The organism is Nonomuraea sp. NPDC003754 (genome assembly GCF_053605785.1).
On the sequence record NZ_JBSGJX010000020.1, the window covers coordinates 114,548 to 168,144 of the forward strand.

Annotated in this window: 59 protein-coding genes and 3 pseudogenes; 28 read left to right on the forward strand and 34 right to left on the reverse strand. The window is 70.8% G+C overall.

All coding sequences use genetic code 11. The features are described from left to right. The first annotated feature begins 35 nt into the window (after window positions 1-35). From ACWEVS_RS24745 to ACWEVS_RS24755, 3 genes are all read left to right on the forward strand, one after another. Window positions 36-182, forward strand: coding sequence for a hypothetical protein (locus ACWEVS_RS24745; protein ID WP_452553532.1), 147 nt, complete (start codon window positions 36-38; stop codon window positions 180-182). Window positions 183-257: 75 nt separating this feature from the next. Further along, a complete protein-coding gene (locus ACWEVS_RS24750) occupies window positions 258-1,046 on the forward strand; it encodes a glycerophosphodiester phosphodiesterase (RefSeq protein WP_452553533.1) in 789 nt (262 codons plus the stop codon). Between the two features lie 189 nt (window positions 1,047-1,235). Further along, entirely contained in the window at window positions 1,236-2,210 is a 975-nt protein-coding gene (locus ACWEVS_RS24755) for an alpha/beta fold hydrolase (protein ID WP_449930420.1), read from the forward strand. Window positions 2,211-2,457: 247 nt separating this feature from the next. Here the strand turns inward: ACWEVS_RS24755 and ACWEVS_RS24760 are convergent. The 4 genes and pseudogenes from ACWEVS_RS24760 to ACWEVS_RS24775 form a co-directional block, all read right to left on the reverse strand. Then, window positions 2,458-2,575, reverse strand: a pseudogene (locus tag ACWEVS_RS24760) (transposase); the annotation flags it as partial. Between the two features lie 22 nt (window positions 2,576-2,597). Next, the gene (locus ACWEVS_RS24765) at window positions 2,598-3,002 is read right to left on the reverse strand and encodes a hypothetical protein (protein ID WP_452418494.1); all 405 of its coding nucleotides are present in this window, start codon (window positions 3,000-3,002) and stop codon (window positions 2,598-2,600) included. Further along, window positions 2,999-3,364 (reverse strand): PadR family transcriptional regulator, encoded by a 366-nt coding sequence (locus tag ACWEVS_RS24770; protein ID WP_452553535.1) that lies wholly within the window; start codon window positions 3,362-3,364, stop codon window positions 2,999-3,001. The genes ACWEVS_RS24765 and ACWEVS_RS24770 overlap by 4 nt, the downstream gene beginning before the upstream one ends. A 13-nt stretch (window positions 3,365-3,377) precedes the next feature. Beyond that, entirely contained in the window at window positions 3,378-3,584 is a 207-nt protein-coding gene (locus ACWEVS_RS24775) for a hypothetical protein (protein WP_452553537.1), read from the reverse strand. A 528-nt stretch (window positions 3,585-4,112) separates the two neighbouring features. Between ACWEVS_RS24775 and ACWEVS_RS24780 the strand changes: the two genes are divergently transcribed. The 5 genes from ACWEVS_RS24780 (at window position 4,113) to ACWEVS_RS24800 (ending at window position 6,846) form a co-directional block, all read left to right on the forward strand. Further along, window positions 4,113-4,760 carry a hypothetical protein gene (locus tag ACWEVS_RS24780; protein ID WP_449930428.1) on the forward strand — a complete coding sequence of 216 codons (648 nt, stop codon included), beginning with the start codon at window positions 4,113-4,115 and terminating at the stop codon, window positions 4,758-4,760. Between the two features lie 202 nt (window positions 4,761-4,962). Further along, entirely contained in the window at window positions 4,963-5,406 is a 444-nt protein-coding gene (locus ACWEVS_RS24785; protein ID WP_452418490.1) for a hypothetical protein, read from the forward strand. Window positions 5,407-5,528: 122 nt separating this feature from the next. Continuing rightward, a complete protein-coding gene (locus ACWEVS_RS24790) occupies window positions 5,529-5,813 on the forward strand; it encodes a hypothetical protein (protein WP_452553539.1) in 285 nt (94 codons plus the stop codon). A gap of 151 nt (window positions 5,814-5,964) precedes the next feature. Next, window positions 5,965-6,171, forward strand: coding sequence for a hypothetical protein (locus ACWEVS_RS24795; RefSeq protein ID WP_452553541.1), 207 nt, complete (start codon window positions 5,965-5,967; stop codon window positions 6,169-6,171). 234 nt (window positions 6,172-6,405) lie between these two features. After that, window positions 6,406-6,846 carry a PaaI family thioesterase gene (locus ACWEVS_RS24800; protein WP_449930436.1) on the forward strand — a complete coding sequence of 147 codons (441 nt, stop codon included), beginning with the start codon at window positions 6,406-6,408 and terminating at the stop codon, window positions 6,844-6,846. Here ACWEVS_RS24800 and ACWEVS_RS24805 read toward each other — a convergent pair. The 3 genes from ACWEVS_RS24805 to ACWEVS_RS24815 form a co-directional block, all read right to left on the reverse strand. After that, complete coding sequence (locus ACWEVS_RS24805; RefSeq protein ID WP_452553543.1) at window positions 6,836-7,096, reverse strand: hypothetical protein; 261 nt, start codon at window positions 7,094-7,096, stop codon at window positions 6,836-6,838. The genes ACWEVS_RS24800 and ACWEVS_RS24805 overlap by 11 nt on opposite strands. Before the next feature lie 318 nt (window positions 7,097-7,414). After that, window positions 7,415-9,340 (reverse strand): glycosyl hydrolase family 8, encoded by a 1,926-nt coding sequence (locus ACWEVS_RS24810; protein ID WP_452553545.1) that lies wholly within the window; start codon window positions 9,338-9,340, stop codon window positions 7,415-7,417. 175 nt (window positions 9,341-9,515) lie between these two features. Next, complete coding sequence (locus ACWEVS_RS24815; RefSeq protein ID WP_452553546.1) at window positions 9,516-10,574, reverse strand: hypothetical protein; 1,059 nt, start codon at window positions 10,572-10,574, stop codon at window positions 9,516-9,518. A 245-nt stretch (window positions 10,575-10,819) separates the two neighbouring features. Here ACWEVS_RS24815 and ACWEVS_RS24820 point away from each other — a divergent pair, with 245 nt between their 5' ends. The 4 genes from ACWEVS_RS24820 to ACWEVS_RS24835 are packed head-to-tail and all read left to right on the forward strand — an operon-like array spanning window position 10,820 to window position 14,806. Then, window positions 10,820-12,361 carry a phenylacetate--CoA ligase family protein gene (locus tag ACWEVS_RS24820; RefSeq protein ID WP_452553548.1) on the forward strand — a complete coding sequence of 514 codons (1,542 nt, stop codon included), beginning with the start codon at window positions 10,820-10,822 and terminating at the stop codon, window positions 12,359-12,361. Beyond that, window positions 12,358-12,804 carry a DUF4188 domain-containing protein gene (locus ACWEVS_RS24825; RefSeq protein ID WP_449930446.1) on the forward strand — a complete coding sequence of 149 codons (447 nt, stop codon included), beginning with the start codon at window positions 12,358-12,360 and terminating at the stop codon, window positions 12,802-12,804. Before ACWEVS_RS24820 ends, ACWEVS_RS24825 begins: the two co-directional genes overlap by 4 nt. Further along, window positions 12,801-13,874, forward strand: a complete 1,074-nt coding sequence (locus tag ACWEVS_RS24830; protein ID WP_452553550.1) for a hypothetical protein — start codon at window positions 12,801-12,803, stop codon at window positions 13,872-13,874. The genes ACWEVS_RS24825 and ACWEVS_RS24830 overlap by 4 nt, the downstream gene beginning before the upstream one ends. Beyond that, window positions 13,871-14,806: a hypothetical protein gene (locus tag ACWEVS_RS24835; RefSeq protein WP_452553552.1), complete on the forward strand. Its 936-nt coding sequence runs from the start codon at window positions 13,871-13,873 to the stop codon at window positions 14,804-14,806. The genes ACWEVS_RS24830 and ACWEVS_RS24835 overlap by 4 nt, the downstream gene beginning before the upstream one ends. 16 nt (window positions 14,807-14,822) lie before the next feature. Here the strand turns inward: ACWEVS_RS24835 and ACWEVS_RS24840 are convergent, their stop codons facing one another. Together ACWEVS_RS24840 and ACWEVS_RS24845 are read right to left on the reverse strand one after the other, a co-directional pair. Then, the gene (locus tag ACWEVS_RS24840) at window positions 14,823-15,338 is read right to left on the reverse strand and encodes a MarR family winged helix-turn-helix transcriptional regulator (protein ID WP_449930452.1); all 516 of its coding nucleotides are present in this window, start codon (window positions 15,336-15,338) and stop codon (window positions 14,823-14,825) included. Between the two features lie 34 nt (window positions 15,339-15,372). Beyond that, window positions 15,373-16,575 carry a PP2C family protein-serine/threonine phosphatase gene (locus ACWEVS_RS24845; RefSeq protein WP_449930454.1) on the reverse strand — a complete coding sequence of 401 codons (1,203 nt, stop codon included), beginning with the start codon at window positions 16,573-16,575 and terminating at the stop codon, window positions 15,373-15,375. A gap of 144 nt (window positions 16,576-16,719) precedes the next feature. Between ACWEVS_RS24845 and ACWEVS_RS24850 the strand changes: the two genes are divergently transcribed. Together ACWEVS_RS24850 and ACWEVS_RS24855 are read left to right on the forward strand one after the other, a co-directional pair. Beyond that, the gene (locus ACWEVS_RS24850; protein WP_452553553.1) at window positions 16,720-20,715 is read left to right on the forward strand and encodes a HAMP domain-containing protein; all 3,996 of its coding nucleotides are present in this window, start codon (window positions 16,720-16,722) and stop codon (window positions 20,713-20,715) included. Between the two features lie 39 nt (window positions 20,716-20,754). Further along, window positions 20,755-23,187: a SpoIIE family protein phosphatase gene (locus tag ACWEVS_RS24855; protein ID WP_452553554.1), complete on the forward strand. Its 2,433-nt coding sequence runs from the start codon at window positions 20,755-20,757 to the stop codon at window positions 23,185-23,187. Between the two features lie 486 nt (window positions 23,188-23,673). On the opposite strand, the gene ACWEVS_RS24860 is transcribed toward ACWEVS_RS24855, so the two are convergent. Both ACWEVS_RS24860 and ACWEVS_RS24865 read right to left on the reverse strand, forming a co-directional pair. After that, entirely contained in the window at window positions 23,674-24,015 is a 342-nt protein-coding gene (locus tag ACWEVS_RS24860) for a TraR/DksA family transcriptional regulator (RefSeq protein ID WP_449930460.1), read from the reverse strand. Between the two features lie 401 nt (window positions 24,016-24,416). Beyond that, window positions 24,417-24,776, reverse strand: coding sequence for a hypothetical protein (locus ACWEVS_RS24865; RefSeq protein ID WP_452418478.1), 360 nt, complete (start codon window positions 24,774-24,776; stop codon window positions 24,417-24,419). Between the two features lie 79 nt (window positions 24,777-24,855). Here ACWEVS_RS24865 and ACWEVS_RS24870 point away from each other — a divergent pair. Continuing rightward, a pseudogene (locus tag ACWEVS_RS24870) lies at window positions 24,856-24,967 on the forward strand (transposase); the annotation flags it as partial. Window positions 24,968-25,127: 160 nt separating this feature from the next. Further along, a complete protein-coding gene (locus tag ACWEVS_RS24875; RefSeq protein WP_449930464.1) occupies window positions 25,128-25,487 on the forward strand; it encodes a hypothetical protein in 360 nt (119 codons plus the stop codon). Window positions 25,488-25,728: 241 nt separating this feature from the next. Here ACWEVS_RS24875 and rpmF read toward each other — a convergent pair whose 3' ends face one another. Genes rpmF through rpmG form a run of 5 tightly spaced genes read right to left on the reverse strand, consistent with a single transcriptional unit; the run spans window position 25,729 to window position 26,687 of the window. Then, window positions 25,729-25,896, reverse strand: a complete 168-nt coding sequence (gene rpmF / locus ACWEVS_RS24880; protein WP_449930466.1) for a 50S ribosomal protein L32 — start codon at window positions 25,894-25,896, stop codon at window positions 25,729-25,731. Window positions 25,897-25,898: 2 nt separating this feature from the next. Next, window positions 25,899-26,198, reverse strand: coding sequence for a 30S ribosomal protein S14 (gene rpsN, locus ACWEVS_RS24885; RefSeq protein ID WP_449930468.1), 300 nt, complete (start codon window positions 26,196-26,198; stop codon window positions 25,899-25,901). After that, window positions 26,198-26,428, reverse strand: coding sequence for a 50S ribosomal protein L28 (gene rpmB, locus ACWEVS_RS24890; protein WP_449930470.1), 231 nt, complete (start codon window positions 26,426-26,428; stop codon window positions 26,198-26,200). The genes rpsN and rpmB overlap by 1 nt, the downstream gene beginning before the upstream one ends. Beyond that, window positions 26,425-26,526, reverse strand: a complete 102-nt coding sequence (locus ACWEVS_RS24895) for a 50S ribosomal protein L31 (protein WP_452553556.1) — start codon at window positions 26,524-26,526, stop codon at window positions 26,425-26,427. Before ACWEVS_RS24895 ends, rpmB begins: the two co-directional genes overlap by 4 nt. Then, window positions 26,523-26,687 carry a 50S ribosomal protein L33 gene (gene rpmG, locus ACWEVS_RS24900; RefSeq protein ID WP_449930474.1) on the reverse strand — a complete coding sequence of 55 codons (165 nt, stop codon included), beginning with the start codon at window positions 26,685-26,687 and terminating at the stop codon, window positions 26,523-26,525. Before rpmG ends, ACWEVS_RS24895 begins: the two co-directional genes overlap by 4 nt. Window positions 26,688-26,761: 74 nt before the next feature. Between rpmG and ACWEVS_RS24905 the strand changes: the two genes are divergently transcribed. After that, window positions 26,762-27,895, forward strand: a complete 1,134-nt coding sequence (locus ACWEVS_RS24905; protein ID WP_452553557.1) for a GTP-binding protein — start codon at window positions 26,762-26,764, stop codon at window positions 27,893-27,895. A gap of 339 nt (window positions 27,896-28,234) precedes the next feature. Here the strand turns inward: ACWEVS_RS24905 and ACWEVS_RS24910 are convergent, their stop codons facing one another. Then, window positions 28,235-29,047 carry a TetR/AcrR family transcriptional regulator gene (locus ACWEVS_RS24910; RefSeq protein ID WP_452553559.1) on the reverse strand — a complete coding sequence of 271 codons (813 nt, stop codon included), beginning with the start codon at window positions 29,045-29,047 and terminating at the stop codon, window positions 28,235-28,237. A gap of 49 nt (window positions 29,048-29,096) precedes the next feature. On the opposite strand from ACWEVS_RS24910, the gene ACWEVS_RS24915 reads away from it, so the two are divergent. Then, window positions 29,097-30,773 carry a right-handed parallel beta-helix repeat-containing protein gene (locus ACWEVS_RS24915; RefSeq protein WP_452553561.1) on the forward strand — a complete coding sequence of 559 codons (1,677 nt, stop codon included), beginning with the start codon at window positions 29,097-29,099 and terminating at the stop codon, window positions 30,771-30,773. Window positions 30,774-30,821: 48 nt separating this feature from the next. Here ACWEVS_RS24915 and ACWEVS_RS24920 read toward each other — a convergent pair whose 3' ends face one another. The 5 genes from ACWEVS_RS24920 to ACWEVS_RS24940 form a co-directional block, all read right to left on the reverse strand. Next, window positions 30,822-31,742, reverse strand: coding sequence for an NADP-dependent oxidoreductase (locus tag ACWEVS_RS24920; RefSeq protein WP_452553563.1), 921 nt, complete (start codon window positions 31,740-31,742; stop codon window positions 30,822-30,824). A 150-nt stretch (window positions 31,743-31,892) separates the two neighbouring features. Next, window positions 31,893-33,173, reverse strand: coding sequence for an ATP-binding protein (locus ACWEVS_RS24925; protein ID WP_449930484.1), 1,281 nt, complete (start codon window positions 33,171-33,173; stop codon window positions 31,893-31,895). Window positions 33,174-33,337: 164 nt separating this feature from the next. Further along, a complete protein-coding gene (locus ACWEVS_RS24930; protein WP_452553565.1) occupies window positions 33,338-34,057 on the reverse strand; it encodes a YqjF family protein in 720 nt (239 codons plus the stop codon). Between the two features lie 6 nt (window positions 34,058-34,063). Beyond that, window positions 34,064-34,705: a TIM barrel protein gene (locus ACWEVS_RS24935; RefSeq protein ID WP_449930488.1), complete on the reverse strand. Its 642-nt coding sequence runs from the start codon at window positions 34,703-34,705 to the stop codon at window positions 34,064-34,066. A 167-nt stretch (window positions 34,706-34,872) separates the two neighbouring features. Next, complete coding sequence (locus tag ACWEVS_RS24940; RefSeq protein WP_449930490.1) at window positions 34,873-35,166, reverse strand: hypothetical protein; 294 nt, start codon at window positions 35,164-35,166, stop codon at window positions 34,873-34,875. Between the two features lie 430 nt (window positions 35,167-35,596). Here ACWEVS_RS24940 and ACWEVS_RS24945 point away from each other — a divergent pair, with 430 nt between their 5' ends. From ACWEVS_RS24945 to ACWEVS_RS24955, 3 genes are all read left to right on the forward strand, one after another. Then, the gene (locus ACWEVS_RS24945; protein WP_449930492.1) at window positions 35,597-35,791 is read left to right on the forward strand and encodes a hypothetical protein; all 195 of its coding nucleotides are present in this window, start codon (window positions 35,597-35,599) and stop codon (window positions 35,789-35,791) included. Continuing rightward, on the forward strand, window positions 35,788-36,198 hold the full coding sequence (locus ACWEVS_RS24950) for a reverse transcriptase domain-containing protein (RefSeq protein WP_452553567.1): 411 nt from the start codon (window positions 35,788-35,790) through the stop codon (window positions 36,196-36,198). The genes ACWEVS_RS24945 and ACWEVS_RS24950 overlap by 4 nt, the downstream gene beginning before the upstream one ends. 521 nt (window positions 36,199-36,719) lie before the next feature. After that, window positions 36,720-37,613: a methyltransferase domain-containing protein gene (locus ACWEVS_RS24955; RefSeq protein ID WP_452418470.1), complete on the forward strand. Its 894-nt coding sequence runs from the start codon at window positions 36,720-36,722 to the stop codon at window positions 37,611-37,613. 490 nt (window positions 37,614-38,103) lie between these two features. On the opposite strand, the gene ACWEVS_RS24960 is transcribed toward ACWEVS_RS24955, so the two are convergent. Next, window positions 38,104-38,730 carry a DsbA family oxidoreductase gene (locus tag ACWEVS_RS24960; protein WP_449930498.1) on the reverse strand — a complete coding sequence of 209 codons (627 nt, stop codon included), beginning with the start codon at window positions 38,728-38,730 and terminating at the stop codon, window positions 38,104-38,106. Then, window positions 38,723-40,330 (reverse strand): MDR family MFS transporter, encoded by a 1,608-nt coding sequence (locus ACWEVS_RS24965; protein ID WP_449930500.1) that lies wholly within the window; start codon window positions 40,328-40,330, stop codon window positions 38,723-38,725. The genes ACWEVS_RS24960 and ACWEVS_RS24965 overlap by 8 nt, the downstream gene beginning before the upstream one ends. Window positions 40,331-40,447: 117 nt before the next feature. Here ACWEVS_RS24965 and ACWEVS_RS24970 point away from each other — a divergent pair, with 117 nt between their 5' ends. From ACWEVS_RS24970 to ACWEVS_RS24980, 3 genes are all read left to right on the forward strand, one after another. Further along, complete coding sequence (locus ACWEVS_RS24970) at window positions 40,448-40,858, forward strand: MarR family winged helix-turn-helix transcriptional regulator (RefSeq protein WP_449930502.1); 411 nt, start codon at window positions 40,448-40,450, stop codon at window positions 40,856-40,858. Between the two features lie 75 nt (window positions 40,859-40,933). After that, complete coding sequence (locus ACWEVS_RS24975; RefSeq protein WP_449930504.1) at window positions 40,934-41,353, forward strand: PPOX class F420-dependent oxidoreductase; 420 nt, start codon at window positions 40,934-40,936, stop codon at window positions 41,351-41,353. Between the two features lie 174 nt (window positions 41,354-41,527). After that, window positions 41,528-42,406 (forward strand): recombinase family protein, encoded by an 879-nt coding sequence (locus tag ACWEVS_RS24980; protein ID WP_449930506.1) that lies wholly within the window; start codon window positions 41,528-41,530, stop codon window positions 42,404-42,406. A 62-nt stretch (window positions 42,407-42,468) separates the two neighbouring features. Here ACWEVS_RS24980 and ACWEVS_RS24985 read toward each other — a convergent pair whose 3' ends face one another. The 4 genes from ACWEVS_RS24985 to ACWEVS_RS25000 form a co-directional block, all read right to left on the reverse strand. Then, on the reverse strand, window positions 42,469-43,242 hold the full coding sequence (locus tag ACWEVS_RS24985; RefSeq protein WP_452553569.1) for an HNH endonuclease: 774 nt from the start codon (window positions 43,240-43,242) through the stop codon (window positions 42,469-42,471). 205 nt (window positions 43,243-43,447) lie between these two features. Further along, window positions 43,448-44,434, reverse strand: a complete 987-nt coding sequence (locus ACWEVS_RS24990; protein ID WP_449930508.1) for a TniQ family protein — start codon at window positions 44,432-44,434, stop codon at window positions 43,448-43,450. Beyond that, window positions 44,431-45,393, reverse strand: a complete 963-nt coding sequence (locus tag ACWEVS_RS24995; RefSeq protein WP_452553571.1) for a TniB family NTP-binding protein — start codon at window positions 45,391-45,393, stop codon at window positions 44,431-44,433. Before ACWEVS_RS24995 ends, ACWEVS_RS24990 begins: the two co-directional genes overlap by 4 nt. Next, window positions 45,390-47,057 (reverse strand): transposase, encoded by a 1,668-nt coding sequence (locus ACWEVS_RS25000; RefSeq protein ID WP_452553573.1) that lies wholly within the window; start codon window positions 47,055-47,057, stop codon window positions 45,390-45,392. Before ACWEVS_RS25000 ends, ACWEVS_RS24995 begins: the two co-directional genes overlap by 4 nt. 103 nt (window positions 47,058-47,160) lie before the next feature. Here ACWEVS_RS25000 and ACWEVS_RS25005 point away from each other — a divergent pair, with 103 nt between their 5' ends. Then, window positions 47,161-47,526, forward strand: coding sequence for a recombinase family protein (locus tag ACWEVS_RS25005; RefSeq protein ID WP_452553574.1), 366 nt, complete (start codon window positions 47,161-47,163; stop codon window positions 47,524-47,526). Here ACWEVS_RS25005 and ACWEVS_RS25010 read toward each other — a convergent pair. Further along, window positions 47,510-48,862 (reverse strand): serine/threonine-protein kinase, encoded by a 1,353-nt coding sequence (locus ACWEVS_RS25010; RefSeq protein WP_452553576.1) that lies wholly within the window; start codon window positions 48,860-48,862, stop codon window positions 47,510-47,512. The two genes, ACWEVS_RS25005 and ACWEVS_RS25010, sit on opposite strands and share 17 nt — an antisense overlap. A 35-nt stretch (window positions 48,863-48,897) precedes the next feature. Here ACWEVS_RS25010 and ACWEVS_RS25015 point away from each other — a divergent pair, with 35 nt between their 5' ends. Further along, a complete protein-coding gene (locus ACWEVS_RS25015; RefSeq protein ID WP_452553578.1) occupies window positions 48,898-49,080 on the forward strand; it encodes a hypothetical protein in 183 nt (60 codons plus the stop codon). 240 nt (window positions 49,081-49,320) lie between these two features. Further along, window positions 49,321-49,561 (forward strand): annotated as a pseudogene (locus tag ACWEVS_RS25020) (dihydrofolate reductase family protein); the annotation flags it as partial. A 187-nt stretch (window positions 49,562-49,748) separates the two neighbouring features. Here ACWEVS_RS25020 and ACWEVS_RS25025 read toward each other — a convergent pair. After that, the gene (locus ACWEVS_RS25025) at window positions 49,749-51,146 is read right to left on the reverse strand and encodes a hypothetical protein (RefSeq protein WP_452553580.1); all 1,398 of its coding nucleotides are present in this window, start codon (window positions 51,144-51,146) and stop codon (window positions 49,749-49,751) included. A 600-nt stretch (window positions 51,147-51,746) separates the two neighbouring features. Between ACWEVS_RS25025 and ACWEVS_RS25030 the strand changes: the two genes are divergently transcribed. Beyond that, window positions 51,747-52,106, forward strand: a complete 360-nt coding sequence (locus ACWEVS_RS25030) for an ArsR/SmtB family transcription factor (RefSeq protein WP_452553582.1) — start codon at window positions 51,747-51,749, stop codon at window positions 52,104-52,106. Between the two features lie 59 nt (window positions 52,107-52,165). Here ACWEVS_RS25030 and ACWEVS_RS25035 read toward each other — a convergent pair whose 3' ends face one another. The 4 genes from ACWEVS_RS25035 to ACWEVS_RS25050 form a co-directional block, all read right to left on the reverse strand. After that, window positions 52,166-52,558, reverse strand: coding sequence for a tyrosine-type recombinase/integrase (locus ACWEVS_RS25035; RefSeq protein ID WP_452553584.1), 393 nt, complete (start codon window positions 52,556-52,558; stop codon window positions 52,166-52,168). Window positions 52,559-52,805: 247 nt separating this feature from the next. Further along, window positions 52,806-53,072, reverse strand: coding sequence for a hypothetical protein (locus tag ACWEVS_RS25040; RefSeq protein WP_452553586.1), 267 nt, complete (start codon window positions 53,070-53,072; stop codon window positions 52,806-52,808). 1 nt (window position 53,073) lies between these two features. After that, window positions 53,074-53,313, reverse strand: a complete 240-nt coding sequence (locus ACWEVS_RS25045) for an ATP dependent DNA ligase (RefSeq protein WP_452553587.1) — start codon at window positions 53,311-53,313, stop codon at window positions 53,074-53,076. A 79-nt stretch (window positions 53,314-53,392) separates the two neighbouring features. Further along, window positions 53,393-53,597 (reverse strand): ATP-dependent DNA ligase (locus ACWEVS_RS25050; protein WP_452553589.1); only part of this gene is annotated, 205 nt, incomplete at its 5' end.

Sequence of the window (53,597 nt, forward strand, 5' to 3'; positions counted from 1 at the left end):
GCCTGAACGTCTGGCGGTAGGCCGTCGTCGAGGCCATGCAGAAGATCAACGTGGCCATCCTCAACCCGGTTTTCATGATCCTGTTCATGGGTGGCCTGGTGGTCCCGCCACCGCTCGTTCGGCTGCTTCGTGTGGGCGCTGATCGTCCACGCCCGGTCCCGCGGCTGACGCCCGGTGCTTGATCGCGGGTCAGCGGGATCACTAGGCTCCCGCCACGTAGATCGTCCGTTGTGCCGAACGACTCCCCTAGGTGGCAGATGACGAAGCGCAGGACCGGCGTCGCGTTGGCGGCCGCCGGGCTCGTGGCCGGTTCCCTCACCGGCGCCCCGCCGGCCGTCGCGGGCGCGCCGGCCTGCCCGCTGGTCTTCGGGCACGGCGGCTACCCCCACGACCCGGCCGACATGGCCAAGGACCAGGTCCGCCAGCCCAACAGCGGTCGTGGCGTCGACGACCAGAAGTCCTGGGGTGCCGCAGGCGTCGAAGCCGACGTCCAGCTCACCAGGGAGGGCACCAAGGCGGTGATGTGGCACAACACCTCCACCAACGGCCTGACGGGGACCCGGCGCGACATCACCGACATCTGGTGGGCCTACGGGAGCGACAACCTGCAGAGCCGCCGCGTCTCCCGCGGTCCCTACACCGGCGAGCGGGTGTACACGCTGCGGGAGTGGCTGGACCATGTGGCCGCCAGGAACCTGGTCGCCCTGCTCGAGATCAAGCCCGAGACCAAGGCCGTCCTCACCTCCGGCCACGCGGCGCGCGGATGGAAGGAGATCTCCGACCCGATCGTCGAACGGCAGGGCAGGCAGCGGATCCTGGTCTACTCGACCGACTCCTGGATCCAGGGCGAGCTCGCCAGGCGCCATCCCGGGCTGCTCAAGGGGTCGGCCGCCCGGTGGACCGACAGCGTCGGATGGGACGAGCCGCCACCGGACTGGCGCGGCAACACGGCCCGCTGGCAGGCCGTCCTGAACCAGGCCCCCAAGAGCGTGATGACCAACTACACCAAGGACTACCGGGCCTGGCTGGCCGGACGGTGCGTCTAGAGCCGCCGGCCGCCCGCACCGGCCACCGGCGCGGCCGGCCCGGGGCCCGGGACCGGCCCTGGGACCGCGCTCCCACGGCCGCGTCGTCCTGCCGGAGGAGAGGGCGGCGGCGGCCGGGGCGCGGGTCGTAGCGGCGGCTCCGTCTGCGCGGAGGAGGTGACGGGCGGGCCGCGTCCCTAGGTTCGAGGCATGACGCGTGGAGATGCGCCGGCGGCACGGCCGCGGCGGCGGCTGCTGCGGCGGGGCGCCCTGTGGGCCGCGGGCCTGCTCGTGCTGGCCGTGAGCGGGGGATTCCTGTACGAGACGGTCGCCCGGCAGGGCGACGCCGCACGCCACCGGATGCCGGGACGGCTGGTCGACGTCGGCGGCCACCGCCTGCACCTGCACTGCACAGGGACCGGCGCGCCCACCGTCGTCCTGGAGGCGGGCCTGGCCGAGTCGAGCGCGAGCTGGGAGCCGATCCAGCGGCGGCTGTCAGAGGGCAACCGGGTGTGCTCCTACGACCGGGCCGGATACGCGTGGAGCCGGCGGAGCCCGTCGCCGCCGACCGCCGAGCGGGCCGCCGAGGACCTGCACGCGCTGCTGGCCGCCGCGGGTGAGGCGGGTCCCTATGTCCTGGTCGCGCACTCCTTCGGCGGCAACAGCGTGCGGATCTTCGCCGACCGCCGGCCGGAACTCACCGCCGGCCTGGTGCTGGTCGACGTCACCGACGAGACGGCCGCCGGGGCGATCGAGGTCTCCCGGCCGCTGCTGGCCGTCCAGTTCACCGCCTACCAGCTCGCCGCCCGCCTGGGCCTGCTCCGGCTGTTCGGCGACGCCTTCGTGCCGGCCTCGGCCACCGGGGCGGCTCGCGAGCACGCCGTCGTCGTCTACGGCTCCGGCAGCATGGCGGCCGCCCGGGCCGAGGCGTGGGCGGCCGCCGACGGCGCCGCACAGGTGCGCGCGACGGTCCGGCCGCGGGCGTGGGGCGACCTGCCGGTCGTGGTGATCTCCCCGTCCGGCCAGGAGGCGACCGCTACGGCACGCGCTGCGGACCTCGCCGCCCTGTCGACGCGCGGCCGGCTGGTGGTCGCCGACACGGCCGACCACTACGTGCACATCACGCGGCCCGGCCTGGTCCTCGACGCCGTCCAGGAGGTGATCGCCGCGGCCCGTACGCGGTGAAGGGAGGGTCAGGCGGAGGTGGGCAGGATCCAGGTGCTGCCGGCTACTCGGCGCAGGCCAAGGTTGAGCAGACGGCGGAGGTTGAGCGCTGCCATGCGGGTGCGCAGCCACCAGTGGGCGGCGGCGGTGTCGCGATGGCGCAGACGGCGGCAGCGGCCTTCAGGCTCAATCAGCCAGGCGATGGAGCGTTCGACCATGGGCCGGTGCTGCCGGTTCTGGGCTGGTGTGTCGCCGGGAATCACCCGAACGCGGGCTTTGGCGAGGATGCCCAGGCCCATGTAGCGGCGTGCTTCGACCCACTCGTCGGTCTGCTCGGCCAGTACAGCCCCGACCAGCCGGATGATCGCGGCCCGGTTGGGGAAGATCTGCTCGCCTCATCTCACGCCTTCAATCGCTTGGTGGCACGGCGCCAACTCTCCGCCGCGACGGAAACGGGCTGCGGCGGCGGCCCCAGGTTAGTTTCACCGTTCTCTCGAGCGTGAGAGTAACCAGCCCGGGGTCGCTTCTCCGGAACCTTGCGCCTCTTCGTAGGTCTCGGAGGTGATCCCAGACGCGAACCCCCGTGCCGGCACCTAGGAATCCGATGGCCGTGAACAGCTTGAGCAGCTTGCCGGGCCGCGAGTCGATCAGCGCGATCAACTCCTCGGCGCGGACCTGCGCGCGTATGGAGTCCCGATACCGAAGGTGAGCGGACCAGCGGACGAGCCTCTTCGCCAGCCACGGCGAGACGTCGCACATCTCGTTGACGATCAGGCCCGCGACGAAGGCGAATATGATCTCCCAGCCGCTCAACGAGCACCTCCGGCCAGTAGCGTGTTCAGCCAGGCGAGCGGCGCGAAGCCGAGCGCCGGGCGGGTCGTGAGCGCGGACGGGCGGCGCTGGGCCAGGAGAGCGCGGGCGGCGGGCACACCCTCGCCGGTCAGCTCGTAGAACCGGCGACGCGGGCCGGGCTGGTCGTCGGCGAGTTCTTCCCATCTCCCCTTGACCCAGTGGGCGTCTTCGAGCCGGTCGAGGACCTTGTAGACGGTGGGACCGGCGCGGCCGGTGGCTTTCATGATGGCCCAGCCGTGCATCTCCTCACTCCGTTGCTGGGCCTGAACCAGCGCTTCGAGGACGTCCAACGTGGGCTGTGTGACTCGTTCAATGCCCGCCATAGATCTATCTTACCTAGATGAAATAAGGTATTGCTGACGACGACTCCTCCGGGATGCCGTGCAGCTCGCCCTGCCAGACCAGGGCCTCCATGCCGGTGACGAGGTGGCCGTGACGTTCCGCGGCATCCTCGGAAGCCTCGATCCCGCGCAGGACGAGCCTGGCGTGGGTTGCCGCCCTTGTACGCGATGATCGCGGCAAGCCGATAGCCGTCAGCCTCATCCAACGTGCGCCCCTTCGATGGGGGCGCGGCGCGGCTCAGACGTCTACTCGGGATGGGGTCTTCGGCGTCCCGGTGCACACGGTGGTCTGCGGCCAACGCCATCAGCTTCCGCCGCGCCCCCGGCACCGCGCCCGCGTGGCTGGCCGTACGGCGGCGCCGGCTGGCCTGGCCGGTACCTCGAACGCCGTGGAGAAGGTCCCGTCAACCTGGCCCTGGTACACACAGGCTCGACCGCCGCCCGAACCGAGTCACGTCCAAGAACGGGAAGCCCATACAGGCGTGCGCCAAGCAGGGAGAACTCGGGGCTTACAACCGCACTCATGACGACTGAGGGAAGGCCCGCGAGGAACGACGCGGACAGACACCCTCGCAAGTCCCAACGCGGCCCATAGACAGGAAAGTTCACGGCGGAGCAGCATGACGACGCCACGCTGCGGCCCGCCCATCCACCCTGCTGCGCTCCGAGCCCGGCGGGCGCTTCCGATCCGTCTGCGACCGTGGCGGATACCGGGTGCGACACTTGGCCGGTGGACGAGGGGCTGGGCGTGGCTGTGGGACGGCTTCGGGAGGTGTTCGCCCGCTACCCGCGCCGGGCGGTCCTTGACGGGTGTCCGCACTGTCGCGGTTCGGTGCGGGTGGATGAGCATGACCTGTTCGCACTGACGATCAGCCTGGGGAACACGGTCGGGACCGACGACGACGTGAAGAGTCTGCTGCCGTTGCTGCTGGAGCGGCTCGTCACGGGAAACGAGCTGTACCCGAGTATGGTCCTGGGCCTGCTGGTCCGGCTGGGCTGGCGGGCCTGGCCCGCAGCTGAGCGGGAGGCTGTCGACGGCTACCTCATGGCGGTCTGGCGGTCGCTGTTGGCGAAGTATCCACCGCAGGTCGGCTCGTTCGGCGACACGGCCGAATTCCTCAGCGTGGTCGGCGAGTTCACCGACAGCGTGAGCCTGTTCCTCGACGATTGGGACGCCATTCGCGGACCAGCGGCAGACCGTCATCTCGCCGACCTGGTGACCGGGTGGGTCAGAGGAGTGCATCTACCCGCCGCGGTCCTCACCTGGCTGCATCGCGACCGGGTCAGAGAGCGCCTGTACAGCGCATTTGAGCGTGATCACGACACGCCGTGGGCCGATGACCTGGCGCGAGCTTACGATGTGCTCGCCTGGCGATGAGCATGCCGGAACCTGGGATGCCGCACAGCGTCGGCCCCATCGGCACTCTGCTCCATGTGAGGCAAGAGCTCCGAAGATCGGCTGCTTAGCGGATTCCCATCCTGTGCAGTGAGATGCCCCCCCGCGCGAGGGAGGCGGATCCCCTTGCCGGGGGAGACCCGTCCCGTGGACGTCGCAGCACAGTGGTAGCCGAGGAGGAGCCATGAGGATTGCGTATGCGGCGATGGCATGGACGGGCCTGTACGTGGCGTCGAAGGTGTCGTACGCCCTGGATGGACGGCTCGGCGTCACGGGCGGGCCGCACGTGTCGCCCGACAGCTACCAGGTGTACGGGCCTGGGGAGGTGGCGCTGGCGCAGTGGGCCAACGCCGGGAGCGCGCTGCTCATCATCGCGGTCCTGATCATTGGCCGGCTCAGCCTGCCGGGGCGGTGGCCGCGCAGGATCCTGCTCGCGCTGCATTGGCTGGTCACGGCGATGGCAGCCGTGGGCGGCGTCGGCATGCTGGGCACCGGGCTGTTCACTGACCGGGGCGGCGCGCTGTTCGGCGGCTACTGTTCGGTGTGGGCCGTCCTGCTGTTCCTGAGCACGCGCGAGCTGCAGCGCCGCCCGACGCGCGAGCTCCCGTTGCGGGCGGTGCCCCGATGACCTCCGCCGAGGACGGGCCGGCGCCGGCCTGGAACTCGTGGGCGCCGCGCGCGGTGCTTGCCTGAGCCCTGCTGTACGGCACGCTCCAGGCGCACTGGGCGTTCGTCGACAGCCCGCCACAGATGTCTCCGGTAGGCGTCGATCTGATCGCTTTCTCCGGGTGGAAGGCGGTCGTGCTCTGTCTGGCCGCGGTGGCGGTCACGGTCGGGCTCGCGCGGCTGCGGCGGTCGATTGTGGCCCGTCGCGTCCTGCTGGCCGGGGCGTGGATCGTGAGCGGGGTGTTGATCGTGGCCGCGGCCCTGTTCGTGCTGGACGTGGTCGGTGGGCTGCTGCCCGGCATCGGCGTGCGGTTCTTTCCGTTGGGCTTCCTCAGCCGTACCGCGTGCCTGACGGAGGAGCGCTGGTAGCCGCTGTGGCCTTGATGCACGCGCGGCGCCTGCGCGGCGGTTGCCTCGCCTGTGGCCGCACGACGGAGGTCGCGCGGGCCGAGCACGCGCCGAGGTGGGCGAAAGGGGCGGCCTACGCCGCCACCGCGGGCTGCGCGGGATATCCATCGCGATGACCGTGCACTTCGGGATGATCCTTACCAAGATGCTGGGCACGCTGGTGAGCGGCGCGGATGACCTCGGCTTCGGCCAGGGGCTGCCTGGCCGGTTCTACTGGGTTTCTGTTCCCATGTACTGGCTGTGGGGGGTGGCTTTTGGTATGGCCGCCATCAGCTACGCCCGCCGCACCCGCCCTCACTGCCGCCGGTGCGACCGCTGACCCCTTCACCGAGCCAACGCGCATCCTGGGCTCCGGGCTCAAGAGGTCCCGGAGTCGGGAGCATGGCTACCCATGCCGAGTCACGGCGGTAGGTGAAGAGGCTCGGCCGTCAGGGCAGTCGGGATCACGTGGCGGGATGATGTCGATCTCCGGACCGCTCGACCGCGAGGGTCTGCGCCAGGGCCAGACCGCGGCGATTCGTACCGCTCCTATTCTGGCCTCTCGTTAGTACCTATGGCCGACGTTGAGAATGGAGAAGCATTGCCCACCATAGAGATCGCCCGCAAGGTCTTGGCGGCCCAGCCGTTCAGCGCTCTACTGGGCGCACGGCTGGTCGCCTTCGGCGACGGAAAGGCAACCTTGGAGCTGGACATTCGCGACGACCTGCGCCAGCAGAACGGTTTCCTTCACGGTGGAGTCCTGGCCTATGCCGCAGACAACGCCTTGACCTTCGCCGCCGGCACTGTGGCCGGCGCGAACCTGGTCACCTCCGGGTTCACCATCGACTATCTGCGGCCCGCCGTCGGCGCGATGCTGCGCGCACGCGCGCATGTCGTCCGCGCCGGCCGGACCCGCGTCGTCTGCCAGTGCGAGCTGTCGACCGTGGGCCCTGATGGTCTCGAGACCCTGTGTGCCGTGGCGCAAGGCACCATCGCAGTTCCGGTCAGCTCGTAAGCGCGTCGGCGAAGGGCGGTAAGGAGTTGAGATCAGTGGGGCTGCGGCGTGTCGCGGTCGGTGAACCTGGGATGATCAGCAACAGGAACGGCAACTCCACGCCCGCCATGGCTATGGCGGGCACCCAGCCGGACGTGGTCATCATCAGCCGGATCCCGCCGACGACCACCACGACCGCGAGTCCGAGCGCCACGGCCGAGCGGCGGGTCAGGTTCATCGCCACCGCGGCCTTGACGGCCCCGAACGCCACGGACAGTGCGCTGATCCCCAGCTCCGCCGCCCCTCGCCGTCGGCGAGCCACTGCTCGAGACAGCGCTCGCGCCGCGCCTTCCCGGGCAGGATCGCGGCGGCTGTGACGATGATCTGGCGCGGGGCCCGCTGGATGGCCGGACGCGCAGCTCCCGACGTGGTCGTCCACCACGCCGTGCCCGCGGTGCCGGCGGGCAGCAGGAACCGCAGCGGCGCCGGCCGGAGCCGGCGACTGACGGCGGGTCCGGCCGGGGCCGGCGTGGGTGGGGCCGGTGCGGGCGGAGTCCGGGGTCACACCCACACCGGCCGGGGTCGGCCGTCAGGGGACCCAGTGGTTGCCGGTCACGGTGATCATGACCTGGAGCTGGATGCTGGCCGCGAAGTAGCTCTCCGCGTCGATCGGGGTGGCGACCATCTTGTTCCACAGGGAGTCCAGCCAGGCCTGGCTGCCGGAGTCGGTCATCGCCGCCACCGCGAACGGGGCGAAGAAGGCGGCGTCGCTGCCGCTGGAGATCTGCGCGCCGTTGAGCCGGTAGCCGATGGCGATCTTGCCGGGGTCGCCGCCGGTCTTGCTCCTGATCCAGGAGTTGAGCTTGCGGGCCGCCGCGAGCGACTTGGCGTCCCCGCTGGTCACCGCGTCGGCGCCGATGCGCCACGGGACGCGGCAGGAGTTCCACCAGTAGTAGCCGTCGTTGACGTGCTCCAGGACCTTGCCAGAGGCCGGCTTGGGCGTGGTGTTGGTGTTGACCACGAAGTCGGGCAGCAGGCCGGTGCCCGAAGCGTAGTTCGCCTGCATCGAGGCGATCAGGTTCTGGTGCGCCGTGCGCACGGTGTCCCAGGTGGCGTCACCGGTCGCCTTCCGGAAGGCACGGAAGTGGTCCACCATCCAGTCGGAGGCGCGGGAGACGTAGTACCGCTGGTCGCCCGAATCGGCCCAGTCGCCCAGCTTGAGGAGGTTGGTGGACGGGTTCAGCTCGTCGTGCTTGATCGCGTTGATGTGCCTGATCGCGAGGTTACGGTAGTTGTAGGTGCCGGAGCTGCCCCACTGGCGGTCGGCCAGGAGCAGGCCGTAGGCGACGTCCATGTCGCCGTCGGTGGCGGCGTCCCCGCCCTCGACGCTCTGGCAGGAGGTGTCCTGCTCGGCGGCCAGCAGGTCGGGGTTGATGGACGAGGGGTGGTCCAGCATCCACTTGACCAGCCCGTCGAAGATCTTCTTGGCGTCGGGGTCGGCTCCGGCCATCGTCGCGGCGATCACCATGCCGTAGCCCTGGGCCTCACCCACGTAGGGGTGGTCGGCGTCGGGGGAGATGACCTGGTACCAGCCGTTGCCGCAGTTCTGCCGGACGAAGGCGGCCTTCCACCGCCGGTAGTAGTCGATCACCTTCTGGTCCAGCGTGGCCTGGTCGCCCGAGGGGCGCAGCATTCCCGCGGCGTAGGGGATGGTGTGGCTGCCGAAGGGGACGGCGGGTCCGCCCTGGCTCGCCTGGGTGGTCGCGGTGATCGCGGTGCTGGCCGGAGAGGTGTTCCCGGCGGCGTCGCGGGCCTTGACGGTGTAGGAGTAGCCGGTCGAGGCGCTCAGCCCGGTGTCGGTGTGGGTGGTGCCCGTGGCGGTGGCGACCCGGGTGCCGTCCCGGTAGACGTCGTACCCGGTGACGCCGACGTTGTCGGTGGCGGCGTTCCAGGCGAGCGAGACGCTGCTGGAGGTGGTGGCCGTGGCGCGCAGGCTCCCGGGGGCGGTCGGGGCCGTGGTGTCGCCGCCGCCGGTGCTGCCGTAGACCTCGAACTCCCACAGCGAGTAGCCGTAGGGCGTGCCGCGGGTCGTGCCGTACAGGCGGATGTAGCGGCCGGTGCCGGTGACGGCCAGGTCGTCGACGGCGCCGTCGCCGGTGCTGGTGGAGTAGGCGTCGGTCCAGGTGGAGCCGTCCGCGGAGGTCTGGATCCGGTAGGCCTTGGCGTAGGCCGCCTCCCAGGTGAGCCGGACCCTGCTGATCGTGGCGGCGGCGCCGAGGTCGACGCTGATCCATTCGGGGTCGTGGCCCTCGGCGCTGGCCCAGCGGGTGCCGGTGTCGCCGTCGACCGCCAGGCCGGCGCCGAAACCGCTGCCCTCCACGGAGGAGGAGGTGGCCGGCTTGCCCTGCGACAGCAGGACGTCCGCCCGCGCGGTGGCGGCCGCTGCCGGGGGTGCTGACAGGATGGGGTGGACGAGGAGGGCGGCCAGGGCGGCGGCTCTCAGACGAGATGTCATGCGCGGGTCCTCCAGGGGGATAGTTAGGAAGACTTCCTAACTAACGCCGCAGGGTAAGGTCCTTCCGGCGCGCGCGCAAGACCCAAGCGGCGATTCGTCCAAGACCCGAGGTCACGGAGGGCGACCAGGGTGGGCGGGCACGGAGGCACCCACCCGCCCACCGTGGAGGCCAGGGTCAGCGCCAGATGACGGCCTGCGTGTTGAGACCGGTGTTCCAGTGGTAGTCGATGAAGCCGGCGATCCAGCCCTGGTTGTTGATGTCGAAAGCTCCGGAGGAGTCCACCCTCACATCGGCGGGCAGCGGCAGGGTCCGGGGCGGGGACGTGGGGCCGGCCCACAGGGTGGCGAAGCCGTACACCTCGCCGACCTTGATGGAGGAGCCGACGATCTGGCCGCGGTCGTTGATGGCCTCGGCGCCGGCGCCTGAAGCGTCGGCGGGCAGGGGAAGGGGCGTCATGGAGGAGCCGTTCCAGAAGAAGCCGCGGCGGCGGCCGTCGGCCGTGTCGGAGTTGCCGACCACCTGGCCGAGGTTGTTGATCGAGCTGGGGGAGCTCATCCCGCCCAGCGTGCCGAGCTCCCGGCCGGTGCCGTCGTGCCACAGGTACGCCCGGTACGTCGACAGCGGGAAGCCGCTCTCGTCCACGGTGTAGTTGTCGGCGCCCACCACCTGGCCGCTGTCGTTGACGGCGTTGGCCGTCAGGCCGGGACGGCGGTCGATGACGGTCTTGACGTCACCGGACAGCAGGAAGGCGCGCTGCTCGGCGAAGCCGGGGGTGGGGGCGAAAGTGGCGATGATGTGCCCGCGGGCGACGTCCGCGCCGCAGAAGCCGGGTGCGCCGTGCGCCCCGAGATCGGTCATCGTGCCGTTCTGCCACAGGAAGGGACTCCACTCACCCGAAGGCAACTCGCTGCAGCCGACGACGCGGCCGTCGTCGTCGACGTCAGAGGCGAAGCTGGTCTCGCCGCCGAGCGTGCCGAGGTCGGTCATCTTGCCGTTCTTCCAGAGGAACGCGTGGCTGAGCCCGGACTCCACCGGGCTGTCGCCGACGACGTGGCCGTGGTTGTTGATACCGCGGGCGATGCTCCACGTGCCGCCGAGGGTGCCGAGGTGGACGGCGCGCAGGGGTGCCGCTGTGCCGGCCGCCGCGGCGTGCGGAGAGGTGATCGAGGCTAATGACGTGGTCGCGGCCAGGGCCACGGCCGTCGCTGCGAGACGGCGGAGGTGTCGGCGCATGCTGAAGGTCCCTTCGGGAGGGGCGGGAGGGGGTCGTGATCACCGTAAGGCCGCTCTCGGCCGGCATTTCTCACGAAGTCCTTACGCCCTGGAGCGCACCGGTCGCCCGGTCGGGCGTCACATGAAATCTACTTTGTAAAGGCGGCTGGCCGGATGTGCGAAACACCCGAGCCGTCCGGCCGTCGGCGGCACATTTTCCGGGCCGTTGACCGGATATCGATAGGTGTTCGCTAAGTTACGCCGGTATGACGCGCAAGAGCCCGCGCCTCGGGCCGCTCACCGCCCGACAGCGCTGGCGCCGGGCCAGGCTGCAGGCGTACTCGTGGCTGCTCACCGGCGCCTACCGGCTGGGCAGCCTGCATCCCGCCGTCTGGCGGTTCGTGGCCCGTTCCTACCATCCGGCCCTCGACCGGCTCGCCCGCGTCCATGCCCGGGTGGCCGGCCAGTTCGCCGCCGTGGACGTGCCCGCCTACCGCGACTTCGTGCGCGGCCACGGCGCCGAGGACGCCAGGCGGCTGGCGGACTTCCCCGAGACGACCAAGCAGAACTACGCCGCCGTCTACGACGAGCAGAGCCGGTGCCAGGAGGGCAGGCTGCACCGGCCAGGCGTGATCGTGGACGAGTCGTCGGGTTCGAGCGGGAAGCCGTACAACTGGGTGCGCGGGCCGCGGGAGCTGCGGGGCATCTACCGCAACGCCGCCGGATACATCGAGCTGGTCTTCCCCGGCGAGAAGCTGTTCGTGATCAACGCCTACTCGATGGGCGCCTGGGCGACCGGCACGACCACCGGCGCCGCCATGGCCCGCATCGCGATGGTCAAGAACACCGGCCCCGACCTGGAGAAGATCGCCGACACGCTGGAGCACTTCGGCCCCGGCTACGACTACGTGGTGGCCGCCTACCCGCCCTTCCTCAAGCACCTGCGCGACCGGCTCGACGCCGCGGGCTTCCCCTGGAAGGACTACCGCATCCGGGGGATGGTCGGTGGCGAGGGCATGACGGAGGCGCTGCGCGACTACCTGGAGGAGCGCTTCGAGGAGGTCCGTTCCGGGTACGGCGCCAGCGACCTGACGATCGGCATGGGCGCCGAGAGCGGTTTCACCGTACGGTTGCGCAAGCGCCTGGCCACCGACCAGCGGCTGCGTGACGCCCTGCTCGGCCCGGGCGAGCAGCGGCTACCGATGATCTTCCACTACAACCCGCTGGAGACCTTCCTGGAGGTCAACGGCTCCGGCGAGCTGCTGTGCACGATCAACACCAAGAGCTGCCTGCAGCCGAAGCTGCGCTACAACGTCGGTGACGAGGCCAGGCTGCACACGCTGGCCGAGGTCAGGCGGGCGCTGGGCGCCGACTACCCGGCCACCTGGACCGACGAGCGGATGAACCTGCCGCTGCTGTTCCTGTTCGGCCGCAAGGACTCGACGATCTCCTACATGGGCGCCAACCTCTACCCGCAGGACGTGGAGTACGGCCTCTACCAGGGCAACCCGTACGCCGCGAGCATCTCCAGGTTCTGCCTGTCGCTGGAGGAGCTGCCCGGCCTGGAGTACCGCCCGGTGATCAACGTCGAGTTGCGCGAAGGCGCCGAGCCCGATCGCGACGCGCTGGCCGGCATCTGCCGTGAGGGCGTCGTGGCCCACCTGCGGCGGGTCTCGCGCGACTTCGCCGAGTCGCTCAAGGAGGACCCGACCGCCGCCGACCTGCGCGTGCGGATCTTCGACAGCGGCGAGGGCCCGTTCGCGGGTCTGACCAAGATGAAGAACGTCTACCTGGTGGAGGACGCGTGAGGACCACCGACTTCAGCAAGGCGCCGCCGCAGGGGCAGGCCACCGCGATGTTCGTCGGCGCCACCCGCTACCGCGGGCCGCTGTCGATCATCACGCTGACCTTCACCTGGTTCCGCATGGTGCGCGACATGAAGCGGATGCGCGGCTACCGCTGGCACAAGGTCTACTGGGAGTTCCCCTTCACGCTGGGCACGCTGGCCTTCTTCGAGGACCGCGACGCGCTGCTGCGCTTCGCCCGCAGCCGCCACCACCGCAGGCTGATGCAGTGGGTGACCGACGGCACCAGGAACGCCACCGGGGGATACATCCGCCTCTACAACGCCGAGCCCGAGGGCTACTCCAACGGCGTCTGGCGGGCGGAGGGCGGTCCGATGGCGCACATCGAGACGTTCACGCCGCTGTCCGCCGAGGAGGGCGAGGGGCCGCGGGTGAGCCGCGGGTGAGCCTGCGTCCCGTCGAGTCCGGGCGCGACCTGCGCGCCTTCCTCGGGCTCACCGACCGGATCTACGGCGGCGACCCGCGTTTCGTGCCGCCGCTGCACGCGACCGTCCGCGCCTGGCATCGCCGGGGCGTACGGCTGTGCCTGCTCGAACGCGGGGGAGAGGTGGTCGGGCGGACCACCCTGCACACCGACGCCGCCCTGGACGCCAAGCTCGGCACGGCCGCGCAGCTGTTCGGGCTGACCGAGTTCACGCAGGAGGCGGGGGAGGAACTGCTGGACGGCATCTGCGCGGCCGGGCGCGCAGCGGGCAGGCAGTCGGTCTTCGGCCCGGTGTCGCTGCTGCCGAACCAGTCGGGCGGGGTCATCACCTCGGGGTTCGGCGAGCGCGGCTTCATCGACAGCGCCTGGAACCACCCGTACTACCCCGGCACCTACGAGCGGACGGGGTTCACCCGCAGGTTCGAGTCCGACACCTGGATCTGCCCGGTGCCCGACGAGCCGGTGTTCGCCTTCGACGACTCCCGCATCGCGGCCGAGGGGCTGCGGATCCACCGCGGCGACAGGAGGCGGATCGGCTGGCAGCTGCCGATCCTGCGCGAGATGCTCAACGCCAGCTTCGCCCAGCTCGGCTACTACACCGAGATCTCGGCCGAGCAGCTGGCCGAGCAGACCGACGGCCTGGCCTTCCTGCTGGACGAGTCGCTGCTGCTGTACCTGACGAAGGCGGGCCGTCCGGTGGCCTTCGTGCTCTGCGTACCCGACATCTCGCGCTTCGTCGCGGAGGTCGGCGGGAACCTGCACCTTCTCAACCAGCTCAGGCTGCTGGCTGTCCGCAAGCGGCACCGCCGCGAGGCCGTGCTCATCATCAAGGGCACCGTCCCAGGGGAGCAGGGCCACGGTTACATGCGCCTGCTGTCCCGCGAGCTGCACGAGGGCCTGCGCCGCGGCGGCTACCTGGCGCTGCGCAGCACCTACGTCGAACGCGTCAACCCGGCCTCCGCCGCGCAGTACGTCGCCATGGGCGGCCGCCCCCTGCACGGCTACACCTTCTACGAGAAGAACCTCACTTGATCGACGAGTTGCGCGCCCTCGAGCCGGACTTCTGGCGCGCGCCCAGCGCGCACAACACCCAGCCGTGGACCCTCACCTACCACGGGGCCGAGGCCATGGTCGGGTGGGACCCGGAGCGCTGCCTGCCGATCGGCGACCCCACCGGCCGCGACCTGCGCCTCAGCCTGGGCGCGTTCGTCGAGTGCTGCCTGATCGTCTGCGCCTCGGCGGGTCTGCGCGTCGGCTTCCGGCCCGACCCCGGCCTGGCCAGGGTGGGCTTCCTGTACGGCACGGCGCAGCCGTACCAGACCCCCTTCACCACGGCGGACGTACGGCGGCGCGGCACCAACCGCGGCGCCTACCACCCGGGAGGCCTGCCCGCCGACGTCCTGGAGCGGCTGCGCGGCCAGGGACGGCTCGAGGCGCGCCGCCTGGCCTGCCGTGACGTGGCGGACCTGCTGCACGCGGCCGACGTGCGCCAGTGGTCCGACGCCGCGGTCACCGGCGAGCTACGCGCGTGGCTGCGGCTGACCCCGGCTCATCCCCGTTACCGGCTCGACGGCCTCACGCACCAGGCGCTGGGGCTGAGCTCCGCCGAGACGGCAGGTCTGCGCGCCGCCCTGGCCGCCTATCCGGCGCTGCGCCGGGTCGGCCTGCCCCGGCTGCTGGCGGGCGCCGCCCGCGGGCTGCTCGACCACGACGGCGACGTGCTGGTGCTGGTCGGGGCCGTGGACGACCAGGTCGAGGCGGGCCGCGCGCTGATGCGGCAGTGGCTGGCGCTGTCCGCGCTCGGCTACGCCACCCACCCGCTCAGCCAGATCATCGACTGCGCCGCCACCCGCGACCGCCTGGCCGAGCGGCTGGGCGTCGCCGACCCGCGGACTCTCCTGCACGTGGCCAGGGTGGGGCGGCCGCTGGCCCCCGCCGTCCGCTCGGCCCGGCTGCTCCAGTGAGCTGACGCCGTCCCGGTCAGGCCAGGAACCGTCCCGCGATGAGGGTCCAGTTCTCGTCGGAACGGTCGACCCGCTGGTCGGTGACCCGGTCGGCGGCCGCGGTGAAGGCCCGCAGCCCGCGCAGGAGAGCTTTGCGGGCCGCGGGCGGCATCTGGTCCATCACCTGGGCCAGGTCGTCGCGGCGCCGCTTGCGCAGCTCCTCCAGCAGGGCCTTTCCCGAGGCGGTCAGGCGGATGGTCAGCTCGCGCCGGTCGTCGTGGGAGGCCGCGCGGCGTACCCACCCCGTCGCCTCCAGGCGGTCGCACAGCCTGCTGGTGGAGGACGGCAGCGCGCCCAGCGCCTCGCCCAGCCTGGCGAGGTTGATCTCGCCGTGGCGCTCGATGGTCAGCAGCGCCTGGAGCTGGGTGGAGGAGACCTGGGTGGCCGCGGAGTGGCGGGAGTACGCCCAGACCGCGATCAGCGCCGCGGCGGCGCTTTCGACGGCGGCCCCGGTGGCGGGGTCGAGGTGACCGAGCTCGTGATGGTCGTTCATGCGGCAATCCAGGTTCGAGCCGAGGGCGCGTCCGTCACATGACGTCGCCCCTGGCGGGGGGAAGGTCATCAGCCTGCTGCTCGGCCGTCCAGTCAAGGCAGACCACGACGGCGTCGTCGAAGACGTCCACGCCTTCTCTGAAGGTCAGCATGCCACGAATCATGGTACGGACCGCCTCGTCGGCCGGTTGGAGGCGTGTGGATCTGACGGCCGACTCCAGCAGCGCCTCGCCGAAGGAGCCGTCCTGCCGCGACCGCGCGTCGTACACCCCGTCGGTCATGACGACGAGCCGGTCGCCGGGTTGGAGCGTGACACTCTGCTCGGTGTAGGCGGTGTTGCCGAACATGCCGAGGGGAAGCTGCTGCTCCAGCTTGATCGTCTCGACGTCGGTGCCGCGCAGGCGCATCATGCGCGGGGAGCCGGCGTCGACGGCGGACAGCTGCCCTGTGACGGCGTCGAAGTGGAGCAGGAGGGTCGAGACGTGCTCGCGCCCGCCGTACTGCGCGTAGACCGCCTCGTCGGCGAGGCCGGCCTGCTCTTCCAGGTTCGCCCCCGAACGGCGGGCGTTGCGCAGCGCGGTGACCGCCAGCGTGGTGAGCAGCGCCGCGCGCATGCCCTCGCCCATGCCGTTGGTGATCGAGACGGTCAGCGAGCCGGGGCCGCAGCTCCAGTCGAAGTTGTCGCCGTAGACGGCGTAGGCCGGTTCGAGCTGGCCCGCGAGCCGGTAGCCGGTACCGCGGTGGCCGTAGCCGGGCAGCAGGCCCCACTGCATCTCGGCGGCCAGCGTCATCCGGGCCAGGCGGCGGGCCCGCTGGTAGCGGTCGGTGAGCCGGTCCGCGCCGAGCAGGCCGTGCGCGAGCGCGGCGGCCACCTCGCCGAAGTCGGGCATCTCGTCGGGCTCGGGCGGGGCGGGCAGGCGGACGCCGAGGACGCCGAACCGTTCGCCGCAGGCCGTGACGGGCAGGTAGAGGGTGCTGTGGGCGTCCTCCCAGAGCGGCTGCTGGGAGGCGAAGGCGCGCCCGGCGGCGCTGGAGTCGATGCGGATCTCGGGGGTCGCCGGGTCGGGGTCGGCGAGCACCGGTCGCAGTGCCACGAGCGCGTAGTCGGCCAGCAGGAGCTCCACGCTCCGCGCGGATCCGTGCCCGATGAGCGCATCGCGGACCGCTTCGGCCAGAGCGTACGGTGCAGCGGCGCGCATCGCTTGGTAGACGGCGTTCAGGCCGTTTCGGAGTGCCACGTGCCATTCCTAGCGGATGGAGAGGTTCTTTGCACCATAGCAAATAGTTGGTCACCGCTACGGATTGTCGATACATGATCCTCTGCGCTAGCCTCCTGTCAATATTTGTCTCATGGCAACGATATTGAGGGGGCGGGCGACAGCGTGAGCGGCAGCCGGTCGGGTGCGCGGCAGGTCGGCCAGACGGGAGAGCTCGAGCTGCGGCAGCTGCTGGCCGGGCTCACCGCCGTCAGGGACGGCGACTTCGGCACGCGACTGCCCGGCGACGCCGACGGCCTGCTGGGCGAGATCGCCCACGTCTTCAACGGCATGGTCGACCAGCTGTCGCTGTTCACCTCGGAGGTCACCAGGGTGGCCAGGGAGGTCGGCACCGAGGGACGGCTGGGCGGTCAGGCCGACGTGCCGGGTGTGTCAGGCACGTGGAAAGATCTTACCGACTCCGTGAACGCCATGGCCGGCAACCTGACCGCCCAGGTGCGCAACATCTCCCAGGTGGCGACCGCGGTGGCGCGCGGCGACCTCAGCCAGAAGATCACCGTCTCGGCGCGCGGCGAGATCCTGGAGCTGAAGAACACGCTCAACACGATGGTCGACCAGCTGTCGTCGTTCGCCGACGAGGTGACCAGGGTGGCCCGCGAGGTGGGCACCGAGGGACGGCTGGGCGGCCAGGCCGACGTCAAGGGCGTCTCCGGCACCTGGAAGGCCCTGACGGAGTCGGTCAACGTCATGGCCGACAACCTCACCGCCCAGGTGCGCAGCATCGCCGAGGTCACCACCGCCGTCGCGAAGGGCGACCTGACGCAGAAGATCAGGGTGGACGCCCGCGGCGAGATCCTCGAGCTCAAGGAGACCATCAACACGATGGTCGACCAGCTGTCCGCCTTCGCCGACGAGGTGACACGCGTGGCCCGCGAGGTCGGCACCGAGGGCCAGCTCGGCGGCCAGGCCACCGTGCGGGGCGTGTCGGGCACCTGGAAGGACCTCACCGACAACGTCAACTTCATGGCCTCCAACCTGACCGACCAGGTGCGCGGCATCGCCCAGGTGGCGACCGCGGTGGCCAAGGGCGACCTGTCGCAGAAGATCATCGTCGAGGCCAAGGGGGAGGTGGCCGCGCTCGCGCAGACGATCAACACGATGGTCGGCACGCTGTCCGCCTTCGCCGACGAGGTGACCAGGGTGGCCCGCGAGGTCGGCACCGAAGGCCAGCTCGGCGGCCAGGCCCGCGTGCCCAACGTCGCGGGCACCTGGAAGGACCTGACCGACAACGTCAACTCCATGGCCGACAACCTCACCAACCAGGTGCGCAGCATCGCCCAGGTCACCACCGCCGTGGCCAGGGGCGACCTCACCAGGAAGATCGACGTGGACGCCCGCGGCGAGATCCTGGAGCTCAAGACCACGATCAACACCATGGTCGACCAGCTGTCGTCCTTCGCGGCCGAGGTCACCAGGGTGGCCCGCGAGGTCGGCAGCGAGGGACGGCTGGGCGGCCAGGCCGAGGTCGAAGGCGTGTCAGGCACGTGGAAGCGGCTGACGGAGAACGTCAACGAGCTGGCCGGCAACCTGACCCGCCAGGTGCGCGCCATCGCCGAGGTGACCAGCGCCGTCACCTCGGGCGACCTGACCCGCTCCATCACGGTCGACGCCTCCGGCGAGGTGGCCGAGCTCAAGGACAACATCAACTCGATGGTGAAGTCGCTGCGCGAGACCACCAGGGCCAACCAGGACCAGGACTGGCTCAAGTCCAACCTGGCCCGGATGTCGGGCCTCATGCAGGGGCACCGGGACCTGTCCACGGTGGCCGAGCTGGTGATGAACGAGCTCGCGCCGCTGGTCTCGGCCCAGGTCGGCGCCTTCTACCTGGCCGAGGAGGCGCCCACCGGCACCGAGCTGCAGCTCATCAGCGCCTACGGCCACCCGGCGGGCGACTCCGTCACGAGGTTCAGGATGGGCGAGTCGCTGGTCGGCCAGGCGGCCCGCACCCGCAGGACGATCGCCATGGAGGAGATCCCGCCCGGCTACGTCAGGATCTCCTCCGGGCTCGGCCAGACCGTGCCCACGTCCCTGATCGTCCTGCCCATCGTGGTCGAGGAGCAGGTGCTCGGCGTCATCGAGCTGGCCTCGCTGTACGCGTTCACCCCCGTGCACCGGGCCTTCCTCGACCAGCTCATGGAGACGATAGGGGCCAACGTCAACACCATCGTCGCCAACGCCCGCACCGACGAGCTGCTGGCGGAGTCGCAGCGGCTGACCGCCGAGCTTCAGTCCCGCTCGGAGGAGCTGCAGAACCAGCAGGAGGAGCTGCGGCGCTCCAACGCCGAGCTGGAGGAGAAGGCGGCGCTGCTGGCCGCGCAGAACCAGGACATCGAGACCAAGAACCTGGAGATCGAGCAGGCCAGGCAGGAGCTGGAGGACCGCGCCCAGCAGCTGTCGCTGGCCTCCACGTACAAGAGCGAGTTCCTGGCCAACATGAGCCACGAGCTGCGGACGCCGCTGAACTCCCTGCTCATCCTCGCGCAGCTGCTGGCCCAGAACCCCACCCGCAACCTGACCCCCAAGCAGGTCGAGTACGCCAGCGTCATCCACTCGGCCGGATCGGACCTGCTGCAGCTCATCAACGACATCCTCGACCTGTCCAAGGTGGAGGCCGGCAAGATGGACATCAGCCCCGAACGGGTGTCGCTGCGCCAGTTGCTCGACTACGTCGAGGCCACCTTCCGGCCGATGACCACGGACAAGAGCCTCGAGTTCCGCATCACGACCGCGCCCGGGGTGCCCGACGGCCTGCTCACCGACGACTCCAGGCTCCGCCAGGTGCTGCGCAACCTGCTGTCCAACGCGGTCAAGTTCACCGAGACCGGCAGCGTCGAGCTGCGCATCGAACCGGTTCCCCGGGCACAGCTCCCCGCCTCGGTCAGACCGTACGGCCCCGCCGTCGCCTTCCGCGTCATCGACACCGGCATCGGCATCGCCGAGCAGCAGCTGGAAGCCATCTTCGGTGCTTTCCAGCAGGCCGACGGCACCACCAGCCGCAAGTACGGCGGCACCGGGCTCGGCCTGTCCATCAGCAGGGAGATCGCCTACCTGCTCGGCGGCGCGATCACCGCGCAGAGCACGCAGGGCGAGGGCAGCACGTTCACACTGTTCCTGCCGGTCGCCAGACCCGACTTCACCGAGCGGCCCGCCGACCCCGCGGCGCCGCACGCCGGCCGCGGCGACGCCGAGCGCCGCGCCGACCGACAGCAGGACCAGCCCCCGCCCCAGCCGCCGCACCCGCAGCGCAGGCTGCTGGTGGTGGAGGAACGGCCGCGCGGCCTGCTGTCGCTGGTGGCCGAGAGCGTCCTGGCGGACCTGGCCGGCCGCGACGTCGGCACCGCCCCCATGGAGGGCCCCATCGAGATGGTGACCGCCGCGGGCGCGCAGGAGGCCGCGGCCACGCTGGCCGCCGAGCCCTGCCACTGCATCGTCCTCGACCTCGACATGCCGGGCAGGGCGGGCTTCGGGCTGCTGGACGCCATCGACGGCGACACCGCGCTGCGGGGGGTGCCCATCCTGGCCTACAACAACTGGCGCATGGACCTGGCGCAGGAACGGCAACTGCGGTCCCGCGCCGACTGCCAGCCGCTGGAGCTGCTGTCGAGCCTGGACGAGCTGCGCGAGCGCATCGCCCTGCACCTGACCGCCGACCAGCCGGGCGACGTGCTGCCGCTGGTGCGTTCGGAGAAGGAGGGCCGGCCCGCCGACCGGGAGCAGGGCGGCACGCTGGCCGGCCGTACCGTGCTGGTGGTCGACGACGACGCGCGCAACCTGTTCGCGCTGACCAGCATCCTGGAGATCCACGGCATGCGGGTGCTGCACGCCGAGAACGGGCGCGCGGGCATCGACACGCTGATCGCCCACCCCGAGATCGACCTCGTGCTGATGGACGTGATGATGCCGGAGATGGACGGCTACACGGCCACCTCGGCGATCAGGGCCATGCCGCAGTACGCGGAACTGCCGATCATCGCGGTCACCGCCAAGGCGATGCCGGGCGACCAGGAGAAGAGCCTGGCGGCGGGGGCGAGCGGCCACGTCACCAAACCCGTCGACTCCGACAGCCTGCTCGCCCGCATCCAGCAGTGGATCGCACGCTAGCCCGTGGAGGCCGTCCCCGTGGAAGGAGCAGAGCAGAGCGTGCCGACCCCTACCAGGCCCGATGAGCCGACCCCGCGCCACGCCGGCACCGTCGGCAGGCTGGCCGCCACGATCGAGCGGCTGCGCGACGAGATCGCGCGCGCCCAGCACGCGGCCGAGGGCCGGGCGCTGATCGAGCTGGCCAAGGGCATCCTGGTCGAGCGGCTGCACTGCGGCCCCACCGAGGCGGCCCTGCAGCTCGCGACGCTCGCCGAGCAGGCCGGACTGTCCCAGCTGGAGCTGGCCGCCGACCTCATCAACCAGGCCGCGCAGGACCGGCTGACGCAGGTCGCGCGCGAGCTGCTCGTCGAGCGGCCGCGGCGCTCCGGCGGCTACGGCGGCGGCGGCTACGGCGGCGACGGCGAAGATGATGACGGCGGTGACGGCGGCGGTGATGGTGACGGCGGTGGGGACGGCGGCGGCTCGGTCGCGGTGCAGCTGCGCGAGGCCGAAAGCGGCATGCTGGGCGCCGCCGACAGCCAGATGTTGGCCGAGTCCCTGCTGGAACACGCGCTGACGCCGCTGGGTGCCACCGCGGTCGCGCTGTGGTCGGCCGGCGCCGACGCCTCGCTGACCCTGGTGGGTTTCGCCGGGCACAGCGTGGAGGAGGCCAGGAGGTGGCGCTACGTGCCACCCGGCGTGGCCACGCCCGCCCGGCGCGCGCTCATGGAACGGCGCACGGTGTGGTTCGCCGACCTCGGCGAGTCGGGCCTGCCGTCCATCGGCCACCGCCAGGCCGTGCCGGCCGGCCGCGTCGTCGTGCCCGCCGGCACCGGCGGCCGCATCCTCGGCGTCCTGGAGATCAGCTGGCCGCAGCCGCTGCAACGGCAGCCGGCACCGATCCACCGCCAGGTGGAGGCCCTGGCCGAGCTGTGCGCGCGCACCCTGGAAGACCGCGCGGCCACGCCCGCGCCGGCGCCCGACCTGGCCGAACTGGTCGAACTGGCCGACGCGCTCGCCGACCCGGCCCTCGTGCTGCGCCCCGAACTGGACGCCGGCGGGCTGCTGACCGACTTCCGCATCCACCACGCCAACCCGCGCTTCGCCGACCCCGCGGGCCGGCCCCGCACCGTGGTCGCCGGGGCCCTGCTGCTGGAGGCCTACCCGACGGCGGCCGAGGAACACGGCCTGTTCGAGAAGATCGAGCACGTGCACGCCACCGGCGAGGCCTTCCGCACCGAGCGGATGACGCTCACCGCGCTGATCGAGCACGTGCCGCTGACCAGCGTGGCCGGCGTGAGCATCACCCGGCACGGCGACTGCGTGCTGCTGATCTGGCGGATGCGGGACGAGTCGCTGCGCCTGGCCAGCCTGCTGCAGCACGCCCAGCGGCTCGGCCGGATCGGCGGGTTCGAGGAGGACGCCCAGACCGGCGAGATCACCTGGAACAGCCAGCTCCACGAGCTGCACGGACTGGAGCCGGGCGAGCGGCCGATCCCGCTGGAGCACCTGCGCGAGCACGCCCACCCGGACGACGCCGACGCCATCGGCCGCTTCCTGCGCACCGTGCTCCACCACCGGCGGCCCGCCTCCACCACCTTCAGGCTCCAGCGTCCCGACGGCAGCACCCGGCACATCCGCGTCGTCGCCGAACCCGTCTTCGACGCCGACGACCGGCTGCTGGCCGTACGGGGGGCCTACCAGGACATCTCCGCCCAGCACTGGACCGAGGTCGCGCTGGCCGCCACCCGCGACCAGCTGGCCCACTCCGAGCAGCAGGCGGCCGAACGCAACCGGCTCACGCTGCAGCTCCAGCACGCCATCATGCCGCCGGCCCAGGGGCCGGTGGAGGCGTTCGGCCTGAACATCGCCGTCCGCTACCGGCCCGCCGAGGAAGGCCACCTGGTCGGCGGCGACTGGTACGACGCGGTCGTGCTGCCGTCGAAGAAGGTCCTGCTGTCGGTGGGCGACGTCGCCGGGCACGGCATCGAGGCGGCCACCGGCATGGTCGTCCTGCGCAACGCGCTGCGCGGCCTGGCCACCACCGGAGCTGGCCCGGCGCAGCTCATGGGCTGGCTCAACCTGGTCACCCACCACCTGACCGAACGCGTCACCGCGACGGCCATCTGCGGCCTGTACGACCCGGAGACCCGCGTGCTCCGCTGGGCCAGGGCCGGCCACCTGCCGCCGGTGCTGGTACGCGACGGCGGGGCGGCCGAGCTGCCGTTGATCAACGGGCTGATGCTCGGCGTGATCTCGGAGGCCGACTACGAGGAGGGAGTCGTCCAGCTGGAGCGCGACGACACCCTGTTCATGTACACCGACGGCCTGATCGAACGGCGCGACGTCACCCTGGAACGCTCGCAGGAACACCTGCTCGCCACGTTGGAGCAGCTGAGCACCACCCTGGAGCACAGCCTCGACCGGCTCCTCACGCACAGCAACTCCGACACCGACGACGACACCTGCCTGATCGGCATCGAAGTGCTCTGACCGCCCATCGACGTGGTCTGATCGGCCGTCGACGTGGTCTGGCCGGCCGTCGAGGTGCTCTGGCCGGCCACAGTGACGGCCACGGCGGTCCGGGTGACGGCCGCGGTGACGGCCCCGGTGACGGCCGCCACGTTGACGGGCGGCCGTCACCGAGCCCGCCCGGTCACCGAATCCGCTGGGCCACCGGGCCTGCTCGGTCGCCGGACCTGTTTGGTCCCCAGGCCGGTTTCGGACCAGCGGGGTCACCGGACCCGCTTCAGTCCTCACCGGACCCCTTGGTCGTCGTCGGTCCTCACCAGGCACCTTGGCCCGCATCGGTCCTCACCGGACCCGTTTGGCCGTCATCGGGTCCGGTTTGTCGGGCCCGTGTGGTCACGTGGCCCGTGTGGTCACATGGCCCGTGTGGTCATGTCACCTGGCCCGCTTGGTCACCTGGGTCACCAGGCCCTTGGTCGCCGGAGCCCCGTGGTTGCCGGGCATGGCCGGTCAGCGGGTCTCGTGCCGCCGGCGGCAGGCCACGCAGTGCCGCGTCAGCGGCCGGATCTTCAGCCGCTCGAACGGGATGGCCGTGCCGCAGTCGGCGCACTGCCCGTAGGACCGGCCGGACACCCGCTCCAGGCACAGCTGGATCTCGGCGATGCTCCGCTCGGTCGCGGCCAGATCGGCGAGCACGCCCTGCAGGGAGCCGTCGCCCTTGTCGATGTTCTCGGCCAGGACCCTGAGCTCGTCCAGCCGCGACGTGCGCCACATCAGCTGCTCCCGCAGGTCCTCGGTGATGGCCTGGACTTGGACGTCGCTGAGCAGGACGGATTCGTTGTCGTGAGTCATGAGTGCTTCCTTGTACGGGTCGAGGGGACGGCGCTGACGCCGTCGGTCAGATCGCGGATGCCGCAGGCGCTGCTCTCGGGGCGCGCGGCATCCCCATGCGGTCAGGTCGCCGACGCCACGGGCCCAGGCCGCGGGTGCGCGGCGGCGGCCCATGAGGCGCGGCGCCGAACCGCGGACAAGCGGCGCCGAACCACCGGCAAACGGACACGCCTGCCCGCATCCCGGGCGCGGCACAGCGGACATGCGACAGCGGCATGCGGCATGCGACATGGGAGAGATGGGCGACATGGCAACGTCGCGTCGGGGACGCGCGGCATGGCGACATCGCGTCGTGTCCCGCCACGCTCTGAGCAGAGCGTCGCGGGACACGACGCGTGAAGAGAGAAGAGAAGGGAGAGGCTCTAGGCCAGCGGCGGGCTACGCGATCCCGCGGTGCGATGCCCGGACTGCTGGGGGTCGCAGATGGCCGCGGAGCCGGAGGCGGGCCAGGTCAGACCCGGCGTCTCGGGAACGGATCGCGTCCGGTTCCCGGCCGGCCACAGGCGCGGCAGGTGTTCGGTGCCTCTGACCGCGGCCGTTGGCAGCGTCGACAGCGTCGACACCTCGGCCCCCGGCGTCACGACTTCCATGGCGAAGGCGGCGCGATGGTGGATGCCGCCGGCCCAGGTGGGAGTGACGGCGACCAGGCCCAAGGCAAGCAGAAGCAGGCCGACCGCCGCCATGAAGGCGGTCGAACCGCGAGTGCGCCAGAAGGTCGCCATGAGGCCGACCATAGCCCACTTCCGCGCCGGGAGCACCGGAGTATGTCCTGGGCAAGGCCGGCAGGGGGGGCGCCCGCCGCCCGACCGGCAGGGGACGTCCTGGCGCGATCACCGCGAGGTCATCAACGGGATCTTGTGGGAGGCTGCGGACCGGCGCGTCGTGGCGAGAGGTTCCTGAACGCTACGGGCCTTAACGCAACGTCCTGTCACTCTGACGAGAGCACATCAAGAAGCGCGCGTGGCAAGATCGGGATAACGTGGCGCCCTCCAGAGGCGATCGACAATGCCGATGGACCCGGGCACCACCGTCAACCATCGCGCCGGCGGAGAGATGTTCTGCGAGGAGGACCCGTGACAGCGGCACGAGTACTGGTGGTCGGTCTCGACCCGGCCAAGATCCAGGGCTGGGACCCGGAGCCGGTCCAGGCGGCGATAGCACGCGGTCAGGCCCGTTTCGACGATCATGGTATCGAGGCCGACTGGTGCCTGGTGGCACTCGACGAGAACCCCGAAGAAGCGATCGTGGACGCGCTGACCCGCGAAGACTACGTCTGCGCGGTGATCGGGGGCGGCATCCGCAAGCACGAGCCGTTGCTCGAATTCTTCGAGAAGGTGGTCAACCTGGTCCGGCAGCACGCGCCCGACGCGGCCATCGCCTTCAACAGCAGTCCCGAGGACTGCGCCGACGCAGCTCTGCGGTGGCTGCGCTAAGACCCGTCTGATGATTCGGTGTGGCCAAGCCAGAGCACGATCGACGCGATGGCGACGCCTGCGAGGTAGCGGCCGGCGAGCTTGTCGAAGCGGGTGGTGACGGCTCGCCACTGCTTAGCTTGGTGAAACACCGTTCGACCAGGTTGCGTCTTTACCGGCGACCGCGTCCAAGGTGGGTGGGCGGCGCCCATGCGGCGGCGATGGTGGCCCGGTCGCGTTCACCGGGCCACCGTCGATCAGCTCATCGGATGGTGCGGAGGCCGCGCTGGTAGGCGCGGACGAGCCGGCGGGGGACCAGCACCTGCCTGCCGTTCACGACGATCGGCACCAGGTCGGGCGCGCTCGCCTTCCACTGCGACCGCCGGTGCCGGGTGTTGGCGCGCGAGGTCTTCCGCTTGGGAACGGCCATGCCTACCAGCTCGCCTTCGTGACGCCGGGCAGCTCGCCCCGGTGCGCCATCTCGCGGAAGCGCACCCGGGACAGCCCGAACCTGGTCAGATGTCCCCGCGGCCGGCCGTCGACGGCGTCGCGGTTGCGGACGCGGGTACGGCTGGCGTCGCGGGGCTGCCGGTTCAGCTCTCGCACGGCCGCGGCCCGTTCCTGCGGCGTGCCGGTGCGGATCACCTCCTTCAGCTCGGCCCGCCGTACGGCGAAGCGGGCGACGATCTCCTTCCTGCGCTCGTTGGCGGCGATCTTGCTCTTCTTGGCCATCAGACCTTCTCTCCCCGGGCCCTGATGCGGGCCACGGCGCGTTCGATGCCGATCTTGTCCACCGTCTTGATGGCGCGGGCGCTGAGCGTGAGCCGGACATGGCGGTTCTCGCTCGGCAGCCAGTAGCGCCGCCGCTGGACGTTGGGGTTCCAGCGGCGCCGGGTGCGCCGATGGGAGTGGGAGACGTTGTTGCCGAAGGCCGGCCTGACTCCGGTGAGCTGGCAGATCACGAGGTCCTCCCGTAGCGCTGCCGGAAGCGCTCGACCTGGCCGGTCGTGTCGAGAACCCGGTTGCGGCCGGTGCGGAAGGGGTGGATGCCCTTCCTCATCGCTCCTCCCGGAACTCGACGTGCCGGCGGACGGTCGGGTCGTACTTGCGCAACGTCAGCCGGTCGGGGTCGTTACGCCGGTTCTTGGTGGTCACGTACGTGTAGCCGGTGCCCGCGGTGGAGCGCAGTTTGATCACCGGGCGTAGCTCGTTTCTGGCCATCCTCAGTCCTTTCGGAGTTGACGGCGTGTGCCATGATAACGACAACCATTTTCATTCTGCACTCAGGAGGTCCTGTGCCCACCCCCGTCGTCCTCGTCGCGGGCCTGTACGGCGGCGCCCGGGCCGCCGCGGTCGAGCGGCTGCTCCGCCGGCATCCTGGAGCCATCGCGATCCATCACGACCTGCGCGACGTCGCCGCCGGCCGGGTCGAGCGCGTGGTCCGCGACAGCTCCGGCGTCCTGGATCGGACGGAGGTGCGCCTGGCTCACGGCTGCGTCACCTGCGCCGTCCGCGAGGACCTGCTCCCCGAGCTCGTACGGCACGCCGCGACCGCACCCCTGCTGGTGGTCGACCTGTGGGACTCGGTGGAGCCGCGCTCGGTGGCCGAGGCGCTGGCCGGCGGGGAGGCGGCCGACCTGCTCCGCCTGACCTGTGTCCTGACGGCGCTGGACGCGGAGTGCATGCCCGTGGACATCTGCCGAGGCGACCGCCTGACCGCCTCCGGCCACCAGGCCGCCGCCGGCGACCAGCGCTATCTCGCGGAGGTGCTGGCCCGGCAGATCGAATACGCCACCGCGCTGTCCCTGCACGGCGGTGACGACGAGGACGTCGAGCTCTCGACCGCCGTCCTGGCCCATCTGGCACCGCACACCCCGATCGCCGTCGATCCCGACGCCACCGGTTCCCCCCTGTGCGTGCACGAGCTGGCCGAACGCGTCGATCCGGCCACCGCCCAGCTGCCCGGCGACGCGCGGACCGGCGAGATCACCACGGTCGTCTGGCGCCGCCTGCGCCCGCTGCATCCGGGCCGCCTGTTCGAGGCCATGGACGAGCTGGTCACCACCTCGGTCCGCTCCCGCGGGCGGTTCTGGCTGGCCAACCGGCACGAACGGATGCTGGCCTGGGACGCCGTGGCCGGAGTGGTCTCCGTGGAGGACGCCGGGCCCTGGCTGGCCGCGCTGCCCGAGGCCGCCTGGGAGCTGGCCGCGCCGGCCCGCCGTACGGCCGCCGCCCTGGACTGGAACCCCATCATCGGCGACCGGGTCCAGCACCTGGTCTTCACCGGCCCCGATCTCGACCGGCACCGCCTGCACGCCCTGCTCGACTCCTGCCTGATCGACCAGGGCGACGCCCTGCCGGGAGCCGGGCAGTGGGACCGTTTCGACGACCCGTTCGCCCCCGTCCTGGACCTGAAGGGGAGCGCGTGAAGCTCCGGATCGGGCTGTCTCGACGCTCCTCAGGAACGTGGCCTGATCCGGCAAGGCGATGGCACCACACGTTCATGCTCCGCGAGTAACCCGCCGCCCTGACCGTCAAGGGCGACGGCTACCGGGCCGCCCGCCGCAGGGCCGTCGTGCCGCCCCGGCGCCGCCGAGCCTGTGGCCGCAGGTCAGCTGATCGACGTCAGGTGGCCGAAGGTGATGGGTAGTGACGGGACGCGCGGTCGAAGCCGCCACCGCAGGTGACCGGGCGGATGGCGCGTCCCCTTACCCGCGCAGGGGTGGGGAAGGCGTCCAGCGTGCCGTCGGGGTTGAGCCCCACCGCGATCAGCCCTGGCGGGTTCGGTAGGCACGCTGCCGGCAGGCCGGCGAGCAGTATGCCCGCGGCCTGCCCCTGGTGGCGCCCTCCACGGCCCGGCCGCACACCAAGCACCGACTTTCATCACGAATTTCGTAACGCACCAAAGTCTCGATGCCGTCGAGCACCCGCTCCAGACCGAACTCGAACAGGTCCAGCGGCTCGTTGTACCCGCCCGCCAGATAGATCCTGCTCAGCGTCGGATACCGGTCCAGGTGCTGGAAGAGGCTGTCGCGCTGCCCCCACCAGTCCTCCTCGCTGACCCCGGTGCGCCGCTCGGCCTGCTCGGCCGCCGCCACCTGCCGGGCGGCGCTCTCGACGAACCCGCCGACGAGGGTCACCGCCGCCGCCACCTGCGCGGGCGCAAGGCCCGTGCGCACCACCGTGGCCAGTGCCCGCTCGAAGCCGGCCAGCGCGTTCGGCCCCGGCACGTGGCGCGCTCCGGTCGACTCCAGCAGCCAGGGGTGCCGCCGGTAGAGCGCCAGCATGCCGCGCGCCCAGGACTCCAGTTCCGCCCGCCAGCCCTGGTCGGGATCGGGGTCGGCGGCGTCCTGCTCGCCCATCACCTCGTCGCGCATGAGATCGACCAGCTCGCCCTTGCCGGGCACGTGACGATAGAGCGACATGGTGGTGAAGCCGAGGCTTTCGGCGACCCTGCGCATCGACACCGCTGCCAGCCCCTCGGCATCGGCCAGCTCGACCGCGGCGCGCACGATGCGCTCCAGGCTGAGCCGGCTCCTGGTGCCCCACAGCAGTTCGGTGCTGCGTTCCGGATCTGTCATGATCTCTCCCGTGTATATGCTGTACACATTACCGGAGAGGAGCACTGTCATGTTCTTCGTCGATCCGTCGGGCGACGACTCAGGCCCCGGCACGCTCGAGCACCCGTTCGCCACGCTCGAGCGAGCCCGCGCGGCGGCCTCCCCAGGCACTGTGATCACTCTCAGAGCCGGAACCTACCGCCTCGCCGAACCGTTGCGGCTGTCGGCCGCCGACTCTGGCGTGGTCTACCAGGCCTACGGCTACGGCACCTCGGCCCAGGAGACGGTGGTGATCAGCGGCGGCCGGCGGATCACCGGCTGGCGCGAGGACGCGAACGGAGCCGTCACGGCCGACGTCCCCCGCCTGGCCACCCGCCAGCTCTACGTCTCGGGGCGCCGCGCCGCGCGGGCGGCCATCGCCCTCGACCACGGCCTGACCAGGACCGAGACCGGCTACGTCACCGGCGACCCGCGGCCGCAGTCGTGGCCGGGCCAGGTGGAGTTCGTCTACCGGGGCGTCTACCCCTGGTCCGAGGCCCGCTGCCAGGTGGCCGGGATCACCGGGGACGAGCGGTCGAGCGCCGTCACCATGGCGCAACCGGCCTTCTGCTGGGCCGTACGGCTCTACCACTCGGTCATCTCCTGGGACGGCCCCGGCGCCGGGGAGTCCAACGGCGCCGACAACCCCACCTCGGCCGAGAACAGCCCCGCCTTCCTGACCGAGGGCGCCTTCGCGCTGGCCGACGGCGTCCTGCACTACCTGCCGCGGCCCGGCGAGCGGCTTGACGAGGTGGTCGCGCCGGTGCTGGAAACTTTGGTGCACGCCCGCGACGTACGCGACGTCGCCTTCCGCGGCATCACCTTCGCGGAGGCGACATGGTTGCGCCCGAGCGCCCCCGAAGGGTTCCTGCACTACCACGGCAACGGCTACCACGACGGCGGCCCGCTCCAGACGGTCACCTTCGCCGACGGCCAGGCGCAGGTGACCATCCCCGGAGAGAGCGCCGTCATGCCCGGCAACGTGATCTTCGAGAGCTGCTCGCGGGTCACGCTCGAAGGCTGCCGGTTCACCCGGCTGGGCGGGGTTGCGCTGGAGTTCCGCGGCGACGGCGAGGACAACGTGCTGCGCGACAGCGTGGTCGACGACGTGTCGGGCGGCGGCGTGGTGATCGGCGCGGGGGCCCGCCGCCACCGGGTGGAGAACACCCACATCCACCACATCGGCCGCGACTACAGCGGCTCGCCGGCCATGCTGGTGTCCGGCACCACCGACACCGTCGTGGCGCACAACCAGATCAACGACGTGCCGCACAACGGCATCGTCGTCTACGAGGGCAGCGGCGCCCAGCTGGTGCACAACCTGGTGCACGACACCATGCAGGTGCTGGCCGACGGCGGCGGCATCTACATCTCGGGCAGGCAGGGCGGCTCGTACGCCACCGGCGCGCTGGTCCGCGGCAACGTCGTCCGCGACACGATCACGCCCTACAACTTCGGCCTCTACACCGACTACGGCGCCACCTGGGTCACCGTCCAGGGCAACGTCGTCCACAAGGCCGACAAGCCGGTGGTGCTGGAGGTGTCACCGCCGCTGGAGCATGTGGCCTTCATCGGCAACGTCTGGGACGCCGACCCCGGCCGGCCCCCGGAGGGCGTGATCCTCGCGGCCAACACCACCCTGGAGGGTGGGGCGTTCGGCGACGACCCGACGGTCGCCGACATCGTGGCCGGCGCCGGACTCCGGTAGATCGCCCCTGATCCGCCCGGCCGTCCGGAATCCCGGCGGCCGGGCGGGTCACGGTGTGATCACCAGCTTGCCGCGGCCGTGGCCGCTGCGGCTGACGTCGAAGGCGGCGCCGGCCTGCTCCAGCGGGAAGGTCTGCGCCACCTCGACCGTCAGCGCGCCCCGGTCGGCCAGCTCTGCCAGCCCGGCCAGCTTGGCGCCGTCCGGCCGGACCCAGATCCAGTGGCCGCCGTGCCGCTCCACGGTGTTGTCGGCGATCGACGCGTGCCGGCCGCCCTCGGCCAGCACGGCGAGGGTCGCCTCGAGCTGGCCGCCGGCGAAGTCGGCCACCGCCGTCACGCCTTCCGGGGCCAGCTCGCGGACCCGCCCGGCCAGGCCCTCCCCGTAGGTCACCGGTTCGGCGCCCAGCTCGCGCAGGTAGCCGTGGTTGGCCTCGGAGGCGGTGCCGATGACGCGGGCGCCCCGGTCGCGGGCGATCTGCACGCCGAGACCGCCGACGCCGCCCGCCGCCCCGTGCACCAGCAGGACGTCGCCGGGACCGACCTCCAGCCGGTCAAGGGTCCGCTGCGCGGTCATCCCCGCCAGCGGCAGCCCTCCGGCCTGGTTCCAGTCGAGCGCGGACGGCTTGCGCGCGACCCCGGGGGCCGGCATCGTGACCAGCTCGGCGAACGTCCCGGCCTGCACGACGCTCTTGCGGGCATAGGCCATGACGTGGTCGCCGGGCGCGAACTCCGGCGTGTCGGGGCCGACCGCGCGCACCACCCCGGCGACGTCCCAGCCCGGCACGACCGGGAAGATCGTCTGCATCATCCCGTCCAGCAGACCGGCCATGACCTTCCAGTCCACCGGGTTGACCCCGGCCGCGCGCACCTCGATGAGCACCTCGCCCGGCCCCAGCTTGGGGTCGGGGATCTCGCCGACCCTGAGCCGCGAGTTGTCGGCGGCGTAGGCGTCGTAGGTGACGGCGCGCATGAGTGATCTCCTTCCGCGGGCGCAGCGGCCCCGGATCAGGGACGGCCGCCGCGGAGCTGTTCTCGCCAGGGGCGCCTTTGCGCTAACCCTTCCTCAGGCCACGGTCCGCCCAGAGTGGCGATTCGGTGGCGATCGGGTGGCGCCCGCCGTTCAGAGCCTGGCGTGGGTGGTGATGTCGGCGCCGAACTCCTCGATCATCTCGGCGGTGACGGTGGGCCTGCACTGGCCGATCGCCGCCAGGTAGTCGGCCGTACCCGCGCCCGCGGGCAGGTCCGCCGACTGCGCGGCGCCGGCGAGGTCCCGCTCGAAGGCGGCCTGTGCCGCGGTCCTGGCGGCGTGCTCGATGTCGGCCGGGGTGAACAGCTCGCTCGCCGCGACCAGCCTGTCCAGATCCACGTTGGGCCGCCCGTCGGAGTACCGCGTCCAGATGGCCGAGCGGGCGGCCGCGTCGGGCGTGCCGATCGGCACCACGTAGTCGAAACGGCCTGGCCGCAGGAACGCCGGGTCCAGCGACCGGATGGAGTTGGTGGCGCAGACCAGCAGCCGCTCGTCACGCTCCCTGAAGCCGGGGATCAGCTTGAGCAGTTCGTTGGTGATGCCGTGGCTGCCGGCCTCCGGGCGCTCGGCGCGCACCGCGGCGATCTCCTCGACCTCGTCGATGAAGACCAGCACCCGCTCCAGTTCGGCGATCCGCGCGAAGGCGGTGCGCAGCGCCTCGGCCAGGTTGCCGTCGCCGGCCAACCGGGACGGCAGCAGCTCCACGAACGGCCAGCCGAGCCGCGAGGCGATCGCGCGGGCGAAGGTCGTCTTGCCGGTGCCGGGCGGGCCGAACAGGGCGATCGCCCTGGGCGGGCGCACGCCATGCCTGGCGGCCCGCTCGGGTTCGGCCAGCGGCAGCACGACGCGCCGCTCGATCAGGTCCTTCTCCACCTCCATGCCGGCCACCTTGTCCCACAGGTCCCTCGGCAGGAAGCGGCCGCCGAGCTCGGCCAGCCAGTGGGCGCCGAGGCCGCCGGCCGGCTCGGCCTTCTCGAAGTAGGCCACCGCGGGGCGCCGGGTGTAGCCGGCGTTGACCAGCCCCTCGCCGATCAGCTCCTCCTCCGGCAGGACGTAGGCGATGCGCCGGACTCGCGCGTCGACCAGCCGCCGCTCCAGCTCCCGCAGCAGCGCGCTGGCCAGGCCGCGCCCGCGCCAGGCGGAGGCGATCGCGATCCGCATCACCCAGGCCCGCTCGCCCGCCACGTGGGAGAGCGCCGCGCCGACGGGCACGCCGCGGTGGACGGCCACGACGGCGGGCTGCCGCGACGTCAGCGCCCCGATGCACTCGGCGAGGGAGAACACCGACTCCTGGCCGAGCCCGGCCGTGGTGTCGATCAGGTGGACCACGGCCGCGAGATCGTCCTCGCGGTAGTCATGGATGTGCCAGTTCACCGGTGCCGCCTCCTCGTCTCGGGGCTACGACGGTAGGGCAGCTCCGGGGGCCGGTCCCGGGCCAGGCCGGACAACAGGAGCGGGAAAAATGTACTGAGTGGAAGATTGGCCGAAATTACCCGACAAAGTATGCGATACAGGTCACACAGTGAAGAATCGGCGGTTCACCAGCCCCACATCCCCACCCGCACCGGTACCCCGGGCGAGGCGTGCACGAGGGGCGAGTGGTCCGGCGCGGGCAGCCCCGCCGCCTCGACGAGATCCTGCTCCAGGCGCACCACGTGGGCGCTGCGTAGCGGCCACGGCGGATGCTCGACCTCGGCCGCGGCCACCCGGTTCGCGATCAGGGTGAACAGCCGGAACCGGGCGGTCAGGAAGTGGGCGAGCGCGTCGCGCTCGTGCTCGGCCAGCTCCGTGCCCGGCGCCACGTCCACGTCGCAGCGCGCCCCGCTCGGCTCGGGCCACTGGCGGCGACACCGGTACCGCACGCGCGCCTCGTCGGCGCGGACGGACATGTCCGACCAGAAGTACGGCAGGCCGTAGCCGGCCCGGCCGCCAAGGACGGCGGGAAGCCGTCCCGCATCCAGCGACAGGAACCAGATCCCGCCGCGGCCCCGCTCGTCACGGACGTAGGTGCGCAGGTTCGTCTCGGGAAAGCGCGACAGCCACGGCAGCGCGGGCAGTCCCGGCGTCCGCACCCCCTCCATGAGGAACGGGGTCAGCCCGACCCACGCCGTGCCGTCGAAGGTCTCGACCGTCAGCCCGTCGGGCACCAGGGGCCGGACGACGGCGGGCGGGTACCGCCAGTGCAGGAAGGTCATCGTCGACCAGTGGTGGTACATCACCGGGTAGGCGACGCGAGGAGACGCCGGCGCTCTCATCATCGTCTGCTACCCGCCGACGTGCCGCCGGTCACCTCGCCGCGGCGATCGCGCGGACCGGTGGCGGTATGGTCGCGGGCCGATGCGCCCCGAGGGCACCGAAAAGCAGACCGAGGAACAACTCGCCGAGATTGACACCATGATCGGTGTCGCCCTGCCCGCGGCGGGCCGGACCTCCGGCCGGACGGCACAGCCGCTGGGCGCCGGAGGTGACGCGTGAACGCCGGCCCCCGCGCCGACAACGTCCAAGGCGCCTGCGGCGTGCGCGGTCTGTGCGGCCTGTGTCAGGCATTCCATCGCGACCTCGTCCTGTGACTCCTGGGGGATTGCGTCCTCGCGGTCGCCGTACAGGGCGTTGAGGATCGGACATCTGGTGGCCTGGGCCAGGCCGACGGCGACATCGATGTTGTCGCGCAAGCGGCGGGCTCGCGAGGGGCTGGACAGCAGGCCGCAGTCCCCCGATCGTATGTCCCCGGCGTCGAAATTCAGGGCCGCGAGCCGCACACCGGCATCAGCAAGGGCAGCGCACAGGGCGTCCAGTTCGGAGTCGTTGGGCACGGGAGTGTTCCACGGCCACCACATCTCGGCGACGTCGAACCCGGCTGCTGCGGCCGCTGCGGGCCGGGCAAGCATCGGAAGATGACCGAACAAGATCGAAAGGTTGGCCGCGAAGGACAGACCGGCTGTGTCCGCAGATGCATCGACCTTTCCGGTTGGCCGATGTCGGGAAGCGGCTGTTCGCCGGACTCATCCGATGCTTTGCGACAGGGTCGTCATCGAGGGAGACGGGCTGCGGCACGGCGTAGTCGCAGCCGAGCTCAGCCGCAAGGCGAGGGATGGCGACGATGTCCGGCAGGTTCAGACGGGTGACCACGGTGTACAGGCCCACCCGCGGCCCTGAGGCGGGACCGCGCGCGGCCAGCAGTGCGCACGCCGTCGACGACGCGCTGCCAGCCGTCGCACTTGTTCGGCGGGGGAGGCCAGGTGTCGTCGTAAACGGCGTCGGCCGAATCCAGCGACACCGACACCGCGTCGATCCCCAGCTCCACGATGCGTTGCGTGATGCGCTGCTTGCTCAGGAACGTGCCGTCAGCGCACAGCACAACCTGCACCCCGGACTGCTTCAACGCGGCCGCCGGCCCCTGTGACGGCTCGGTCACGCCTACAAGTGACTGACCTCGGGTGAGGCTGGAACAAGGCCGTCAGTAGGTCCTCGGGCATGGCCCCCTTCAGGGGCGCTGGCCCCGAGGCCTCGCGCCCGCGCGCAGCTGAATAGTCCGGAAAGGGCGCGACGTCCGCTGATGATGTCGGGTCGTGGCGGAGTCGCCGTAGTACTCCGAGGACGGGAAAGCCGTGTGCATGGGGAAGGGCGACAGCGCGATGGCAGCAGCACTGCTGTCGGGAAGGAACGTTGTTGAATAACGACGCGCCGCCGCATGAATGGCCGGAAGAGGTGGCCAGCGGCGGGTACTCGATCATCAGCTGAAGCTGCACCGATGGGCATGGGAAGAACCGGCACGCCGGTTCGATGATGCATTCAACTTGATCTATGACCGGGCCACGCTGTTGGTGGCCTGGGAGCGGGTGGCTGGCAATCGGGGTGCCAGGACAGCGGGCGTGGACGCGGTGACGCGTTACTACGTCGAGGAACGCCTCGGAGTGATCCCGTTTCTGGAGGACCTGCGGTCCTTGCTCAAGGATGGGACGTTCCGAGCGCTGCCGGTCAGCAGGCGGTGATTCCCAAGAAGAACGGCGCTGTCCGCTATCTGGGGATCCCGACGCTGCGCGATCGGGTGGTGCAGATGGCGCTCAAGCTGATCCTGGAGCCGATCTTCGAGGTCGATTTCTACCCAGCTTCGTATGGGTATCGGCCTGGACGTCGGGCTCAGGATGCCATCGCCGAGATTCGCCATTTCACCTGCAAGCCGGGCGCCTACGAGTGGGCCATCGAGGGCGACATCAAGGCTTGCTTCGACAACGTCGATCATCATGTCCTGATGGATCTGGTGGGCGAACGGCTCAAGGACCGCAAGGTTATGCGGCTGGTCAGCGCGTTCCTGTGCGCCGGGGTTGTCGAACTCCACGGTGGCCTGCGGAGATTCTCACCGGGACTCCGCAGGGAGGGGTCATCTCCCCGCTGCTAGCCAACATCTATCCATCAGCCTCGACACCGCCGACCAGCTCGCCGCAGACCCCGCCAGGCTGTCGCCATCGCTCCTGGCCTACGTCGGCCAACCCGCCTACGGGGCCACCCGTAGCTTCCGGCGAAAAAAACAACGCTCAGGCCCATCGACCGATGTGCGCGTCGCGTAACAGCACCGCGACGTCGCCACCGGCGCCAAGCCCTGCGAGTGGCGCGCCCCGGATCCCGGACTGGAGAAGAGGTACCACCCGTCATGAACGGGGACGTGCATCTGCTGGATCCACCGACTTTACGTCGTGATCGAAGGCGTCTGGTACGAGGTCGAACCGGCCGTAGCCGACACTCCGGTCAGCGCGCTGTCTCGCGCCTGGTGCGCTGACTGTGGGGGCCGAATACATGTACCCCTTCCGGCGCGTCACGGTGCAGAACCGTGCAGTAGGACATGCGGGGTTCGCTGGATGTGTGAGATATCCCTCTCCCATCGTCGTGGCGCTGGTGGTCTGAGGAGGTGACCATGAAGTGATGACCTCCTCGCCCCGCCCGCCGCACGTCGGTGGCCGACCGGATCCGATAGGCGGGACTACCGCGCTCGGTGGAGAGCCCGCTCCCGCCCGCGGGTACCTGCTGGACAACGCGCGCGCCGAGGCGGGCGAGCGATTCGTTTGGCTGGCCGAGCTGTTCGACGGTGTGACGCTGGGGCACTTCGATCGACTGGGGGTCAGGGTCGGCTCGCGCTGTTGGGAGGTGGGGGCCGGTGGCCGCAGTATCCCGGAGGCGCTCGCGGCGGCCGTCGGTCCGACCGGGCACGTGCTGGCCACGGACATCGACCCGTCGTGGCTGAAGGCAGGCGGCGGGTACGAGGTGCGCCGGCACGACGTCGCCGCTGATCCGCCCCCGGAGCCGGGGACGTTCGATCTAGTGCACGCCCGGCTTGTGCTGGTCCATGTACCCGACCGGGCTCGGGCGTTGGCGACGATGGCGGCGGCGCTGCGGCCCGGCGGCTGGCTGCTGGTCGAGGACGCCGATACCGCTCTGCAGCCACTGGCATGCCTGGACGACAGCGGCCCGGCGCAGCGGCGGGCCAACCGGCTGCGCGACGCGGTCCGGGAGCTGCTGACGCGCCGCGGCGCGGACCTGCGCTACGGCCGGACACTGCCGCGGGCATTGCGTGAGGCCGGCTTGGTAGATGTCGCCGCGGCGGGCTCTTTCCCGGTCGGTGGGCTGGCCTGCGACCGGCTGGAGGCGGCGACCATCCGGCACGTGCGCGGCGAGCTGCTCGCGGCCGGCCTGGCCGACGACGTCGAGATCGACGCGCACTTGGCCGCCATCCACGCGGGCGAACTCGACCTGACACTCGCGCCGCTGATCTCGGCCTGGGGACGCCGTCCAGCCGAGCACCCGCCGGCACTGGGTTAGGTGCGGATCCAGGCGTATCCCGACCTGCCCACAACGCTGTTCGTCGAGGAGATTTTCGGGCCGCAGGAGTAGCCCTTACTGGGGCGGTCGTCATGCCGAGCATCGTCTCGGAAACGTCCCGCAACCCCGGTGCCGACACACCGGTCGGGTACGCCCGGTGTCGTTTTCAGGAGCTGGCTGCACGGATGTCAGAACTTCTCTGCACGTGATGCTGGGAGCAACCCCGGCGACCACGGCCGGTGGGAGCGCGCCGACGCCGCTGGACTGGAAGACCGCAGCCACCCGCGGCCGCGACGTACTGGCCGACCTTCGCGGCCCGTGGCCGCGTTCAGGTTCTGGCCTGCCAGCGCCTCATCGGCCGCCACTTGGCCTCGCCCCGGCATGGTTCGGCCGGGCCGCCTGTGCCATGCGAGCGGGAAACGGCCGGAGTAGGTGGGCCGCGGTCGGCTCGCATGGGGGGCGGAGAAGGGGCCAGGACGACCGCGAGGTGTTATCGCACCGTCGCGCTCGTCAGGAGTGCTTGGAACTCGGTGGGGTCGGGGGCTCCGGAGAGGACGGGTGTGCCGTTGATGACGAACGTGGGGACCTGGCGGACGCCGAGATGGGCCGCGCGTTCCTCGTCGGCCCGGACGTCGGCGGCGTAGGCGTCGGTGTCGAGAACGGCGCGGACCACCGCGGCGGGCAGACCGGCCTGTATGGCGAGGGTGTGGAGGACTTGAGGGTCGGCGACGTTGATGTTGTCTGTGAGGTGGGCGTGGAAGAGTCGTTCGACCACGACGTTGGCAAGGCGGTGGGCGGTGGCCAGGTGGATCAGACGGTGGGCGTCGAAGGAGCTGACCGGGCGGGCGGTGGCGGGGTTCAGCTCCAGACCCTCGGCCGCGCCCAGCCGCCGAATCCGCTGGAACATCTCTGTGAGGTCCAGTGCGCCGAGGTCGAAGCGTCGCGCCATCATCTCGGCAAGGGTGGCACCAGGAGTCGGCGGCTGGTCGGGACGTAGCTGGAAGCTGCGCCAGGTGATGCGGACCTCCTCAGGGTGCGCGAGGGCGCGGTCCAGGCGCTTCTTGCCGATGTAGCACCAGGGACACATCACGTCCGACCAGATCTCCAGGTCAATCACGAGTCTTGTCCTTGAGGAACAGGGCGAGGACCAAACCTGTGGCCATGACGCAGCCGACCACAATGAAGACGGTGTCCATCGCGCTGGCCATGCCGTCCAGCACGGGCCGGGCCAGGCGGGCGTCGAGATGGTCGAGGTAGGAGGTGTTGTTGAGGTCGACGTCGGACCAATCGTGCAGGCTGGCTACCAGATGCTGTGCGCTGGGATCTGCGGTCACCGCAGGGTCGTGCAGGGCTGATTGGAACGCCGGGGTGCTTTCTGCCTGGTGGAAGGCGGCAGTAATGCGGCCCTCGGCGAGAGCGAATAGGACCGACAGGTAGATCGCGGTTCCGGCGGTGCCGCCGAGTTGCCGGAAGAAAGTGTAGGAGGCGCTGGCGGCGCCCATGGTGCCTGTCGGGGCGGACGCCTGGATAGCGATCAGCATGACCTGGAAGCACAGGCCGATGCCCAGGCCCATGACGGTCGTGATCAGGCCGGTGAACCACAGAGATGTGCCGGGGGTCAGCTGCGCGAAACCGAACGCGCAGGCGGTCATGACGGCCAGGCCGAGGATCAGCAGGCCCCTGTAGCGTCCCGTACGGGTGAGGAAGGAGCCGCACAACCGGCCGGCCGCGACGATGCCCAAGGTCTGCGGCATCAGCATCAGGCCCGCCTCGGTCGGGGACAGGCCCTTGACGATCTGCAGGTAGAGCGGCAGGACCGACAGCCCGCCGAACACGCCCATGCCGACGACGACGTTGACCGCGTTGCTCATCGTGAACTGCGGGCTGGCGAACAGCCGCGGCGGCAGCAGCGCTGAGTCGCCCATCCGCCGTTCGACCAGGACGAACCCCAGCAGCCCCGCGACGCCCACCCCGATCAGGGCGAGCGTGCGCGGCGACGTCCAGCCCCAGCTGGAGCCGTGCTCGGCCACGATCAGCAGGGGCACCAGTCCCAGCAGCAGCGTCGCAGCGCCGCCGTAGTCGATGCGGTGATCGGTGCGAGTGTGCGGCAACCGGTAGAGCGTCACGACGAGCACCAGGGCGACGATGCCGATCGGGACGTTGACCAGGAACGCCCAGCGCCACCCCGTCACACCCAGAAAACCGTCCATGCCGGCGAACATGCCGCCGAGCACGGGACCGGCCACGCTGGAGATCCCGAACACCGCCCCGAACCAGGCTTGGTACCGGCTGCGCGCCTCCGGCGGCAGCATGTCGGCCAGGATCGCGAACGCCAGCGCCATCAGGCCACCGGCACCCAGTCCCTGTACGGCGCGGAACGCGGCCAGCTCGTACATCGACTGCGCCGCCGCGCACAAGATCGAGCCGAGCAGGAACAGCGAGATCGAGATCAGGTAGAGGGGCTTGCGGCCGTAGATGTCCGACAATCGCCCGTACAGGGGCGTGGACACCACGCCGGTGATCAGGTAGGCGGTGGTCGCCCACGCCTGCAGGGTCAGGCCGTTCAGCTGATCGGCGACGGTGCGCATTACCGCCGCCACGATCATCTGGTCCAGCGCGCCGAGCAGCAGGCCGAGCATCAGCGCCGCCATCACCGCGGTCACCGCGCCGCGGCCGAGCCGGGGCGCAGGGGTGGGCGGGGCCAGGGATTCAGTCATGGGGAGACCTCCGGCTCCATTAGTTAGGTTCCGTACATTATGGACCCATATACTAAAAGTCCACACCATTAGGGTCTTGACTGTTAGGATCCGAATGTGAACACTGAGCTCGAGAACGTGGAACTGGCGGTCGCCGCGATGTTCGCCGCGTTCCGGCGCAAGCGCGGCCGCGAGCAGGCCAGCGGCGACGCCCTGTCCGGAACGCAGTTGCGCGCCCTCGACGGCCTGGCTGAAGCGGGACATGCCACCGCCCGTCAGCTGGCCGACTATGCCGACGTCACCCCGGCGACCATGACCGGCATGCTGGACGTTCTCGAGACCAGGGGAGTGATCAGACGCGAGCGCAGCCTCACCGACCGGCGCGCGATGCAGATCGTACTGACCGATCGCGGGCACGAGCTCGTCGCCGAGGCGCGCGAACGGTGGCGGCAACGCTGGCAGGAAGCGATGTCGGACGTGCCCCCCGAGGATCTCCAGGCGGCGATCCGGGTCTTCGGCAAGGTCGCCGGCATCTTCGATCAGATGTAGCGAGATTGCGGCCGCAGCACGGCAGCGGCGGCCGATCGGACCGACCGGCACAGGAAGAAGGCGAGCAAAGAAGAGATGATTTTCAACGACGCCGAACGCGACTACCTCGACCGGCAGCCCATGGGACGGCTGGCTACCCTGGGCCCGGACGGCACACCGCACGTGCGCCCGCTGGGCTTCCGCCTGAACCCGGACGGGACCATCGATCTAGGTGGACCGTGGGTGGCACGCACGCAGCGCTGGCGCAACATCCAGGCCAACCCGCGAGTGAGCTTCGTCGTAGACGATATGACGCCCGACGGCCCCGAGGCGATCAAACCGGGTATGGGCCGGGGTGTGGAGATCCGCGGCCGGGCGGAAACCCTCGCCGTGGACAACCCACCCGGCCCGCCGGGAACGGTCGCGCCAGAGATCATCCGCATCCATCCCAAACGGATCCTCAGTTGGCACATCGACCCGGCCGAGCCCGACGGCCGCTCGGTCAACCTTCCCTGAGAGACCTGACTTGCGAGGCAGGCCAGCCTCCGTCGTCCGTTCTCCGCTCCTCTGTTTCACAGGCGACGACCCATGAAACACGATCTTCGGCCGGGCCCGTCCAGGGGGAACACCGTTTCATAGGTCGGTGCAAACAGATGGATGATTGAAACGCATCCATGAAACGATCAGGTGGTGTCCGATGACGACTACCTCCGCGTGGAGGCCCACGCCTGCCCGATGACCTCCTGCGCCGCCCCGGCCGGATCGCCCTGCCGGACCGGCAAGGGCAAGGTCGCCGTCCAGTACCACACCGCCCGCTTCCGGCTCGTGCCCGCGCTCGCCAAGGCGCTCAGCGTGGCCACCCCGGCCGGCCGCAAGCCGGGCACGCTGTGGATCGAGCTGCCCCGCCCGGCCACGGTCGGCGCCGAACCGGCCGGGCATGTGCGGATCGGGTACGCCCGCGCCTCTACTGTCCGCCAGTCCCTGGACACCCAGCTCGACTCGCTGAAGGCCGCAGGGGTCACCCGGGTCTTCGCCGAGAAGATCTCCACCCGGGCCACGGTCCGGCCCGAGCTCGACAAGGCCGTCGCCCTGGCCCACGACTTCCGCACGGCCGGGGTGGCGGTCACGCTCGTGGTGCACGAGCACAAGCGGCTCGGCCGCGGCCTCGATCTGGCCGCCCTGGCCGAGCAGCTGCGCGCCGCCAGCATCGGCCTGGAGTTCCTCACCGGCGAGCTGCAGGGCAGCCATGACCCGTCCGGCGTGGTGTTCACCGTGCTGGCTGCGCTGTCGGGGATGGAACGCGAGTACATCCGCGACCGCACCCTGGAAGGCCACGAATCCGCCCGTGCCCGCGGTAAGACCATCGGCGGCGCCGCCGTCACCGACGACGCGATGCTCTCCATGGCCCTGCACCTGCGCCGGCAGAACCTCAGCCTGCGCGACATCGCCGCTCGCCTCGTCATCACCAAGGGCAAGAAGAAGGGCCAGCACCCCTCCCCGGCCACCGTCCTGCGCATGCTGCGCGATCACGACGAGGCCTCCACCACATCCGCGGCCGTGGCCGGGTGATCACGGAGTCCAGCGATTCCTTATCCTCGTCTCTCCTGCACGCCCGATGCCTCACTCGGGTGTCAGCCTTTCCGAACGATGGTCCCGGTGACCGGGTCCCCCACTTCGAGAACGTATTCAATCCACAGATTATCGATAGGTTGGATGTCCGCCGGAGGATAGGCAGGCCAGGACACAAAGAAGCGGCCTAGCATGATGACCCCATCCATTGGTCCGTCCGGAAGTTCGATACGTGCAGCCACGAGCGGGGACGCTGACAGACGTTCATCTACGGAGAAACGAACAACGGTGAGCCCGAGCGCTACCGGACTTACTGGCATGGGGTCGCGCCGTGAGGCGTCCCGCGCCGCTACGATGCTTTCTCGAATGTGATCCGCCAGGGCTCCTTCCGGGACTCCGGACCGTAGACACTGCGCCAGGTAAACATGCTTCAACAAGGCAAGGCGGAGTATGTTGGGATCGGGGCCTCGGCCTCTGACGACCACCTGCTTGCTCAGCAGCATGGCCCGGAAGTCGTCTTCGCTTCCTCCCCCCATAGTCACGAGGAAGCCTCCACCCCGCGCTGGCATGATCTGCATCTTGCCGACTCTTCGAGAGCCTCGCACGTTTTCAGAAGCTAATTCGACCTCGCTGGTCGCGCCGTAGAACCAGTCTTTCACTCCGCCTTCTACACGACCCCCGAAGGTTTGATTACAGCCACGGCAGGTCCGCGTCATGATGACCCCACCAATACTCTTGGGGGGCACATGCTCGTCCTTCTCTGGAGGCCCGCCGCAGATAGGACAGCTCTCGAAGAGGCGCCGCCCAATCTCGTCAAGCAACTCCGGTCGTCTCATGCGGGCGCCAGATCCTATGTCGATGCCTGCCTCAATGATGCGTCCATCGTCGAGACTGATGTCCAGCGAGCGAGGGGGGGCGACGTTTCACGAAGGCTAGGTTATCTGCTGCGTCGTCGCTGGATTGCCTGGCGAAATTGCAAAGCGTGCGCCTCTTTCGTAGGCCTCAGGCGACGCGAAACTAAGGTCGGGCCGTTCCACCTGGTCATCGGTGCCCGTTCCGGTGGGCAGCAGGCTGCAGCGCCGGGCCGAGCGTGCCGCCGGGAATGATCGTCCCGTCCGCGGCCAGTTGCACCGCGGTGGCCGCCGCGTGCAGCATCGCTTCCTGGTAGGGGGCGCTCAGCCGCTCGTACGGCCGCCAGAAGGACAGCCCCGCCCGGAACGGCAGGCCGGCGGCGTCCCAGATCTGGTGCAGGACGGCGGCCGCGCCGGGACCGGCCCGGGAGTCGACCATGCTGACCTCGTCCAGCAGCGTCCGCAACAGGCGCAGCCACTCGCCGACGTGCACGTTCCGCCCGGGCAGGGTGACGCCCATAGTGGTGATGCCTTCGAAGGTGAGCCGGTCCAGCGCAGCGACGGCGGCCGGGGCCGGGCGTGGGGGCGTCGGCTCGCCGTAGCGGTGGGCCCGGCGAACATCGTGGAGGTTCTCCAGGCGGCAGCCGTGCTCTGCGCAACTGGTCATGAGGGGGAGCGCGGCCAGCAAAACGACGCCGCGCCCCGGGTCGGTCGAGCAGGTGGGGCAGATGCGCCGGGCCGTCCGCCACGGACGCCCGGTCACCGGAAGCCAGGGCCGCCAGCGGTTGACCACGTGGTATCCGGCCTTGCCCGGTGGCAGCAGCACCGACTCCTGCCGGACATAGGCGGCGAAGGCCTGCGGGCCGTCGAAGGAATTCAGGGTGTCGGCCAGCCACGGCACGCACCCGCCGACCGTCATCTGGCGCAGCCGGTCCACCTCGACGCCGGTCCGCGCGGCGAGCGCGTGCACGATGATCGCAGGCACCTGGTAGTCCAGGTCCGCGCCGCGGTCGAACTCGGCCGACGCCGCGCCCAGGTTGTACGTCAGCAGCTGCTCGACCGACAGCCGATACAGCGCGGCGAGACGACCGAGCCAGGAGGACAGAGCCTCACCAGGGGCGGGCTCGGGGTGAACGGGCCAGCGGCGCAGACTCTCCGGCCAGTCCGCGCGCGTCATATCAGCTCGCGTTCGAACTTGCGGCGCCGCTCGGTCGGGCCGGCGTAGGAGGCCAGCAGCAGGGTGCGCTGGGTGATGGCCTCCTCGCCGGACTCGATCGCCGCGACGGCGGCCTCAGTGAGCAGCGCGGCCAGTTCCCCGATGGTGCCCTCGCTGCGGGCCAGCAGGTACTCGGTCATCTCCGGGGTGGCCAGAAAGGAGGGACGGCGCAGCGGGAAGGCAGCAGCAAAGCTGGCCAGCAGGGTGCTCGCCTCCCGGCCGGGCTCCCAGCGCGGCAGCACAAACGGGGCGAAGCGGTTCTCCAGCTGGTCATCGGAGCGGATCGCCAGGTAGGCGTCCCGGATACCGACACCGACCAGCGGAATCTTCAGCTCGTTGCCCAGGAAGCGCAGCAGGTTGAGAAACTCGCGGCGCGCCCCGTCGCGCCCGGCCAGCACGTTGTGCAGCTCATCGATCACCAGCATCCGCACGCCGGCCTGCCGCAGCAGCCGAACCGCGAGCTGCTCCAGCTCGGCCAGCCGCTGACGGGGCCGCAGCGGCGCGCCGAGCGCGCTCAGCAGCGCGGTGTAGAAGCGGGCCACGTGCGGGTCGGAGGGCATCTGCACGACCAGCACCGGGATCTCCTCCGCCTCCGGGTGTGAGATCGGCGGATGCGAGCGCCGGAACTTCTCCACGATCATCGACTTGCCGTTGTTGGTCGGCCCGATCACCAGCAGGTTCGGCATCCGCTGCTTGGCCGGCCAGGCCAGCAGCGTGTGCAACTGCTCCAGCGCCTGCCTGGCGCGGGTGTAGCCGATCCACCAGTCCGCCCGGACCCGGGCCAGCCGCTCGGCGGCAGGCAGCCGGGCCACCGGCCGGGCGCTTTCATGCAGGTGCGACAGATCCTCCACCCGCCCTGGCTCCAGCTCGATCTCGAACTCCGGCACAATGTCCGGCTTGCCGTCCGGCTCGTGGCTCACCACTGCTCGATCACCTCGAACGGCCGCACCGGCTCCTCATCCGCGCGCCCCTCGACCGGCGGCGGAAACGGCGGCCCTGCTGCGTGCGGCGCGGGGGTCGCCGAGCGGCGCTCGACCTCACGCCGGGCCCGTCGGGTCTTGGCGGCCGCGTCCTCAGTGATCTGCCGCATCTGCTCCACCATGGCGAACAGGGCGTTCTCATCGACCTGAGCGCGGCCGTCCTGGCGCAGCCGGGCGATCGCGGCGCGCTGCTCCCACACGCTGATCGGCGGGCGCGACAGCGTCCGGTAGGGCACCGGCAGGTAGGCGTGCCCGTCGGGATCTAGCACCCAGATCCGGGAGATGTCGCGCGGGTCGCGGCGCAGCACGAACTTCTCCAGCCCATCGCGGCGGGCGATCCACGGCTTGAGCGCGTCGCTGTAGTACTGCACGTGGTCGATGGTGAAGCCGGTCCGCCTCAGCGTCCGGCGGATCACCGGCAGGAAGTCGACCAGGAACGCCGTCTCGCTGGTCACCGTCGCGGGGCGGCCGCTGGCCGCAACGCCCTCGGCCCACCGCCCGGCCGGGGTCTGGCCCAGCGTGGCGTGCACCTGTCCGTGGTAGGCGGCCACCGCCAGGGTCAGCCACCGGTTCAGCTCGGCGACGGTCAGCACCGCGCTGGCCTGGCTGTCGTAGCTGCCGCGCTCGGCCGGGTTGGAGAAGGTGGTGCCGGGCAGTTCGTGCACCATCTGCATCATCGTGCCGATCAGTCGCTCGATGATGCCGCCGCAGTGCGGCATGCCCTTGGGCCGGTAGGCCAGCGTGATCCCGTGCTGCGCGCAGCCGCGGCGCAGCGCCTCGCTGCGGAACTCGGCGGCGTTGTCCACGTAGATCTCGTGCGGCTTGCCGCTCATCGGCCAGGCCACCGTCTCCGCCCCGAGCCGTTCCAGCCATGGCCGCTTGTCGCACACCGTGTGCGCCAGGCACAGCCCGGCCGACAGCGCCGAGGGCGCCTCCAGCGTGACTACCAAGCCGACCACGCACCGGCTGGCCACGTCGATCGCCGCGGTGACGTACGGGCGGCCGATCGGCAGCCGATGCCGCTCGTCGACCACTTCCAGGTCGACCGGCGTGTGGTCGATCTGGACCTGCTGCAACAGGCCCTCGATCTTCGGCGGGTCGCCGCCCGCCGGGCACAGCCGGCGTGCGCCGTCGGCGCCCTCCCGCGCCGTGGCGGCCGCCGCCGGGTCCAGCGCCTTGATCCGCTGCGCCAGCGTGTTGCAGACCGGGACCGGCAGCCCGGCGGTGCGGCACCGACGTACGACCTCGCGGTAGACCGCCGCCACCGAGCGCCGCTGCCGGGTCAGATACCGCGCACGGATCACCTCGGTCATCACCGTCTCGACCGCCGCTGGCAATCGGCGTCGTCCCCGGCCGCCGCTGGAGCGTTGGGGAAGCAAGTCTGAGACCACGCCTTCGCCCGCGCGCCACCGGGCCAGCAGCACGTACACCTGCCGCCGTGAGATCCCCAGTTCGTCTGCCGCCGCGTCCGCAGCCGCCAATCCCAGCCGCGGCTGAGCGGCCAGCGGGCCGATCACCTCCGCCTGGCGTACCGCCACGTCCCATGCTTCATCCGGGGCGGTCAGCACGCCCCGTTCGATGATCTGCGCCTGGCCGCCGTCCATGCCGGGACCTCACCGTCGCGCACGCGAGTACGGAACATACGCACCGTAGCGCAGAGGACTGCTGACAATCCGGTGCTTCTCAGTCCTCTGCATGGAGTCGCGAATGCCGAGGCCGTCCGTGCACGCGACTTCAGAAAGTGACACCCGGGTATCCACCCGCGGCCAAGACCACCAGTCCCAGCTCGACGCCCTCGCCGGAGCGCACTGCCGCGAGGTGGTGGTGGAGACGGCGAGCACCCGCGGCGAGCAGTCGAGGCTGCGCGCCGCCCTGGACCGGCTGCAGCCCGGCGACACGTTGGTGATCTACCAACCGGATCGGGTGGCCCGATCGATGAAGGAGCTGCTGGTCTTCGTCGAGGCTCAGGTGCGCGGGCCGGTCGAGGAGATGCCGGGGTCTCTCGCCCCGACCAGCCCGGCATCCGACGCTGATCGGATCGTGCGGGCGGTCGTGATCATGTTCGACCTTTGATCGTTTCGCGTCGAACGAGGAGTCGCGAGCTCAAGGCCGACCCGACAGCGACGAGGACGACGATGCTGATCAAGGCCAGCGACACCGTAGCGGACTCCCGCCCGGGGAGCTCCATCGCGTTCCGGAGGATCTCGCCGGCGCCGTGGAAGGCGAAAGCGGTCGCGCCACAGCCGAAGACGAGCCCGGCGACACCGACGACAGCGGTGACGGTCTTGCCGACGTTCGCCGGCAGGAACCGCGCGAAACTGGCGCACACCAAGCCGACGAGAACGACATCGGCAACGGCGGCGATCATTACGGCGACGCCGAGCACGTCATTGTCCCCGTACTTCTCGAAGTGCTCCCACGTTCCGCCGGCATCGGGGAGTCCGGCGACGCCGAGCGCCGTCAGGACCGCAATCGCCAACATGGCCACCATCGGCGCGGCAACACCAACGGGCGGCTGCCGCTTCTTCGGCCGGGTCGGCAGGATCTTGGTGTCGCGCCGCATGTGGACTGTGGTTGCGGGCTGCTCACCGGCGATATCGCCTGCCATGGCCAGTGCTTCGTCGACCGTCGGCCTGCGGCCCGGGTCCTTGTCCAGTAGCCGGGTGATGAGCTGCGTGAGAGGCCCGGTTCGTCGCGGCGCCGGGGCCTGCTCCAGCAGCACTGCGGCCAGCGTCGCTTCCTGGGTATCGCGGCGGAACGGTGAGACGCCCTCGACGGCCTGGTAAAGGGTCACGCCGAGGGAGAACAGATCCCCGGCGGGAAGGCCGTCGGTGCCGCGCAGCCGCTCGGGCGCCGTGTACTCGGCCGAGCCGATGAGCATCCCGGTGGCGGTCAGTGCGGTGTCGGTGGAGTGGATCGCGGTCCCGAAGTCGGTGAGCAGGACCTTCCCGTTCTCGGCGAGCATGACGTTGGCCGGTTTGATGTCGCGGTGCACGACACCTTCCCGGTGTGCTGCGCCGATCGCCGTCAGCAGTGCCACGGCGACTGCGGTGGCCCTGCCCGCCGGAAGAGGTCCGTGCTGCTTGACGTGCTCGTCCAGCGAGCAGCCGTCGACCAGTTCCATGACGATCCAGGGAAGGCCGTCGTCGACGACGACGTCGTGGATCGCGACGATGCCGTCGTGCTTGCGTAACCGGGCGGCATTGCGGGCCTCGCGCGCGGCCCGAGCCAGCCGCTCAGCTCGTTCGGATTCCGGCATCCACGGCGGCAGCTGCAGTTCCTTGATCGCAACGTCCACGTCGAGGGTCTGGTCGCGGGCCCGCCAGACCCGCCCGAAACCACCGGACCCCAGCTCGGCGGCCAGCCGGTAGCGCCCGCCGACCACGTCACCGGCCAGCCTCGAAGTCATGCCCCGTCTCCCGCCATCGCGCTTGGCACGAACAGTTGATCAGGGTACAAGCCACCATCATCGTGCATGCCCTTTCGCCTCACCTGGCGCGCAATACGAACGCGGCGGTCATCGCGCGCTATCTACAGGTGGTGACCCCGGCTGATCCGCTTCACCCGACCGAGCATGCCCGCGACATGACGCACGTCACGACCTTGTCACCTCTTGAACGTGCCTGACGTGCCAGACAAGAACATCGAACGTTGGCCTGCGGAAAGAGGACAACAACCCAAGATAACCACGGCGGCCCGAGCCGGGTTCCGGGTGTTCATGGCCTGGGCCCGTCAGGCAGGCACCGGCTGGTGTTCTCGCGGCGGAGTGGCGTGGTGGTGAACCGGCCCTCGGTATGGCCTGACCGATGATTTTTCCGCGCCGTGCTGGTCTGTACGCCGAGTACCGACTCACAGGAGGCTGACGCCATGCGGAAACTGACCTTCGGTATGAACCTGAGCCTGGACGGCTACGTCGCCGCGCCCGGCGACGACCTCGGCTGGAGCGTACCGAGCGACGAGCTGTTCCAGTGGTGGTCCGACCGGGTGGGGTGACCGGCCTGGCGCTGTACGGGCGCAATTGGGGGAGACGATGAGCTCCTACTGGCCGACCGCCGACCAGCAGCCTGGCGCCACACCGGCGGAGATCGAGTTCGCCCGCCGCTGGCGACCAGCAGCAGGCCAGGCAGGATCCGGACCCTGTAGGCCAGGAGGTCGGACAGCACGAAGACGTCTCCGTTCGGTGGAAGGGGAGGCGGGTGGGGAAGGGCGGGGGCGATCGGCCCGCCCTTCGATGCGAGCCATGGGGGAACGACAGTGGTGGACAGCCACGGCCCCGGTGGGATGGGGTGAGGTGGTCAGGGGCGTGCGGAACCGGCCGGGTCCCTGCCGGTGGCGGGCAGCGGGATGACGGCGCGTACCTTGCCGCCCGCGCTGTGCTGGATCGGTTCGCGGCCGCGTTCGAGGCGCACATGGCCGAGGCCGTGGCGGGACAGCAGGTCGCGCATCCGGGTCTCGACCCGATGCCAGAGGGTTGCGGGGTCGCTACCTGGAGCGGGGTGCAGCCGGATGCGGAGCGTGGCCGGCGCGGTCTGGACGATCTGGAACAGCTCCAGGCCGGGCACCGCTTCCAGCAGCGTGGCCAGCGGCAGCGGGGCAAGGGTGACCGGCGCCTGTTCCCCCGCCGGGCCGGGGAAGGTGAGCAGGTCGGCGGCGCGGCCCTGGACGCGGACGGCCGGGCCCGGGCTGCCGCACGCGCACGGATCGGGTCGCAGCAGAACGCTGTCGCCGAGGTCGTAGCGCAGGATCGGCTGCACCTGGTTGGCCAGGTTGGTCAGCAACACGGTGTGCGAGGGCTCGTCCGGTGCCACCGGCCGGTACTGCTCGTCGACGGGTTCGAGGACGGCCCAGTCGGCGTTGAGGTGCATCCAGCTCTCCGAACAGCCGTAGGACAGGAACGGGCACTCGTTGCAGGCGTAGCTGGTGCGCACCTTCGCCCCCAGCGCGGCCGCGATGCGCGCGTACTCGCCGACGGGCAGGCCTTCGGCGGTGAGCATCACCAGGGCGGGGTTGATGTGCAGCCGTCCGGCTTCGGCCTCGCCGGCCAGCAGCGCGCCGATGCTGGCGTAGGGGGCCAGCACCGCCGGGCGGAAGGCGTTGAGCTCGGCCACCAGATCCTGCAGCGGCTGGTGCACGCTGAAGGCGGCGACGCGGGATCGGCCGCGCAGCCGTGCGGCGGCCACGGTGGAAGCGAAATGCCCGCCCTCGGGTATCACCAGCGCCATCCGGGCGCCGCCGCGCGCGATGCGAGCCACGTCCCGCACGCTCAGCCGGCCGGCCAGCATCCGCGCCATCATCGCGGAGGTCACCGCCGTCGCGCGGGCGTCTTGTAGGAAGATGCCGTGCGTGCCGGTGGTGCCCGAGGTGGTGGACAGCGTGTAGCGGCCGGCGAACGGCTGCCCGATGCGCGCCGGGTCGTCGGCGAACGCCCTGGCCTCGGCGAAGGTGACGGCGGGATCAGTGACCCAGTCGTCGAAGGCGGCCATCAGCTCGGGCTTGCTGGTGGGCGGCAGCATGGCCAGGTCGGCCACTCCGGCCGGCAGGTCCCGGTACAGGTGCTGGTAGTAGGGGGAGCGGGTGCGCGCCCAGGCCACGAGCTCGGTCAGGCGGGCCCGTTGCCGGGCGGCCATCGCCTGCTCGCCGCCCGTCTTGGCGGAGCGGGCGTCGGCCAGCAGCCGCAACGTCGAGGTGTTCATGGCGCTGTGGTGTCCCTTCATGGTCGGCGGCGCCGCGGCGCCGCTGGGCGGTGGTGATCATGGGCCGGGCGGGGCGCGACAGACAAGGCCCAGCAGGCGTGGCCTGGCGCAGGCAAGGCCCGGCAGGAGTCACGGTGTCGGTGCCCCGGGCGTCTACCGGGCGCGGGTTGAGCCGGCGCTGCGCTCAGTGGCCGGGCGGAACGGCGCGGCGAGGGTGGGCACCTGGCGCCGGTGGCGGCAGATGGACGCCCGCCATGCGGGCACTGAGCGCGGGCAGGGTGAGCAGCGCGCAGGTCAGCCAGCGGGCGTAGCAGCTTGGTGGCAACCACGTGGAGAAGTCCTTCCCGGGCGGTGGACAACCCGGCCGGGCACCCACGGGGAGGACTCGGCCAGGCATGACTGCGTGGCCGAAGGTCTCGTCCACCGGCCGGTGACCGGTCCCGCCGCCGGAGAACGCGAGGTTCTCAGCGTGTCGACGTGCGGGCGTTGCGGACTACTCCCCTTCGGAGTGCCCTCCATCTTCCACATGTTTCGGAAATCGCGCAACTATCGAAACATAGGGTGATTGGCAGGCCATCGGCGCGAGACAATGGAGGGACGATGTCGACCTCCCCAGCTCCGGGTTCACCCGGCGCCGAGCACCCACCGCCGACCCCCGTGCAGCTGAGGGCGGCGGCCGAGACCTTCGCCCTGCTGGCCAGCCCGGTACGGCTGCACCTGATGTGGCTGATCACCCACGGTTCCTACGACGTCAGCACGCTGGCCACACACGCGGGCATCAGCATCGCCACGGTCTCCCAGCACCTGGCCAAGCTCCGCCTGGCTGGCCTGATCAGCGCACGCCGCAACGGCCGCCGGACCCTGTACGCGGTGGAGGACCCGCATGTGATCACGCTGATTCGGCAGATCTTCGATCACATCGCCCCCGACGGGAGCCTGGCACCCGATCCTCCCCGGTAGCCTGCACCGGCCGCGGTTGGCTCGCCCCAGGGCGTGGTCCGCTGGGAATCAGCGCCGGGTCACAGGTCCTCGATGTAGCCGGCCGCGATGTCGTCGGGCGGGTTGGTGTACAGGCGCAGATAGCGGACGTTGGCGTGGCCCAGGCGGCGTTCGAGCTCGGCCCGGTTGTGCCCGGAGGCCTGCGAAAGCTGGAAGGCGAAGGTATGCCGGGCGTCGTGCGGCAGCCGCACACCGAGCCTGCGCTCGGGGTCAGACATGTGGGCGTCGTGCAGGCGGGCGACCTCGCCGACGATGTCGTTGATCGAGCGCGGCGACAGTCGGCCGTCGGGGCGGCGGGCGGCGATGGAGGCGGCCGACAGGAACAGGGCGGCTGGGGGTGGTACTGGCGGCAGCGTCGCCGGGCCGCTCCTGGTTGAGGTAGTCGGCCAGGGCCTGGCGAGCGTCGCGGCCAAGGAAGACGGTGCGGCTGTTCAGGCCGACCACTTCGGCGCGGCGCAGCCCGGTGCCGAACAGCAGGTAGACGATGGCCCGGTCGCGCAGCGGGCGGGCATGGGCGTGCGATCGGGCCGCCGTGCTGCGGTGGCGGTGACACCCTCACCGCGCTCCTGAACAACCACGCCGCCCGCTGACCGGCCCGAGGGCCGGCCCGCAGCGGCGGACAGGATGGTCTGCTCCTCCCTTGAGTAAGGAGTGGGACCATCACGTCCTGGCCCGTCCTGCGGCATCCGCAGGAAAATCGAAGATCTCGGCGAGGTCCGCGAGATCAACCAGCTGGGCCACCTCGGCACTGTCTCGGCAGTCGGCTACCCACCAGCGCTTGTCGCCGTGCCAGCGGTCGATGCGGAACCGCGGATGCCCGTCCAGGACGATCGGGACGACTTCAAGCCCGTCCGGCCCGCGAAAGTACGACATGCCGAAATCGCACAAATCGGACAGCGTGTGGAGGTGGGCCGTGCTGCGCCGCATCTCAGCTGACGCGCCGCCGCCCGATGGGCGGAACGTCGGCCGGTGACATGTCCGTGCGCAGACCCCTCCAGGAAGGATGCCGTAGCAGGCCGTCGCCGGTCCGCTCGGCGAAACGCACCTCGCCCACCAGAGCCGGCCGCACCCAGCGGGCGATCCGTGCGTGCTCGACCGGGACCGGTCCCACGAACGGGCTCGCCTCCCGCGCCAGCGCGACCAGCCGAGCGGCCAGGTCGGCGCGCACCCGGTCGGTGAACCCCTGCCTTCCAGCGCCCGCGCCTGTCGGGCACGCCGAGCAGCAGCGAGCCCGCCAGGCCGGCCTGTCATCCGCCGATCACCACCTCCGCGGTCTGGTGGTGCTTGACCTTCACCCAGTCGCCCGAGCGGCGGCCCGGCCGGTACGGCGAGTCGACCCGCTTGCAGACGATGCCCTCTAGATGATTGATTCCAAGGGCTGAGGATTCCGAGTCTGGCTGCGAACATGCAGCGAGGGTGTCCAAGATCCGTGTGTGACGACAGAACTGAACA

Bases quoted from the DNA above. Each gene is read 5' to 3' on its own strand.
- ACWEVS_RS25040 (WP_452553586.1), bottom strand. From the start codon at position 53,072: ATGCGGCGCAGCACGGCCCACCTCCACACGCTGTCCGATTTGTGCGAT.
- rpsN (WP_449930468.1), bottom strand. From the start codon at position 26,198: ATGGCCAAGAAGAGCAAGATCGCCGCCAACGAGCGCAGGAAGGAGATC.
- ACWEVS_RS24790 (WP_452553539.1), top strand. From the start codon at position 5,529: ATGTCTCCGGTAGGCGTCGATCTGATCGCTTTCTCCGGGTGGAAGGCG.
- ACWEVS_RS24860 (WP_449930460.1), bottom strand. From the start codon at position 24,015: ATGACTCACGACAACGAATCCGTCCTGCTCAGCGACGTCCAAGTCCAG.
- ACWEVS_RS24865 (WP_452418478.1), bottom strand. From the start codon at position 24,776: ATGGCGACCTTCTGGCGCACTCGCGGTTCGACCGCCTTCATGGCGGCG.
- ACWEVS_RS24770 (WP_452553535.1), bottom strand. From the start codon at position 3,364: ATGGCGGGCATTGAACGAGTCACACAGCCCACGTTGGACGTCCTCGAA.
- ACWEVS_RS24775 (WP_452553537.1), bottom strand. From the start codon at position 3,584: ATGAGGCTGACGGCTATCGGCTTGCCGCGATCATCGCGTACAAGGGCG.
- ACWEVS_RS24745 (WP_452553532.1), top strand. From the start codon at position 36: ATGCAGAAGATCAACGTGGCCATCCTCAACCCGGTTTTCATGATCCTG.
- ACWEVS_RS24840 (WP_449930452.1), bottom strand. From the start codon at position 15,338: ATGAACGACCATCACGAGCTCGGTCACCTCGACCCCGCCACCGGGGCC.
- ACWEVS_RS25025 (WP_452553580.1), bottom strand. From the start codon at position 51,146: ATGAACACCTCGACGTTGCGGCTGCTGGCCGACGCCCGCTCCGCCAAG.
- ACWEVS_RS24920 (WP_452553563.1), bottom strand. From the start codon at position 31,742: ATGCGCGCCGTCACCTACGACGCCTACGCCGCCGACAACTCGCGGCTC.
- ACWEVS_RS24915 (WP_452553561.1), top strand. From the start codon at position 29,097: ATGTTCTTCGTCGATCCGTCGGGCGACGACTCAGGCCCCGGCACGCTC.
- ACWEVS_RS24820 (WP_452553548.1), top strand. From the start codon at position 10,820: ATGACGCGCAAGAGCCCGCGCCTCGGGCCGCTCACCGCCCGACAGCGC.
- ACWEVS_RS25005 (WP_452553574.1), top strand. From the start codon at position 47,161: ATGCCGAGGCCGTCCGTGCACGCGACTTCAGAAAGTGACACCCGGGTA.
- ACWEVS_RS24930 (WP_452553565.1), bottom strand. From the start codon at position 34,057: ATGATGAGAGCGCCGGCGTCTCCTCGCGTCGCCTACCCGGTGATGTAC.
- ACWEVS_RS25030 (WP_452553582.1), top strand. From the start codon at position 51,747: ATGTCGACCTCCCCAGCTCCGGGTTCACCCGGCGCCGAGCACCCACCG.
- ACWEVS_RS24810 (WP_452553545.1), bottom strand. From the start codon at position 9,340: ATGACATCTCGTCTGAGAGCCGCCGCCCTGGCCGCCCTCCTCGTCCAC.
- ACWEVS_RS24990 (WP_449930508.1), bottom strand. From the start codon at position 44,434: ATGACGCGCGCGGACTGGCCGGAGAGTCTGCGCCGCTGGCCCGTTCAC.
- ACWEVS_RS24910 (WP_452553559.1), bottom strand. From the start codon at position 29,047: ATGACAGATCCGGAACGCAGCACCGAACTGCTGTGGGGCACCAGGAGC.
- ACWEVS_RS24750 (WP_452553533.1), top strand. From the start codon at position 258: ATGACGAAGCGCAGGACCGGCGTCGCGTTGGCGGCCGCCGGGCTCGTG.
- rpmG (WP_449930474.1), bottom strand. From the start codon at position 26,687: ATGGCCAGAAACGAGCTACGCCCGGTGATCAAACTGCGCTCCACCGCG.
- ACWEVS_RS24985 (WP_452553569.1), bottom strand. From the start codon at position 43,242: ATGAGACGACCGGAGTTGCTTGACGAGATTGGGCGGCGCCTCTTCGAG.
- ACWEVS_RS24965 (WP_449930500.1), bottom strand. From the start codon at position 40,330: ATGACTGAATCCCTGGCCCCGCCCACCCCTGCGCCCCGGCTCGGCCGC.
- ACWEVS_RS25000 (WP_452553573.1), bottom strand. From the start codon at position 47,057: ATGGACGGCGGCCAGGCGCAGATCATCGAACGGGGCGTGCTGACCGCC.
- ACWEVS_RS24795 (WP_452553541.1), top strand. From the start codon at position 5,965: ATGACCGTGCACTTCGGGATGATCCTTACCAAGATGCTGGGCACGCTG.
- ACWEVS_RS24785 (WP_452418490.1), top strand. From the start codon at position 4,963: ATGAGGATTGCGTATGCGGCGATGGCATGGACGGGCCTGTACGTGGCG.
- rpmF (WP_449930466.1), bottom strand. From the start codon at position 25,896: ATGGCCGTTCCCAAGCGGAAGACCTCGCGCGCCAACACCCGGCACCGG.
- ACWEVS_RS25010 (WP_452553576.1), bottom strand. From the start codon at position 48,862: ATGACTTCGAGGCTGGCCGGTGACGTGGTCGGCGGGCGCTACCGGCTG.
- ACWEVS_RS24800 (WP_449930436.1), top strand. From the start codon at position 6,406: ATGGCCGACGTTGAGAATGGAGAAGCATTGCCCACCATAGAGATCGCC.
- ACWEVS_RS24895 (WP_452553556.1), bottom strand. From the start codon at position 26,526: ATGAGGAAGGGCATCCACCCCTTCCGCACCGGCCGCAACCGGGTTCTC.
- ACWEVS_RS24975 (WP_449930504.1), top strand. From the start codon at position 40,934: ATGATTTTCAACGACGCCGAACGCGACTACCTCGACCGGCAGCCCATG.
- ACWEVS_RS24955 (WP_452418470.1), top strand. From the start codon at position 36,720: ATGACCTCCTCGCCCCGCCCGCCGCACGTCGGTGGCCGACCGGATCCG.
- ACWEVS_RS24755 (WP_449930420.1), top strand. From the start codon at position 1,236: ATGACGCGTGGAGATGCGCCGGCGGCACGGCCGCGGCGGCGGCTGCTG.
- ACWEVS_RS24815 (WP_452553546.1), bottom strand. From the start codon at position 10,574: ATGCGCCGACACCTCCGCCGTCTCGCAGCGACGGCCGTGGCCCTGGCC.